The sequence below is a fragment of the Streptomyces sp. NPDC006624 genome, from assembly GCF_040611555.1.
Lineage (GTDB): Bacteria > Actinomycetota > Actinomycetes > Streptomycetales > Streptomycetaceae > Streptomyces.
Window position 1 is genome coordinate 55,445 of sequence record NZ_JBEXOM010000020.1, and the last position, 57,671, is coordinate 113,115.

Below are 57,671 nucleotides of genomic sequence, written 5' to 3' on the forward strand. Positions count from 1 at the left end.
GACGTTGTCCTGCGGCGCCGGGGGCGTGGCGTCGGCCGTCTCCAGGGTGAGGCCGTACTCGCTGAGGATCGGGTTGACCGGCTGGTAGAACGTGGCGCCGCCGGTCTTGCAGTCGCCGGTGCCGCCCGAGGTCACGCCCTGCGCCTGCACACCCGCGACGTACGGCCCCCCGGAGTCGCCCGGCTCCGCGCACACCGTCGTACGGGTCAGCCCGTCCACCTTGCCCTCGGCGTAACCGACGCTGGTGTCATGCTGCTCGATCGTGCCGCAGTGCCATCCGGTGGTGGAGCCGGAGCGGCACACGGCGGCGCCCACGAGCGCCTGGACCGAGCCCGTGATCCGGACCTTCCGATCGCCCTCGCCCTTGACGTTCGCCGTCGCCGTCCACTGGTCGTTGACCGCGACCCACGACATGTCCTTGCCGGGGAAGGTGGAGGACTGGAACGTGCCCTGCGCCGTCTTGTCGAACCCGGTCGTCTTCGCGCCCCGCTTGCCGCAGTGGCCCGCCGACACGAAGCCCTCCTGCTCGCCCTTGGTCACGGAGAAGCCGACCGAGCAGCGGGCGGAGCCGTCGATGTAGTAGGCGTCGCCGCCGGTGATGTCCGCCATCAGACGCGGCCGGGCCGCCGTCACCTTCACGCCCACGCTCGTGCCGTCGAGCCCCGCGGCCTTGACGAACGCGGCCGCCGCCGCCTTGCTCCCGGCCTCCACCACGACCCGGTTGGCGGGGACGTCGATGTACCACAGGTGCGCGTCGCGCGTGCCGACCCGGGCGGCCGCGGCGTCCAGCTTCTGCTTCGCCGCCCGCAGGTCGCGCAGCTTCTGCTTCACCACGGCCGCCTTCGCGCCCTGGGCCTTGATGGCGGCCACGTCGGCGGCGTCCGTGGTCGCCACCACGAGCTCCTGCGACGTGGTGCCGCGCAGCCAGGCGCCCGCGAAGCGGTCGCCCAGGGCGTTGCGCAGCCTGCCCGCGCGGGTGCCCGCCTCCGCCTCGTTGACCAGCCGCTGCGAGGCCTGCGCCGGCGTCAGCCCGAGGTCGCGCTCCAGCGCGCGCAGCACGGGTGCCGAGGGCCGGTCGGCGCCGAGGGTCTGCGCGGCCGACGGCAGGGGACCGGCCGCGGGCGTCGGCTCCGCCGCCACGGCGGACGGCAGGCCGGTCGCGACCAGCGCGCCGAGCGCGGTGAGGGCCGCCCGGCGGCCGGTCAGGGCGTGTCTGAGGACCATACGAGATGTCTCCTTGGGTCACGGTGTTCGGTGCGGACGCGGCCGCGGTGGAGCTGCCGCGGAGCCATAGGCCTTGCCGGAACGGCCCGGCGCGATGTCCCGGCCCGTTCCGGTTCGCGCTTTGGTGCGGGGAAGGGCGCCATGTGCAGTAGGAGCGCGGGCTCACGCCGACTTCAGGCCGGGCGCGCCCACCTCCGTGACGAAGGAGGCGGTGGTGGAGATGGACCCCCCGGGGGTGGTGATGGCCGGGACGGTCCGGAAGTCGACCTGGGCGTTCTCGCGGCCCAGCTCCACCCGGACGTAACCGCGCCGCCCGTCGAAGTACTTCATGTGCGGATTGGCCTTCATGTACGTGTCCCACTCGGCCGGCTTCGCGGTGCCGTTGCCGCCGCTGGCGATGGAGGTGCAGGTGAACTCCGTGCCCACCGTCCGGGACGCCGGGTCGTCGAAGTCCTCCTTGATGTCGAAGGCGTAGCCGACGTGCACGTCCCCGGTGAGGACCATCCAGTTGTCGACGCCCGCCGCCTTGGCGCCGGCCATGACGCGGTCGCGGGAGGCGCGGTATCCGTCCCAGGCGTCCATGGAGACCCGCGCCTGCGCGGTCAGGTCGAACTTGCGCTGGGAGAAGCAGACCTGCTGGGGCGTCACCTTCCACAGGGCGTCCGAGGCCCGCCAGCCGTCCAGCAGCCAGCGCTCCTGCGCGGCGCCGGTGAGGGTGCGGGCCGGGTCGTCCGACTCGGCGCCCGGCGCGTGCGGCCGGTCGTAGTTGGCCTGGTCCGAGCGGTACTGGCGGGTGTCGAGGATGTCGAACTGGACGAGCGAGCCCCACCCCAGCCTTCGGTACAGCCGTGCGTCGGGCCCCTGCGGCAACTGCTCGGCGCGCAGCGGCTGGTTCTCCCAGTAGGCCCGGTAGGCGGCGGCGCGGCGCACCAGGAACTGGTCGGGAGGGCTGCCCTTCTCGTCAATGGAACCGGCGTAGTTGTTCTCCGCCTCGTGGTCGTCCCAGGTGACGACGAACGGGTGCCGGGCGTGCGCGGCCTGGAGGTCCGGGTCGCTCTTGTAGAGGGCGTAGCGCAGCCGGTAGTCCGCCAGCGTGGTCGCCTCGCGGTCGAACACCTCGGGCAGTTTGCGGTCGGTGTAGCGGCGGGCGCCGCCCGCGGAGTCCACGGCGTACTCGTAGAGGTAGTCGCCGAGGTGGAACACCACGTCGACGTCCTCCTGCGCCAGATGCCGGTGGGCGGTGTAGTAGCCGTCCTGGTAGGCCTGGCAGGCGACCGCGGCCAGCCGCATGCCGTCGGCGTCGCTGCCCGCGGCCGGCGCCGTGCGGGTCCGGCCCATCGGGCTGATCCACGCGCCGGCCCGGAAGCGGTAGTAGTACTCGCTGTCCGGCATCAGGCCCTTGACGTCGACGTGCACGCTGTGGGCGTACTCCGGGTGGGCCGTGGCGACGCCGCTGCGCTCGACGAAGGCGAACCACTCGTCCATCGCCACTTCCCAGGAGACGGCCACCCGTTGCTGCCCCAGCCCGCCGTCCTCCGCGAACGGCTCGGGCGCGAGCCGGGTCCACAGCAGGACCGAGTCGGGCAGCGGATCGCCGGAGGCCACGCCGAGGGTGAACGGGTCGTTCGTGATGCGGGACGCCTGCAGTTCGGGGGTGGCGGTGGCGCCGCGGGCCGGCCGGTTCGTGCTGAAGGCGAGCATCGCGGCGGCGGCGGTGACGGTCAGGAAGCGGCGGCGGGCCACATGCGGGGCGGCGGTGCGCAGTACGGCGTCGTGCGGGGAGAAGGCATGCTCGGACGGTGTTCTTTGACGGCCCGTCAGCGCCATCTGAGGTCCTCTCGTACAGGGCAGTTGCGCCCCGGGCGGACGCGTGGGGACATCGCCGACGTGCGGAGCGCAGAACTCGCATGCTAAGCAGACAAAATGCCTTAAACCGGAACGACGTGCGGGGCGTTCACACCACGGGCGGTACGAGGCGCCTCATGGCCCGGACAGGAAAAAGCCGCCGGCTCGGCCGGCGGCTGAGGGAAGGGAAGGGGAGCGGTCTAATGGGCCGTGTGCGCGGCGGCCCCGGAGGCCGCGCGGGCCCGGACGGGAAGGTGGTAGACGTGGAACGCCCGCCCGATGACCGGCTGGGCGACGTTGCGCACCTTCACGCCGCCGCTCGTCATGCCGTGTTCGGTGCCGGCGTGCGCGTGGCCGTGCACCGCCAGGTCCGCACCGGCGGTGTCGATCGCCTCGGCCAGCAGATAACTCCCGAGGAACGGGTAGATCTCCAGCGGCTCGCCCGCCAGCGTGTCCGCGACGGGGGAGTAGTGGGTCAGGGCGATCCGCACGTCGCAGTCCTCCTCGCCCAGTTGCTCCAGCGCGCTCCGCAGCCCGTCGGCGCTGCGCCGGGAGTACCGGACGAACTCCTTCATCACGGGCTCGCCGAACTCCCCGGCGCAGCGGCCGACGAAGCCGCCGCCGAACCCCTTGGTGCCGGCCACGCCGATGCGCGCACCGCCGCTCTCCACGACGGTGCCCTGCCCCTCCAGGACATGGGCTCCGGCGTCCCGGAGGATCGCCGTGACCTCCTCGGGCCGGTCGTCGTGGTGGTCGTGGTTGCCCAGGACGGCGGCCACCGGCACGCCGAGGTCCTGGATCTCCCGGGCCACCACCCGCATCTCCTCGGGCGTGCCGTGCCGGGTGAGGTCCCCGGCCAGCAGCAGGAGGTCCGCGCACTCGGGCAGCGTCTCGAACGCGGGGCGGAGCACCCCCTGGCTGTCGGGCCCCATGTGGATGTCCCCGACGGCTGCGATGCGGATCATGCCAGCTCCTCCGCGTGGTCGGGCGAGGACGCCTCGGTCACCACGAGGTCGCTGTGCACCGGCATCCCGGTGAGTTCCTCGTGGACGGTGCGCAGGACCTCGTCGCGGCAGGGCGCCGAGGGCACGGTGCCGGTGAGCAGCACCGACTGGCCGCGGGCCTCGACCCGGACGCCCAGTTCGCCCAGCTCGCCCGAGGCGAGGCGGTCCTGGAGGTGGGCGATGCGGTAGTCCAGGTTCTCCGCGGGCGGCGTACCGCCGGCGTCCTGGGAACCGTGGGTGCTCATGGGTTGCTCCTTCAGATGACGTTCAGGCGCTCCAGGAGGAAGAAGAAGGCCGCGGGCATGGGCTCGTCCCCGCACTCGCGCCGCACCCGCTCCCAGTCGACCTTCTCGCGCAGGGCCCGCGCGATGGGCAGGGCCGCGCCGAAGTCGCAGTGGTGCTCGGAGAACGCGGCGATCAGGCTCCACAGCAGGTCCGTCGGGGCCAGCACGGGCATCCGCACCGAGTCGACCGAGAGCTCCTCCGCCCGCTCCAGCATGTCCGCGCCGACCGGCCGGTGCGCCAGCTCGAAGATGACGTCCACCGACTGGCCGAAGCAGGTGGCCTTGATCAGCCAGTCCTCCGGCGGCGTGTAGACCGTCAGCCCCGCCTCGCGCAGCGTGGCCGCCACCGCGTCCGCGTCCTCGGGCCGGATGGCGAAGTCGACGTCGTGCTGGAGGTTCTTCTCCCCGCCGTGGGCGTACGCGGCCACGCTCCCGGCCAGCGCGAAGAGATGCCCCTTCCGCTTCAGCAGGGCACCGACCTGCTTGGCCGCCTCGAGGATCGCCTGGTTGCGGTCCAGGGGCATCTCCTGCGGCGGCTCGTCCTGCGGGTCCTGTGGTGGCGCGGCCGGACAGGTCCCGTCCGGTGCCGTCCGGAGGTCGGGGATCCCCGGTCGCCGGACGAGCGTCGCGTCATCACCGTTCTGCGTCATGACCACTCCATTCGACGGACCGGACCTCCGCTCCCGCGCGGTGTCCGGATCCGAGACGGCCTGTGTGCCTGCATTGGGTACCCGGCGCTCCCGGACCGACACGGAAGGCTTCCGACGAGCGCGGGTCCGGCCGGGGCGCGGGGCGCGCAGGCTGCTCCCGTACGCGCCCCTCACTCCGCCGGGAGCGCACCCACTCGTTCGATCCGGTCAGACAGGCACGGCCTCCGTTCGGCCTGCCGGGTGGACGAGCCTCGGGTGAACACGACAAGCGCGCCTTCCGCCGAGGACGGAGTATGGGGCCAAGAGCTGGAAACCCGGAAAACCGGCGCAAATCGCCGGACAGCGCGCCTGTGGAGGTCGACATGAACCAGCAGACAGCACCGTCGTCCGATCTTCCGCAGCCGTTGCGGACCGTCGTCGCGGGCGTGAAGCACCTGCCCGGCGCGCAGCAGGTCGGCAAGGTCGCCGAGGGGGCCCTGGACCGGATCGGCGCCATCTCACCGCGCGGGCGCCGCATGGCCGTCTACACCGGTGCCGGCGTGCTCGGCGTCGCCGGACTGGTCGAATGGCCGGTGGCGCTGACCGGCGCGGCCGTCGCCTGGCTGACCCAGCCGCGACCCGCCCAGCGCCCCGGGGACGGGTCACCGAACGGCGGAACGCGGACCGCCACGGCCGGTGAACGCGGCGCGGACACCGCCGCCGAGGAGGAGCCGGACACCTCGTCCTACGGACCCGGCGCCCGCCTCGCCTCCTCCCACTACCGCCACGAACGGCCGGAACAGCACGTCCACGAGCAGCCCGCCAAGGTGGGCGACACCGCCACCGCCTCCGCCCTGAAGCAGGTCGCCGAGGCCACCGCCCACCACGACGAGGAAGCACACGGCCACCGGGCCCACGGGCAGGTTCAGCACGGACACCACAGCCACCCCACCGGCTGAGTCGGGAAGCAGGAGATGCTCACACGCTTCGACGTAGCCCCGTTCGTCGGGGCCGTGGCCGGGGCGGCCGCCGGGGCCGCCCGCAGCACCGCCCAGGGCGTGACGTCCCTCTACGACACCACCCGCCGCGTCCGCAACGTCGCGCGCAACGCCCTCACGCGCACGGAGCACTGGAAGGCCGGACAGCGCATCCACCTCGCGCTGCGGCGCGTCGACGGCGACGCCGCCGTCCTCGCCCGCAGGGTGGCCGAGGAACTCGTCGAGCACCCCGACGTGCTCACGGCCTACTGGGACGAAGGGCTGTCCCGCCTGGTGATCACCCTCGTGGAGGACGCCGCCACCGACCGCGTCACCGAACGGGCCACCGCCCTGGCCACCCGCCTCGGCCTGGACGAGGGCGCCGACCCGGAGGCGGAGGAGAGCACCCACCCCGGCGACCCCAGGGAGGTGCGCGTCACCGCGGCGGCCGTCCTGCTCGACGCCGCCGGAGCGGCCGGCGCCCTGGCCGGCCGGTCCCTGCGCCTGCCGCCCAGCTCCCGCATCGTCACCGCGACCGTCACGCTCCTGCGTGAGAACCCCCGCTTCCGGGGCCTGCTCCGCCAGCGCCTCGGCCCGTCCGCGATGGAACTCGTCCTCACCGCCGCCAACGCCGCCGCCCACGGTGTCGGCCAGACCCCGCTGGCGCTCGTGCTCGACGGGCTGCTCCGCGGCACCCAGCTCACCGAGGCCGTGGCCAGGGCCGCGGCCTTCGAGGCCCTGCACGACGACGTGTGCCACGCCCAGCGCACCAGTCTGTCCTTCCCGACGGGGGCCCGGCCGCCGCTGAAGGTGACGCCCGCGCAGGAGTACGCCTCCCACGCGAGCACCGGAAGCCTCGCCGGCGCCGCCGCCACCCTCCTCGTCACGCACAGCGCGCGGGACGCGGCCGAGGCGGTCCTCGCCGGCTCCCCGAAGGCGGCCCGCTACGGACCGGCCGCCTTCGCCGCGACGCTCGGCACCTTCCTCGCGCACGCCGGGATCCTGGTCCGCAGCGGGGAGCGGCTGCGGCAGCTGGAGATCGCCGACGCGCTGGTCCTGCACGCCGACGCCCTGCGCCGGCGGACCGGGCCCGACGGCGACGCCGACCTCGCGCCCGAGGACCCGGTGCACCCCTTCGCCGAGGCCGTCCTGGACGCCGCGCGCCGCGCGGGACTGCACGTGGTGATCGCGGGCGGATCCGACCTGAAGGACATCGTCCGGCTGGCCGACGAGGTCGTCCCCGGCACCAGGCCGTTCGGCGACGTCGTACGGGCCCTGCAGGCCGACGGGCACGTGGTGGTCACCGTCGCCCGCCCGGACGCCTCCGGCGGCGGGCACGTGGTGGACGGACTGCCCGCCGGTGACGTGGCCGTCGCCCTCACCGACGGGCCCGCCGCCGTCTCCTGGGGCGCCGACGCGCTGGCCCCCGGCGGCCTCGCCGACGTCTGGCGGCTCCTCACGGCCATCCCCGCTGCCCGGCGCGTGGGACGCCGGTCGCAGACCCTCGCCCGCGCCGGCGCCGCCCTGTCGGGCCTGCTGGTCGCCCGCGGCGGGCAGCCCCCCGGCCGGCATCTCGCCTGGCCCGTGACCCGGCACGCGCCCGTCAACATCGCCGCCGCCGGCGCCCTGCTCGCCGGCTGGCTGGAAGCCACCCGCGTCGCCCGGGCCACACCCCCGCCGCCCCGGCTGCACATCCCCTGGCACGCGCTCGAACCCCACGAGGCCCGCGACCGGCTGCGCCGCACCCACCGCGAGAGCGAGCCGCGCGGACTCGCCCTGGCCGCCGACCGGACCCGGCAGCGCGCCGCGCGCCTGACCCGGCACCCCGCCGTCACCCCCGTCCGCTGGACCTGGCAGGCGGCCGGCGCGGTACGCCGCGAACTCGACGACCCGCTCACCCCCGTCCTCGCCACCGGCGCCGTCGCCTCGGCCCTGCTCGGCTCGCTCGTCGACGCGCTGCTGGTGGTCGGCGCCATGGACCTCAACGCCGTGACCGGCGGCCTGCAGCGGCTGCGCGCCGAACAGGCCCTGGCCCGGCTCGCCGCCCGGCAGCAGCCCAAGGCCCGCAAGCACAACGGCCACCAGCGCACCGTCACCGTCGACGCGGCCCGGCTGCACCCCGGCGACGAGATCAGCCTCGGCGCGGGCGACGTCGTACCCGCCGACGCGCGGCTGCTCGACGTCGACGGGCTGGAGGTCGACGAGTCCGCGCTCACCGGCGAGTCGCTGCCGGTGACCAAGGCCGTCGAGGCCACCCCGGGCCTGCCCGTGGCCCAGCGCGCCTGCATGGTCTTCGAGGGCACCACCGTCGTGGCCGGCCGTGCCACCGCGCTCGTCGTCGACACCGGCGACCAGACCGAGGCCGGCCGGGCCGTCACCCTCGCCGCCCGCACCCCGCCGCCCGCCGGCGTCCAGGCCCGGCTGCAGGAACTCACCCGCAAGGCGCTGCCCGTCACCTTCACCGGCGGCGCGGCCGTGACCGGACTGTCCCTGCTGCGCGGCAGCCCCGTGCGGCGCGCCGTCAGCGGGGGAGTGGCGGTGGCCGTGGCCGCCGTCCCCGAAGGGCTCCCGCTGGTCGCCACCGTCGCGCAGATGGCGGCCGCCCGGCGGCTGTCCCGGCGCGGCGTGCTGGTCCGCACCCCGCGCACCCTGGAGGCGCTCGGCCGGGTCGACACCGTCTGCTTCGACAAGACCGGCACCCTCACCGAGAACCGGCTGCGCCTGATCCGCGTCGCCACCGCCGACGGCACCGTCCTGCGGGTGGACGACGAGCGGGCCGCGCAGGTCCTGCGCCTGGCCGCCCGCGCCTGCCCGCAGGAGGAGACCGGGCACGGCCGCCGCGTCGCGCACGCCACGGACGAGGCCGTCCTCGACGTCGCCCCGCCCGACGAGGGCTGGACCCCGAGCGGCGAACTGGCCTTCGAGGCGCGCCGGGGCTACGCGGCGGCCATCGGCCGCGACGGCGATCCCGACTTCGGTGACCTCCTCGTCGTCAAGGGCGCCCCCGAGACGATCCTGCCGGCCTGCCCGGGCCTGCCCGCCCACGCGGCCGACACCGCCCACGAGCTGGCCGGGCAGGGCCTGCGCGTCCTCGCCGTCGCCCGGCGGCCCTGCCGGGCCGAGGACGCCGAGGCCGAACTCGACGCGCCCCTGGCCGACCTGGAGTTCAGCGGCCTGATCGCGCTGGCCGACGTGCCCCGCGAGACCTCGCAGGCCCTGCTCGTCGAACTGCGCCGCTCCGGGATCCTGCCCGTCATGCTCACCGGCGACCACCCGGAGACCGCCCGCGCCATCGCCCAGCAACTGGGCTGGCCGGAGGAGACCGAGGTCGTCACCGGAGACGAACTGGTCGCCATGGAACGCCGCGAACGCGTGCGCGTGCTGCGCGTGGCCGGTGTCGTCGCCCGGGTCGCACCCGAGCAGAAGCTCCACGTCGTGGAGGCCCTGCAGCAGGCCGGCCGGGTCGTGGCGATGGCCGGTGACGGCGCCAACGACGCCGCCGCCATCCGCGCCGCCGACGTCGGCGTCGGTGTCGAGTCCCGCGGCTCCGCCGCCGCCCGCAACGCCGCCGACCTGGTGCTCACCACCGGTGACCTGTCCGTCCTGGTCGACGCCGTCGTCGAGGGCCGGGCCCTGTGGCGCAGCGTCGCCGACGCGGTCAGCATCCTCATCGGCGGCAACGCCGGCGAGGTCGGCTTCAGCGTCCTCGGCACCCTGCTGGCCGGGGCCTCACCCCTGTCCACCCGGCAGCTGCTGCTGGTCAACCTGCTCACCGACATGTTCCCGGCGATGGCGGTCGCGGTCACGCCCAGCAACGACCCCTCGACGGCGGAGCACGCCGCGACCGGCCCGATGGGCCTCGACGTCCTGGGCGCGCCCCTGCTGCGCTCCATCCGCCGCCGCGGCATCACCACCTGCTTCGGCGCGGTCGCGGCGTACCTCTTCGGCCGCCTCACCCCCGGCACCGAACGCCGGTCCACCACCATGGCGCTGTGCGGCGTGGTCGGCGCCCAGCTCGTGCAGACCCTCTCGGGACGGCGCCACAGCCCGCTGGTGTGGGTGACGGCCCTCGGCTCCGCCGCCGTGCTCGCCGCGCTCGTCCAGACGCCCGGCGTCAGCCACTTCTTCGGCTGCACGCCGCTCGGCCCCACGGCCTGGTCCGGCGTCGCCCTGGCCATCGCCCTGTCGGCCCTGGCCCCGCGCCTGGAACGCCTGCGCGCCGTCCACCTGCTGTACGACACCGCGACCCGGCTCGCCCTGCGCCTGACCGACCTGATCCGCCAGGCCCGGCAGCAGGCGGGCAGCGGGCTCCCGCACCCCGTGGCCTGACGGACGGACACACACCGGCGGCCGCCACCCCGCGCAGGGGCGGCGGCCGCCGGTGTGACGCCGTCTCAGACCTGGCCGCGCCAGGCGCCCGTCTCCGTGCCACGGGCCTCCATGAACTCCTTGAACCGCCGCAGGTCACCTGAGACCTGCCGCTTCACGAAGCCGAGCTTGTCGCCCACGGTCTCGGCCAGGCCGCTGGGGTCGAAGTCCATCTGCAGCATGACCTTGGTCGTGTCGTCCTCGATGCGGTGGAAGGTCACCACACCGGCCTGCTTGGTCTCGCCGCTCACGGTGGTCCAGGCGACCCGCTCGTCGGGGATCTGCTCGGTGATCTCCGCGTCGAACTCGCGCTCCTGGCCGCCCACCTTCGTCACCCAGTGCGTCAGCGTGTCCGTGCGCTGCTCGATCCGCTCGACGCCGTCCATGAACTGGGGGAACGACTCGAACTGCGTCCACTGGTTGTACGCGGTGTGCACCGGGACACGGACCTCGATGGATTCCTCTACCTGCGACAAGGCGGTACCTCCCTTTCTCGTACGGCCGTCTCTGTGCCGAAGCGGGGGACGGGTACCAGATCGCACGCCGGTCACTCCTGGTCACCACGACTTGTTCACCCGGCGAGGTGTCCTTTCCGCCTTCCGTGGGGTACCCGGCTCCGCGACAACGACAGACCGGGAGGTGATCGCCATGGCTGACACGGACCGCACGGCCTCCGCCGCTCCTCGCTCGGGGCCCGGGCAGACGTCCGGGGACGAGCCCGTGGGCGAGCTGGTGCAGCGTGCCACGGCACAGCTCTCCGATCTGGTGCGGAGCGAAATGCGGCTCGCCCAGGCGGAGATGACCGAGAAGGGCAAGCGTTTCGGCAAAGGCGGCGGCCTGTTCGGCGGAGCCGGGGTGCTCGGCTTCGTCACCCTGCAGGCCCTGGTCGCGACGGCGATCGCCGCCCTGGCCGTCCCGCTGCCGGTGTGGGCGGCGGCGCTGATCGTCACGGCCGTCCTCGCCGTCGCCACCGCGGTGACGGCACTGGCCGGCCGCAAGCAGGTGCGCAGCGCCACCCCCGCCACCCCGCAGCGGACCATCGACAGCGTGAAGGCCGACGTGGCCGAGATCAAGGAGAGTGCTCACCGATGACCCAGCCCCCGCACGACGAGCCGACCACCAGCAGCCCGGAGGAGCTGCGCGAACAGGTCGAGCGCACCCGCCACGAGCTCGGCGGCACCGTCCAGGCGCTGGCCGACCGGACCGATGTGAGGGCCCGCGCCCGTGAGAAGGCCGTCGCGGTCAGGGAGCAGGCCGGGACCAAGGCCCAGGCCTGGAGCGGCCAGGCCAGGGCGAAGGCCGCGCACGTCGCCCGGACGGTGGAGGAGAAGCTGCCCGAGCCCCTCAAGCAGAAGGGCGCCGCCGCCGCCGAGGAGGCGAAGGCCAAGGCCGCACAGGCCGAGAAGGTCTGGCAGGACAAGGCCCCGCAGCAGGTGCGAGACCACCGCGGCGCCCTGCTGGCCGGCGCGTCGGCCGCCCTGGTGGCGATCCTGCTGATCCGCCGCCGCGCCGGGCGCTGACCCGAAGGCCCGCCGACACCGGCCCCCGTCGCTGCTTGCGGTGACGGGGGCCGGGACGGCATGGTCGGGTGCCGTGGCCACCTTGCTGATCGTCCATCACACGCCCTCGCCGAACTGCCAGGCGATGTTCGAAGCCGTCCTCTCCGGCGCGACGGACCCCGAGATCGAGGACGTCCGGGTGGTACGGGTGCCCGCGCTGTCCGCGACCGCGTCCGACGTCCTCGCCGCCGACGGCTACCTCCTCGGCACCCCCGCCAACCTCGGCTACATGTCCGGGGCGCTCAAGCACTTCTTCGACCAGGTCTACTACCCCTGCCTGGACGCGACCCGCGGCCGCCCGTTCGGCTACTGGGTGCACGGCGGCAACGACGTCACCGGCGCGGTGCGCGGCATCGAGACCGTCACGACGGGCCTCGGCTGGCGCCGTGCCGCCGAGGCCGTGACCGTGACCGGCGAGCCGGACAAGGGCGACGTCGAGAAGTGCTGGGAACTCGGCGCCACGGTCGCCGCCGGGCTCATGTCCTGAGCCCGGCCCGGCCGCCTCAGGTCTCCTCCAGGCGCCGCCGGTCCTGGTCGTCCCACGTGCGGGTGTCACGCGGCTGGGTGTACGGCTCCGCCTCCGGCGGGTGCCCGCCGGCGATGGCCCGCTGACGCACCGTCTCCGCGTCGAACTCCAGGCCCAGCAAGATCGCCAGGTTGGTGATCCACAGCCAGATCAGGAAGACGATGACACCGGCCATCGTGCCGTAGGTCTTGTTGTACGACGCGAAGTTGGCGACGTAGACCGCGAAGCCGGCGGACGCGACCAGCCAGATCAGCAGGGCCAGCAGACTGCCCGGGGTGATCCAGCGGAACCCCTTCACCTTGGCGTTCGGGGTCGCCCAGTACAGGATCGCGATCATGAAGGCGACCAGCAGGACGAGGACGGGCCACTTGGCGATCGACCAGACCGTGAGCGCGGTGTCGCCGATCCCCAGCGCGGTTCCCGCCTGACGTGCCAGCCCGCCCGTGAACACCACGATCAGCGCGCTGATGACGGCCAGCACCATCAGGACCACCGTGACCGCCAGCCGCACCGGCAGCAGCTTCCACACCGGCCGTCCCTCGGGCATGTCGTAGACGGCGTTGGCGGAGCGGATGAACGCCGCCACGTAGCCGGAGGCCGACCAGAGCGCCAGGGCCAGGCCGACGATCGCCATCAGCGAGCCGACGCCGGCGTTGCCCTGCAGCTGTTCGACCGCCCTCGTGATGATGTCGCGGGCGGAGCCGGGGGCGAACTGCTGGAGGTTGTCGATCACCTTGTCCGTGGTCGACCGGCCGGTCAGGCCCAGCAGCGACACCAGCACCAGCAGCGCGGGGAACAGCGCCAGCACCCCGTAGTACGTCAGCGCGGCGGCCCGGTCGGTGAGCTCGTCGTCCTTGAACTCCCGCAGGCTCCCCTTGAGGATCGCGCCCCACGACTTCTTGGGCAGGTCGGCCGGTGAGTCCGGCGCGGCGCGCTCCACTTCGGGCCCCGGCCCGGGCTCCTGGGGCTCCGGCTCGGAGGTCTGGGGTGCGGACCCGGCCGTCGTGTGTTCTTTCCGTCCCGGAATATGCAGCTTCACCATAGGGGGCGGGTAACCCCGGGCCGCCCCCTTAAGCCGCATCCCGCACCCGCGCGAGACGGCGAAGCACACGCAACCGGTTGAGGGAGCGCTCCCACGGGCGGCACCATGCCGCCATGACCACCTCTGCCCTCATCCGCCCCTACCGCCCCGCGGACCGCCCCGCCCTCGACGACATCTGCGTCCGCACCGCGCACCGCGGCCAGGACAGCCGCCCCCACTACGCGGACCCGGGCGTCTTCCCGGCGGCCTTCGCGGCCCCGTACGTCCATCTGGAGCCGGAACTGGCCTTCGTGCTGGACGACGGGCGGGGCCGGGCGGTCGGCTACGTCCTCGGCACCGCGGACACGCCGCGCTTCGCCGAGGCCTTCCGCGCCGTATGGCTCCCCCTGGTCGCGGGCCGTTACCCGGCGCCGCCCGGACCGCCGCGCACCGCGGACGAGGAGATCGCCCACCTGCTGCACCACCCCGAGCGGATGGTCCTGCCCGAACTGGCCGCCTACCCCGCCCACCTGCACATCGACCTGCTGCCCGCCTGGCAGGGCCGCGGCTTCGGACGCCGGCTGATGCGGACCTTCCTGGCGGCTCTCCAGGACAAGGGCGTCCCGGCGGTCCATCTGGCCATGGCGACCGAGAACACCCCGGCCCGGGCCTTCTACGACCGCATGGGCTTCCACGAGCTCAGCGTCGCCGATCCCGGTGCCGTCACCTTCCTCGGGCGCACCACCGGAGAACTCGAACACCTCTGACGGCCCCGCGTCGAACGCGTCGAACGCGCCATCGGGCGGCCGGGAGGCCGGGAAGTGGCGCAATCGTGCGTTGCCGGCGAGGGTCATCGGGCGCAGCCTGTGCGGTGCGGGAGCGCTCCCGCGCCTCCTGCGCGTCCCGGCACCGCCGTGCGCTCCCGCACCCCCACGAACGGCACACCGCAAGCACCACGCCCCCCACATCCGAAAGAGGAGATCATGAAGTGTCATGGTCATGGGCAAGACCGCAGGGTTCTCGGGACCAGGTCCCGTCCGGCGCTCGCCCTGAGCGCGCTGGCCGCCGCCCTGCTCAGCCTGCTCCCGTGGAGCGGAACCGCCGCCGCCCACGGCTCGGTCGTCGACCCGGCCTCACGCAACTACGGCTGCTGGCTGCGCTGGGGCAGCGACTTCCAGAACCCGGCCATGGCCCAGCAGGACCCCATGTGCTGGCAGGCGTGGCAGGCCGACCCCAACGCCATGTGGAACTGGAACGGCCTGTACCGCAACGGTTCCGCCGGCGACTTCCAGGCCGTGGTCCCCGACGGGCAGCTCTGCAGCGGGGGCCGGACCGAGGACGGCCGGTACAACTCCCTGGACACGGTGGGCGCCTGGAAGACGACGGACGTCTCCGGCGACTTCACCGTGAAGCTGCACGACCAGGCCGGCCACGGCGCCGACTACGTCCTGGTGTACGTCACCCGGCAGGGCTTCGACCCCGCCACCCAGCCGCTCAAGTGGAGCGACCTCCAACTGGTCGCCCGCACCGGCAGGTACGCGCCCGGCCAGAACTACTCGATCCCCGTGAGCACGTCCGGACTGAGCGGCCGGCACGTCGTCTACACGATCTGGCAGGCCTCGCACATGGACCAGACCTACTTCCTGTGCAGTGACGTGAACTTCCGCTGACCTGCGCTATCCCGCCGGGCCGAGAGGTCCGGCGGGGTGCCCGGCCGTGCGGGCCGGATGAGAGTTTCCCGAAAATTCCCGAGACACCTGAACGCACCGGCGCTCCCGTGCGTATGGGGCGAGGGGATTTTCATGCCCGCACGCCACAAGCGCAGGAGAGCACCCTTGGGACGCAACACGCGAAGACGCCCTACTGGCCCACGACGCGCGACCTTCGCCGCATTCGCGCTCATCCTGGGCGGAGGCGGCCTGATGGCGGCCAACGTCTACGCCTCGGCCACGGACGGCGGTTCGGACGGGGACGCCGCCCGGACCCGTTCCGGCACGGGGGTTCAGACCGCGGGCGCGACGATCGACTGCCCCGACGTGGGCGCCAAGCTGACCTCGGTCCCCGACCAGGCGAGGTCCGAGGTCGACAAGGAACTCGCCCTTCTGGACGAGCAGATCAGCAAGGCCTACCAGCAACTGAGCGAGTCGGCCCAGGAGATCCAGCAGGACTCCGGCTTCGCCGGCAACGCCATCATCAACCCGCTGAAGGAGAAGCGGGCCGCGACCCTGGAGCGGATCACGGTCGCCATCGAACGCGCCGGGGACCGGCCCGAAGGGCTCGAGGCCCTCGCGGCCTGCACCGTGCGCGAGTCCGGCAACCAGGCCCCCGCCCAGGGCGACGGCCAGGGCGACGGCCAGGGCGGCGACGGCGGTGCGCAGCCGGGCCAGGAACAGGGCGCCGGCCAGGGCAACAACGGCGGGCAGGCCGGCAACGGCCCCGTCGCCGCCGACTTCACGGACATCAAGACCGTCCAGCCCAACGTCAACAGCCCCCGCGAGAGCGGCGAGGCCTCCCGCGGTTCCTTCGCCACCAGCTGCGGCGTGAACGAGAACGGGCTGTTCAACTCCGACAACGTCATCGTGGCCCCGGGCGTCTCCAACGGCGCCCACCACTTCCACGACTACGTCGGCAACCAGGCCAACGACGCCTTCGCCAGCGACCAGGACCTGGAGAACGCCGAGACCAGCTGCGTCGACCAGGGCGACAAGTCCACCTACTACTGGCCCGTGCTGCGCCTGCAGAACGGCACCCAGGAGCAGGACGCCGACAAGCCCGGCGGCGGCATCGAGGGCAACGCGGGCGAGATCGTCACGCCCAAGGAGGTCACGCTCGACTTCGTCGGCAACCCGCGCGGGAAGGTCACGGCCATGCCGCGGCTGCTGCGCATCATCACCGGCGACGCCAAGTCCTTCGTCAACGGCCCCGCCAACGCCAACGCCTCCTGGAGCTGCACCGGCTTCGAGGACCGGCAGCTGAAGGACAAGTACCCGCTGTGCCCGCAGGGCAGCGACGTGGTGCGGACCTTCAAGTTCCAGAGCTGCTGGGACGGCCGCAACATCGACAGCGCCAACCACCGTACGCACGTGGCGTTCACGGGCGCCGACGGCAGCTGCCCGTCCGGCTTCCGCCCCATCCCGCAGCTGGTCCAGCGCGTCGTCTACGACGTGGACGCGCCGAGCCTGCAGGACGGCGGCCGTACGACCCCGCTGTTCGCGGTGGACTCCTTCCCCGACCAGCTGCACAAGCCGGTCACCGACCACGGCGACTTCATCAACGTCTTCGACGAGAAGCTGATGAAGGAGATGGTCGACTGCATCAACGAGGGCCGTGAGTGCGGCGTCGGAGCGGGCGAGCAGCCCGGCGAGGAGCCCGGCGAGGAGCCGTCGCAGACGCCCGAGGCGCCGCAGGAGGAGCCGACGAAGACCCCCGAAGCTCCGCAGGAGGAGCCGACGAAGACCCCCGAGGCCCCGCAGGAGCAGCCCACGCGCACCCCGGACGCCCCGCAGAACGGCAACGGGGGCGGCGACGCGGGCGACGACGGCGGCAAGCCCGGCGACGGCGGTGGAGAGGGCGACGGCGGCAAGGGCGAGGCCTCCGAGCCCCCGGCGGACAAGCCGGCCCCCGAGCCGGAGCCCGGAGACGGGTCCGCCGCGCCCGGCACCACCGCACCCGGCACCCTCGCGACGGCGTCCCCCGGCGGCGACGCCGCGGGTGGCGCGAAGGACGACGAGGGCGACGACGGGGGAGACCTCGCCGAGGGCCAGGCCGTCGGCACGGCCACCAGCGCCGCCGCGACCCCGGAGGAACCGTCCCTGACGGAGCCTCAGGCGGTCGGCCAGGGCGGCCTGGCGGACACCGGCGCCCAGCTCTGGCCGGCGGCCGCGGGCGCGGTGCTGGTCATCGCGGGCTTCGTGGTGCTGCGCCGCGTACGGCGCAGCTGACCCACCGGCGCCCGAGCGACGGCGGCGGGACCCCCACCGGTCCCGCCGCCGTTCGCGTGCCCGCGGACCACGGTCCCGGACGCCACCGGCGCGACGGCGGCGGGCACCCTTCGGCGACCGCCGGAAAGCGCACCCCCTAGCGTGATCCCATGAACCTCATCAGGAACCGCCGCACCGGCCGCGGAGCAGGGGCGTGACCCCGGGGGAGATGGCGGCCGTGCTCGCTGCCGCCACGGGCGCCGGGGCCGTCAACGCCGTCGTCGGCTCGGGAACGCTGATCACCTTCCCGGTGCTGCTCGCCACCGGACTGCCCCCGGTCACCGCCACGGTGTCCAACGGGCTCGGCCTCGTGCCCGGTTCCCTCAGCGCGATCATCGGCTACCGCGAGGAGCTGCGCGGCCAGGGCCGCCGCGTCCTGCTGCTCGGCACCGGCGCCGCCCTGGGCGGCCTCACGGGCGCCGTGCTGCTGCTGACCCTGCCCGCGTCGGCGTTCGAGCGGATCGTGCCGGTGCTGGTGGGCCTCGCGCTGGTGCTCGTCGCCTGCCAGCCCTGGATCGCCCGGCGGGTGCGCGAGCGCCGCGCGGCGGACGCCCGCGGCGGCCGCGACGGCGGGCCGCTGCTCTTCACCGGCCTGTCCCTGGCCAGCGTCTACGGCGGCTACTTCTCCGCGGCCCAGGGCATCATCTACATCTCCCTGATGGGCATGCTGCTCGACGAGACGCTGCAGCGGCTCAACGCCGTCAAGAACGTGCTGGCCGCCGTCGTCAACACCGTCGCCGCCGTGCTGTTCGTCTTCTTCGCCGAGTTCGACTGGACCGCCGTCGTGCTCGTCGCGGCCGGCTCGGCCCTGGGCGGCCTGGTCGGAGCGAGGACGGGACGCCGCTTCAGCCCCGCCGTCCTGCGCGCCCTCATCGTGTCGGTGGGTTCCCTCGCCCTGGTCCATCTGGTGCTCCGCTGAGCCCGGGACGGGCGGTCACCGCGGTGCGGGGGAGCGCCGGTGCCTGCGCGGGACGGCCGGGCACCGGGGCCCCCGTGCGGCGTCCCGCCCGGGTGAGGGCCCCGGACCCCAGGGCCACCCCGAGACCGACCAGTGCGCTGCCCGCCGCCTGCGCGGCACCGTAGGAGCCCGTGCCGACCAGCGGTGCCGTGCAGGCGGCCGCGACCGGGATCAGCCCGGAGAAGAGCGTGGCGCGTTCCGCGCCGATGCGCTGCATGCCCATGTACCAGCAGACGAAGCCGACCACGGTGACGACCACCGCCTGCCACAGCAGCGCCCCGGCCTCGACGGCGTCCGGACGCCGCAGCCACCCGGACCCGTCGGCCAGCACGCCCGCCACCGCCGACTCCAGCGCCGCCACCGCGCACACCGTCGCGGACAGCAGCCGGGGCCCGAGGGGCCGCAGCACGGGCACGGCGAGCACGGCGAAGCCGACCTCCCCGGCGAGCGCGCACACCGAGAAGGCGAGGCCCGCGCCGTCCGTGCGCCCCCAGCCCTGGACGACGAAGGCACCGGCGGCCACCAGCAACGCCCCGTACAGCACGAGCCGTTGCGGTCTGCGCCCGTCCAGCAGCGGCACGAGCACGGCGACGGCCACCGGCGCGCAGCCCACGAACACGCCGGGAACCGCCGGTTCGGCCGTGCGCTCGGCGGCGATGACGGCCAGGTTGAATCCGACCATGCCGACCGCGGCGAGCAGGGCGAGACGGACCCACTGCCGCGCTCGCAGTGCCCTCAGGCGGGCGGAAGCGCCCCTGCCGGCCAGGGGGACCAGCAGCAGGCAGGCCAGTCCGTAGCGCAGGAACTGGCCGCCCGCGTACGGGTAGTCGCCGAGCACGCTGTTGGCGGTGAAGGACCCTCCGACGAGGACGCAGGCGAGCGCGGCGAGCAGCGCGCCCCGGGTGGTGGTGGCGTTCATGACCGTGACGCTAGGCAGCGCCGCGGCCCGGCAGGAGGTCCACTTCCGGGGCGGCTTGGTGGACCACTTCCCGGTCAGCCGATGTGGTAGCTGTCGCCGTAGACCTTCCAGTCCAGCGGCGGGTCGAGGTCGAGGTTCCCCTGGCGCAGGAACACCCGCTGGGCGGTGTCGACCCGGCTGGTGTCCTCGTGCGCCGGCTCCTGCTTCATGGCCCACACCCGGGCGTCCAGGAACGCGTGCAGGTAGGTCACCTCGTCACCGCCCTGGGCCGGCGGCCGGGCGGAGCGCAGCGCCCGGCGGCGGATGGTGCGGAAGCTCAGGGGGTCGTCGCCGTCGCCGTGCATCACGATGGCGTCGTAGTAGGCGAACTGGCCGAGCACCCGCAGCCCGTCCGCCTTGCCCTGCCGGACCGCGGGGCCGAAGTACACCCGGTCGCGCTCGTCGTCCTGCGCCCGCTGGAACGCGGTGTCGAGGGCCGCGCGGCGCCAGTCGTTCGGGAAGCCGGGGTCGAGCCCGTCGTGCGAGTCGGAGCCGTCGACCGCGCGCAGCGCCGGCAGGTACGCCGCGAGGACGTTGCCGGGTCTGCGGGCGGTGTAGAGCTCGACCAGGTCGAGCATGTCACCGGTGCCTGAGCAGAACCCGATGATGCCGGCGGTGTAGCCGCGGCCGTCGCCGATGTCCTCGATGTACCGGTACTGGGCCTTCCAGTCGAGCGAGGAGTTCTCCGCGCTCGACACGAGCCGCATGGCGATCTCCTTCTTCGCCGGATCGTCGAGCCCGGTCGCGCGTGCGGCGGCGCCGGCGTGCGCGGGCCGCCAGAACGGCGCGCCGGCGAGAGCCGCGCCGAACAGGGCCAGGGCGGTGCGGCGCGCGGGCAGGGCGGAGGGGTGTCTCACGGTGCCTCCAGGAAGGGTGGGGGGTCGGCGGGCCGTGCGGAACTGAGGAGCTGAGGAGCTGAGGAGCTGAGGAGCTGAGGAACTGGGAAACTGGGGAACTGACAGGAAGGTTTACTATCACCGGTTGGGTGCGGGGGGAAGGAGCCGAGCCGGGATTTCTCGGGCCCGGCCGCTCGGCCCCGCCTGGCAGAGCCCCGGATAATTCGGCCACGGGCGGGGCATCGGCAAGGAGGCACGGGAACCTTGAGGGCGCCTCACGCGTCAACTCTGTGCCCGGGCAGAGCCGATCGGCCGGGCCGACCAGGGGAGAGGGGAAACGCCATGGACGAGGCGAGGTCGCAGCAGGGGAGCGAGACGGAGGCCGCCGTACGCCGGGCCCGGTTCGGGTCGCTCCCGGAGCCGGTCCGCGTGGAGGACATGGTCGAGGAGCGGGCGGCCAGCATCCCCGACCCGGCGCGCACCGACTACAACCAGGACGAATGGCTCGTCCGCTACTGCCTGTGAGCCGCCCGGCCTGACCGGCCGGGGTGACGCGGCCGGCGCCCGCTCCGCGCCGCCGCCGGCGCACCACGAGCACCCCGTCCGATTCCGCCCGGCAGCGCCCTCGGCGCTCCGGGCGTCGCGCGCCTCGCCCGGCGAGGGGCGGGCCGTCGCGGCCGCGCCGGACGCTGCCGGTGCCCGCCGGTCCTCAGCCGCTTCCACGGCGGTGGCGGCCCGCGCACCCCGATGCCGCCGCCCCCGGAGCCGTCCTACCGAGTACCGTCCCGCTTCCCCGGATCCGCCGCACGACCCCGGTGCCGTCCCGCCCGCTCCGCCGCCGGATCCGTACCGACGAGGTGCTCCCCGGCCCCGTTCGGCGTAGCGTCCCGGTAGGAGCGGGAGGACGGCATGTCCCGGAGCAACGAACCGCCCGAGGGCGCCGGGTCGCCGGACGACGGTCTGGCCGCGGCCCTCGCGGACACCGTGCGCGGTACCGGCGCCTCGAGCGGTGGTCTGTACCTGATCGAGGACGCGGAGCCGGTGCTGCGCCTCGTGGCGCTGTGCGGTCTGCCGCTCGCGTTCAGCGCCCCCTGGGAGCGCCTGCCCCTGTCCGCACCGGTCCCGGTCGCCGACGCCATCCGGGAGGACGGCCTGGTCTGGATCGAGAGCCAGGCCGAGATGGCCCGCCGCTACCCCCGTGCCGCCGCCGCCATGCCCTACCCCTTCGCCCTGGCCGCGGCCCCGGTGACCGGCGTACGGCGCCGCTGGGGCGGCCTCGTCCTGATGTGGCCCGCCGGGCACCCACGCCGGATAGCGCCGCGCGAACGCGGCCACATCACCTCCAGCGCGCGCCGCATGGCCCGCCTGCTCGACGACGCGCCCCGGCCGCCCGCCCTGCCCGACCAGCCGCGCATCGTCGCCGCCGACGCCGCCCCCCACCCCGTGCAGAGCGGACTGGCAGCCGCCGACTACCTCGAACGCCTCCCCGAGGGCGCCGTCGCCCTCGACCTGGAGGGCCGCATCACCTTCGCCACCGCCACCGCCGCCCGCCTGCTCGGCGCGCACGCCGACCGGCTCGTCGGCACCCGCCCCTGGCACTCCCTGCCCTGGCTGGACAGCCCCGTCTACGAGGACCACTACCGCGCCGCGGTCGTCAGCCGGGCGCCCGTCACCTTCAGCGCCCTCCGCCCGCCGGACCAGTGGCTGACCTTCCAGCTCCATCCCGACAGCAGCGGCATCAGCGTCCGTGTCGTGCCCGGCGGGGAACCGGGCGGCGATCCGCCCCCGCCCGCCGCCCTGTCCCCGCGGGCGGCCCCGGCCGGACGCCTCTACCAGCTGGTGCATCTCGCCGCGGCGCTCACCGAGGCGGTCACGGTGCGCGACCTCGTGGCCCTGATCGCCGACCAGATCCTGCCCGCCTTCGGCGCCCAGGGCCTCGTGCTGTCCGCCGCCGACGCCGGACGGCTGAAGATCACCGGCTACCACGGCTACCCCGCCGACGTCATGGAACGGCTCGACGCCCTCGCCCTGGACACCGACCTCACCCCGGCCGGCCGGGTCATCGCCAGCGGCATCCCCGCCTTCTTCGCCCACCCCGGCGAGATGAAGGCCGGCTATCCCCAGGCGTCCGACATCAGCGGCAAACAGGCCTGGGCCTTCCTCCCGCTGATCATCTCCGGCCGGCCCGTGGGCTGCTGCGTCCTGTCCTACGAGCAGCCGCACGCCTTCACCGCCGAGGAACGCGCCATCCTCACCTCGCTGTCCGGCCTCATCGCCCAGGCCCTCGACCGCGCCCGCCTCTACGACGCCAAGCACCGTCTCGTCCGCGAACTGCAGCGTGCCCTGCTGCCCCGGGCGCTGCCCCGACTGGCCGGGCTGGAGGTCGCCGCCCGCTACCTGCCCGCGGGCCACGGCATCGAGGTGGGCGGCGACTTCTTCGACCTGCTGCGCCTGAACGACACGACCGCGGCCGCTGTCATCGGCGACGTCGAGGGCCACAGCGTCGCCGCCGCCGCCCTCATGGGCCAGGTCCGCACCGCCATCCACGCCCACGCCACCGCGGGCGCCGCCCCCGACGAGGTCCTCGCCCGCACCAACAGGCTCCTGGCCGACCTCGACTCCGAACTGCTCGTCTCCTGCCTCTACGCCCACCTCGACCTGGCCCGCCACCGGGCCTCCCTCGCCAGCGCCGGTCACGTGCCGCCGCTGCTGCGCCCCACCGGAAGCCCCGCCGGTGTCCTCGACGTGGAGCCCGGCCCGCTGCTGGGCATCGCCACCGAGGCCGACTACCCCGTCACCACCGTGCCCCTGCGGCCCGGCACCACCCTCGCCCTCTACACGGACGGCCTGGTGGAACTCCCCGGCACCGACGTCACCCGCACCACCGCCGCCCTCGCCGCGCACCTGGACGCGGCCCGCCACCAGGACCTCGAGGAACTCATCGACCGGCTCGTCCGGCACGCCACCCCCACCGGCCGGCACACCGACGACATCGCGGTGCTGCTGCTGCGCGCCGGGTCGGCGCCGGACGGTCAGTCCTGAGGCGATCCGGCCCGCACGTGGCCCGCCACGTCGCGCAGCTTGACGTTGTGCTGCTGCGACAGCCGCCGCAGCACGGCGAACGCCTCCTCCTGGCTCAGCCGGTGGCGCTCCATGAGGATCCCCATGGCCTCGCCGATCGAGTGCCGGGTCTCCAGGGCGTGCTCCAGCTGCTCGACCGTGCGGGCGCCGGCCAGCGCCACGGCGGCGTGCGAGGCCAGCAGCCAGCCCGCGGACTCGATGTCCGCGCCGAACGCCCCCGGGCTGCGCGAGTAGAGGTTCAGTGCGCCGAAGTCCTGCTGATCGGTGTAGAGCAGTACCCCGGTCATGCTGCCGATGCCCAGATCGCGGGCCGCGCGCGAGTACAGCGGCCAGGACGGCTGCGGGAGCGTCATGTCGGCGATGCGGAACAGCCGTTCGCCGTCCACCCGGTGCGCGGCGTCGAAGCACGGGCCCTCGCCCAGCTCGCCCTGCAGCCGGTCGGACTCCTCGACCATGTCGCCGCAGACCGAGAGGGTCACGGTCCGGCCCTTGGACACCGCCAGGATGCCCGCCGCGTCACAGCCCTCGATCAGTTTCACCGCCGACTGCGCGACGGCGTCCAGGGTCGCCTGGACGGAATCCTGTGCCAGCAGATCGCGCGCGAGCACCGCCATCTGCTCGGCGTACCGCCGCCAGTCCACCACCGACCACCGCCTCGCTCGACCGGCCACGTCCACCCTACTCCGGGCCCGCTGCGGGCTAGGAGTCGCGAGGGACCGGCCCCTGCGGGGCCCGTCAGCGGTATCCCGTCAGCAGCAGCGCCACGTCGTCCGGACGCTCCCGGGCGGTCCGGGCCGCGCGCATCAGCTGGTCGGCGAGGTGCTCCACCGAGTCCGCCGAGGTCTCGGCCAGACAGCGGCGGACGTGGTCGATCCCCGTCTCGATGTCGCTGCCGGGCCGCTCCACCAGCCCGTCCGTGTACAGGAGGAGGACACTGCCCGGGTCCAGGACGAGTTCGGTGACGGGATAGACCGAGTCGGGCTGCACCCCCAGCATCACTCCGCCCGCCAGGTGCAGCGTCTCGGACCGCCCGTCGGGGTGGCGCAGCAGCGGCGGCGGATGGCCCGCCCGCACGGCGAGGGCCCGCCCCGTCCGCGGGTCCAGCTCGATGTAGCAGCACGTGGCGAACGCGTCCGACTCCAGGTCGGCCAGCAGCCGGTTGGTGTGCGTGATGACCTCCTGCGGCGGGCGCTCGCTGGCCGCGAAGGCGTGCACGGCACTGCGCAGCTGCCCCATCACAGCGGCCGCCCCGACGCTGTGCCCCTCGACGTCCCCGATCACCAGCGCCACCCCGCGCCCCGTCCTGATCACGTCGTACCAGTCACCGCCGATGGCCATGCCCTGGGTGCCGGGCAGATAGCGCCCGGTGGTGCGCAGCCCTTCCACGGAGGGCAGCCGGTGCGGCAGCAGCCCTTCCTGCAGGCCCCGGGCCACGGCGGACTCCGCGTCGTAGAGCCGCGCCCGCTCCAGGGCCTGCGCCGTCAGCCCGCTCAGCGCGGTCAGGGCGGAGCGCTCGTCGGCGGAGAACCGGCGCGGGGTGTCCCAGCCAAGGATGCACGAGCCGACCGGGTGACCGGAGGCGATCAGCGGCAGGAAGGACCAGGCGTTCATCCGGTCGAGCGCGATGCCCGGATAGGCGACGGAGAGGTCCTCGGGCGACTCGAAGAACAGGGGCAGGCGCGTGGTCAGGGCGTGCACGCCGGGCAGTTGCGTGTCGAGGGTGGTGCCCTCGAACGGGGTGAGGAAGCCCTCCGGGTAGCCCGACTCCCACAGCAGGAACATCCGGCCCTCGCGGACGGTGTACAGGGCCAGTTCCCGCGCCCCGAAGGCCGGCAGCAACTGCTCGGACACGGCCCGGCACACGTCCCGCACGGTGACCGCCTCGGTGAGCACGCTCGCCATCTGCACCACGTGGTACAGCGCCCCGGCCCGCGCCGCTGCCACCGGCCCGGGCGGCGGCGCCGCGGCCGGTCCGCCCGCCGCGGGCACGGCGCCCGGCTCGCCCTCGCGCCCCGCCTCGCCGCCGGGGGGCGGGCCGGTCGGGTACACCCGGCCGGTCAGTCCGTGCACGTCCGGGTGGAGCACGAAGCTCAGCCAGTGCCCGCCCGGGTGCCGCACGAGGAAGGACACCTGTTCCTGCGACAGCATCGCCGCCCGGTAGCGGTCCTCGTAGGCGGGATCCCGCAGCCAGCTGATCACCTCCCACGGATACCGGCCCAGCAGCGCCTCCCGGCCGCAGTCCAGCAGTTCCTCGCAGCAGCGGTTGACGTAGGTGAGACGGCCGTCCTGATCCAGGGAGAACAGCCCGTCGGGCAGCCGTTCGGCGGCCTCCGCCGCGGTCAGCCCGCCGGCCGCGTCGACCAGGGCGCCGACCAGCAGCCGGCCCGGACCTCCGCCGCCCACGAGATGGCCCCACAGCTCGACGGGCCGGTACCGGGTCTCCTCGCCGCCCGGGGACACCTCCCGCACCCGGAAGTGCCGGTACCTGACCCGGCCGGTGGTGAGCGCGTCGTGCCGGCTCGCGCGCAGTTCGGGCAGGTCGTCGGGGCTGACCCGGGCCTCGATGTCGGCCAGGGTGCCGCGGAAGTCCGCGCGGCGAAGGCCCAGCAGGGCGAGGGCCTCGTCGTCCAGGGTGCAGCGGTCGTCTCCCAGGTCCCACTCGAAGAGCCCCACCCGGACCGGGCGGGCGGCCGGCGTGGGCAGCCGCACGCTGACGGGCTCGTCGTCGTACTCGACCTCGTGCGCGCCCGGTCCGGGACCGGGTGGGCGGGGGGCGAGGCGGGTGAGGTGCCGCTCCATCTCCCGCTCGGCGGGGCGCAGCGCGAGGTCGGCCGCCTCCGCGTCCATCGGCGCCCGGGCCGCCGACCGCAGCACGACCAGCACACCGACGGGCTCGCCGCCGCACCGCACGGGCTGGTAGGCGGAGCCGAAGGAGTAGGGCAGCCCGGCGGTGAAGCGCGGGAAGCGGATCATGGTGGCGCGCTCGTCGGGCAGCCACAGCGTCTCGTCGCGCCGGAAGGCCTCCGTCATGGGCAGGGCGCCGCCCACCGGCACCCGCCACCAGCTCTTCAGCAGCGACCTGGGGACGCCGGTGACCATCGTCAGCACGAGCGAGCGCCGGTCGTGGGAGCGCAGGTAGAGCAGCCCGCCGTAGCCGTCGAGGTCCCGCACGGCGCTGATCAGCGGGGCCGTCAGCGCGTCCTCGATCCGCCCCGCGTCCCCGGCCGGGTCCCTGCCGCCAGCCCCGCCGCCCCGGTTCCGGCCACGGGACGCCCGCGGCCCGTCCGGTACGGCGGTTGCCTCATCCATGTCGCGTCCTCCCGGTACGGACGCACCGGACACCAATAGCTCCCCACCAGGATGTGCCATGGTCGGCGCTACGGCGCGGCAAGTGCAACCTTTCGGCCCGCCCGGCTGTCTCACCAGGTACCAGAAACCAGCAAGCCCCGGGGGCGGCCATGGCACGAATCGGAACAGCATGCGCGACTCTCGCGCTCGTCGGCGTCACGCTCGGCGCCGCCGCGATCCCGGCCGGCGCCGCGCCGGCGGCCGCCCCGCAGGCCACCGCGGGGGCGGCCACGGCCTGCCCGACCGGCTGGGGGAGCCTCGCCAAGACCGCCACCGGCTCCACGGTGGCGCCGCTGAAGAACATCAGGACCGGCCGGCACACCTGCTTCGACCGGATGGTCGTCGACGTGCCCGGCGCGGGCCGCGGCGTCGGCTACACCGTCCAGTACGTCGACGAGCTCCACCAGGACGGATCGGGCCGCCTCATCCCCGTCGCCGGGGGTGCCGTCCTGGAGATCCGGGTGGCCGCGCCCTCCTACGACCCGGAGACCGGTGCCCCCACCTATCCCGGCCGGGTGAGCCGCCCGCTGCCGGGTGTCGACCTCACCGGCTACCGCACGTTCCGGGACACCCGGTTCGCCGGCAGCTTCGAGGGCGACACCCAGATCGGCCTCGGCGTCCGCGCCCGGCTGCCGTTCCGGGTGCTCCAGCTGGAGGACCGGGTGATCGTGGACGTCGCCCACAGCTGGACGGCCACGAGCTGACCGCACGGGCGCCCGGCTCCCCGGAGCCGGGCGCACCGGCTCAGTGACCGCGCATCCGGCCCAGTTCCTCCAGGGCCCGGGCCGCCGCCCCCGCCAGCCGGGGGCGGCGGCGCACGAACCGGCCCGAGCGGGCTCCCGGCCCGGCCAGTGCGCCGCCTCGCCGGGCACCGGCCGCCCCACCGCCCCCTCGTACTTACGCAGGTCCCGCGTCTTCAGCGACTCCTTGTAGCGGGCCGGGCCGCTGCGCAGGTCGACCGTCTCGATCCCGTCGGCCGCCGCGGCCTGCAGCATCCGCATCAGCAGCAGCAGACCGGGGGAGTACCTGGCGCAGGCGCGGTCGTACGCCGGGAACCACCAGGACAGCACCGTGCGCGAACGCAGAGCGAAGTGCGCGGCCACCGGCCGGCCCGCCGCGTACAGCACGGACAGCACGCCACGGCACTCCGGTTCCGCGCCCGGCCACCACGGCAGTGCTCCCACGCCGCGTCGTGAGCCGCGTACGCTACGCATGGCTTCCTCCGGGCGGATCATCGTCGGTGACCTGCCCCGTCGCGGGGGAGCCTGCGAGGCTGCCAGTGGCCGGGTCCGACCGCCGGCGGGCACCATGGTCAGGGCCGGACGCGGTCGCGGGGGTCCGTCCGCCCGCGCCGGCCCGCGAGCGGAGGGACGAGATGGGATCGGCGATGAGCGTGGGGTACCACCGCCGGCAGCGATGGGCGGCCAGAGGAGCCCTGACCGCCGCCGCCCTGGCGGTGCTGATGCCCCTCGTCGCCGGCGGCCTGCGGGGCCTGCTGCTGCTCGTCGCCGGTCTGGCGGGTCTCGCCCTGACCGCCGCCGCCCTGTGGTGGGTCCTCTCCCGGCGCGGAGCGGCCCGGATCGCGGCGGCCACGCTGGCCCTGGTCGCGCCCGTCGGCCTGATCACGCTCTTCGCGGCGGCGAATCTGCTCTGGGTGGTCTTCCTGTCGCTGCTGCTGTGGTGCGGTGCCGTCTGGAGCGGCCGCTACGCCCTGCGCAGCACGGGACTGCGGCGGGTGCGGGTCAAGGAGTACCGGACACCGCCGCCGCGGCGGCCCTTCCTGCTGCTCAACCCGCGCTCCGGCGGCGGCAAGGTCGAGAAGTTCAACCTGCAGGAGCGGGCCGAGGCGCTGGGCGCCCGGGTCGTCCTGCTCGACCCGGAGCACCACCAGGACGTCACGGCCCTCGCCCGGCAGGCCGTCGCCGACGGGGCCGACCTGCTGGGCGTCGCGGGCGGCGACGGCACCCAGGCCCTGGTCGCCGCCGTCGCGGCGGAACACGGCCTGCCGTTCCTCGTCATCGCGGCCGGCACCCGCAACCACTTCGCCATGGACCTGGGCCTGGACCGCGACGACCCGTCCAGCTGCCTCGACGCCCTCACCGACGGCGTGGAACTCCGCGTCGACCTCGGCTTCGCCGCCGACCGCCCGTTCGTCAACAACGCCTCGTTCGGCGTGTACGGGGCCGTCGTGCAGAGCCCCGGCTACCGCGAGGACAAGGTGGGCGCGGCGCTGGAGCGGCTGCCCGAGCTGCTCACCCGGCAGGCCGGGCCCCGTCTGACCGCCCGCGCCGACGGCACCACCATCGCCGACCCGCAGGCCGTCCTGGTCAGCAACAACGCCTACCGCATGGACGACCCGTTCGGCTTCGGCCGGCGCGAGCGGCTCAACTCCGGGAAGCTGGGGGTGCTCGCCGTCCGCGTGGACAGTGCCGTGGAAGCGGCCGAACTCCTGCTCTCCCCGCGCCCGGAGGGCCTGACGGTGCTCACCGCCCAGCACGTCGTCGTCGAGGCGGACGAACCGCAGCTGGAGGTCGGCCTGGACGGCGAGGCGCTCACCCTGCCCGCTCCCGTCCACTGCCGTATCGCCCGCCGCGCCCTGCGGGTCCGGGTGCCCCGCGAGCGGCCCGGAGTCCCAGAGGCGCCGCCGCGTCTGGACTGGCGCCGGCTGCGCAAACTGGCGGCCGCGGTCAGCCGTACCGCCGCCCCGTCGCGCTCCCGGCACGGCTGAACGACAACGGACGAGGTCCCCCGTGCCTGCCACGGCACGGGGGACCTCGTCCGTACGGGCCTCAGGCGCCCTTGGGGCCCGCCTGCTGCACGACCTCGAACGACCACAGGGTCGAGCCGCTCGCCGCGGGCCTGGGCCGCTCGCCGCCCTCGCCGCCGCCCTGGTGGGCGGTCTTCATCGGCCCCTCCATCCAGGCCTGGAACGACTCCTCGTCACGCCACCGCGTGTACACGAGATAGGTGTCCGTGCCCTCGACCGGGCGGAGGAGCTCGAACCACTCGAACCCGTCCGAGTTCTCCACGGCGTGCGCCCGGGAGGCGAACCGCTTCTCCAGCGTCTCCCGCTGCTCGGCGGGCACGGTCAGTACGTTGATCTTGACTACGCTCATGCGCCCATCTTGCCCGATGCCGCAGCTGCGCCACCTCAAGCCTTCGCGGCGGGCGGCGGGCGGCGGTCACGGTCAGCTCCGCCCCTGGCCCCGCTCGCCCTGCTCCAGGAGCTCCCCGGTCATGTCGGTGACCTGCCCGGCCGGCGGCGCGTCCGCCTCCACCCTTGTGCCGAAGCCGGTGAACTCCATGACGGTGCGCACCGTGACCTGCTGCGGCGCGGACGAGGCCGTACCGGAGGACTGCCGCGGTGACGCGGTGCCCTTGAGGGTCATCTCCACCTGCTGACGGCGCATCCGGCCCTCGTCGTCGAGCCACACGTCCATCGGCAGCGTCGGGCCGACCTGCTGCCGCAGGGTGTCGCCATTGGGCAGTTCGGAGACGTCGAGGGAGACGCGGTAGCGGATGGTCCGCACCCCGCCGACCGTGGCCGTGCCCTTCTCGGTCACGTCCTCGTCGGAGATCGCCTTGGCGTACGCCGCGGACTGCGCCGGATCGCTCATCGACCCGTCGCCCGCGCCCTGCTGCTTCGCGACCTCGCCCAGGTCGATCCGGATCCAGGGCTTGCCGCCCGGGGCCCGGCCCTCCGGCAGCTTCTGGTAGAGCACCTGGTCGACGACGCGCTGCTCGATCCGCTGCCCCTGCACCGTGAGACTCATGACGCTGTCGCCGTCGGCCAGGTCGATGGCGCCCTGCCCGTCGGCCGTCTGCGAGGTGCCCTCGGCGGAGGTCCGCACCCGCAGCTTCACCCGGGCGGTGTCCTCCTCGGCCGTCCTGTCGTAGGCCGACCGCACCGCCCGCGTGCCCTCCTCCCGTGCGCCGGCGCCCGGCTTCGCCGAGGAACCCGCGGCGGCGTCCCCCGAGCCGCCGTCACCGCACCCGACGAGGACCGTCCCCGCCAGGATCCCGGCGACGCCTAAGGCACCGACCCTGCTGCTCCTGCCTGCCCTGCCCATCGAACCAGCTCCCTGTCTCGTCTGCGGTGTGACCCAGGTGCCCGAGCCGGACGGGAACACACCTGCCGGGGCGAGGAGTTGGAAACCGGGAGGAAGCGCGCTCCGGTCAGGGGCGGCGGCGGAGCCTGCCGAGCAGCCGCTGGGCCTGGGCGCGCTTGCGGGGGTCGGCCGCGGCCCGCCGTGCCTGCTCCATCGCCCGCCGTCCCTGCGGGCTGCGGGCGAACTGCTTGATGCGGTTCAGCATTCCTGCCATGACGCGCCTTCCTTCGTGTTCCGGTGTGTGTGTCCGTACCTCACCTACCCCCCGGCGGGGGGCTCAGGCACCCGCCGCCCGGACGGGGCGCGACGAACTTGTTTGCGGCCCGGGACAGAGGCAAGGCGGTGTCCATGAGTGAAGAGAACAAGCGCACGAACCAGAAGGCGACCACGACACGGGAGACCGAGTCGAAGGCGCGCGGCGCGGCGGACAAGGCGACCGCGTCGGCGTCCCAGGCGGCGAAGGGCGCGGCGGGCAAGGCCGATGACGCGGCGTCAGCCGCCAAGTCGGGAGCCCAGCGCTCGGCCGAGACGGTCAAGTCCGGAGCCGAACGCACGGCGCAGACGACGAAGGCGGCCGCACAGACCGCGGCCCGGGGCGTCGAGGCGGGCCGCCAGGCGGTCGTCACGGCCTCCGGCCACGTCGCGGCCACGGCGAAGACCGCCTGGACGGTCATCGCCCACCGCAAGGCCGTCGCCGCGGGTGTCGGAGCCGGTCTCACCGCCCTGACCGCCGCGTCGTACGCCGTGGGGCGTCGCGCGGAGCGCGGCACGCACGGCCCGCTCACCCGGCTCACCGGCGGGCGGATCTGACCTCGGCCGGCGCGCGTCCGGAGCGAGGCGACGAGGGGAGCGGGCGGCGCGGCGCACCACCGGCCCGGTGGTCCGCGGCGCCGCCTCCTTCGTGTGCGCGCTCCGGCCCGTTCGTGGCATGGCGCACATCCGGCCTCTCCCGGAGTGCCCCCCTCGCGCGTCACCGCCCTGACGAGGAAGGATGTGACCGCACACGAAGAACCGACCCATACGGAGGAGCGGGCCCATGCAGCACGAGCGAGCGGGCAGTCCGGCCGGTCCCGAAGATCTCGTCGATGTCGCTCGGCTGGTGACGGCGTACTACGCACTCCACCCGGACCTGGACGACCCGGGGCAGCGCGTCGCGTTCGGCACCTCCGGACATCGCGGTTCGTCACTGGCGAGCGCCTTCAACGACGACCACATCGCCGCGACCAGCCAGGCCATCTGCGAGTACCGGGCCGGCCAGGGCGTCGACGGCCCCCTCTTCCTGGGCGCCGACACCCACGCCCTGTCGGAGCCCGCGCGCGTCACCGCCCTGGAGGTGTTCGCCGCCAACGAGGTGACGGTGCTGATCGACGCCGCGGACGGCTACACCCCGACCCCGGCCGTCTCGCACGCCATCCTCACCCACAACCGCGGCCGCACGGCCGGCCTCGCGGACGGCGTCGTGGTCACGCCGTCCCACAACCCGCCCGCCGACGGGGGGTTCAAGTACAACCCGCCCAGCGGCGGCCCCGCCGCCTCCGACGCGACCTCCTGGATCCAGGACCGCGCCAACGAGATCATCCGCGGCGGCCTGAAGGACGTACGGCGCGTCCCCCACGCCCGTGCCCTGGCCGCCCCGACGACCGCCCGCTACGACTTCCTGGGCACGTACGTCGCCGACCTGCCCGGCGTGCTCGACCTGGACGCGATCCGCTCCGCCGGGGTGCGCATCGGCGCCGACCCGCTCGGCGGGGCCTCGGTCGCCTACTGGGGCCGCATCGCCGAACAGCACGGCCTCGACCTGACGGTGGTCAACCCGCACACGGACCCCACCTGGCGCTTCATGACGCTGGACTGGGACGGCAAGATCCGCATGGACTGCTCGTCGCCGTACGCGATGGCCTCGCTCATCGGGCAGCGCGACCGCTTCGACATCGCCACCGGCAACGACGCCGACGCCGACCGGCACGGCATCGTCACCCCGGACGCGGGCCTGATGAACCCGAACCACTACCTGGCCGTCGCCATCTCCTACCTGTACGCCCACCGCGACCGCTGGCCCGCGGGCACCGGCGTCGGCAAGACCCTGGTGTCCTCGGCCATGATCGACCGGGTCGCCGCCGACCTGGGACGCGAGCTGGTCGAGGTCCCCGTCGGCTTCAAGTGGTTCGTGGACGGGCTGGCCGGCGGCACCCTCGGCTTCGGCGGTGAGGAGTCGGCCGGGGCGTCCTTCCTGCGGCGGGACGGCTCGGTGTGGACCACCGACAAGGACGGCATCATCCTGGCGCTGCTGGCCTCCGAGATCGCGGCCGTCACCGGCAAGACCCCCTCGGAGCACTACGCGGCGCTGACCGCCCGCTTCGGTGAGCCCGCCTATGCCCGGATCGACGCCCCGGCGTCCCGCGAGGAGAAGGCCCTGCTGGCCCGGCTCTCCCCGGCGCAGGTCAGCGCGGACACCCTGGCCGGGGACCCGGTCACCGCGGTGCTCACCGAGGCGCCGGGCAATGGCGCCGCCATCGGCGGCATCAAGGTGACCACGGACAACGCCTGGTTCGCGGCACGCCCCTCGGGCACCGAGGACGTCTACAAGATCTATGCCGAGTCGTTCCTCGGCCCCGACCACCTCGGCCGGGTCCAGGAGGAGGCCAAGGGCGTGGTGCTGGCGGCGCTGTCCGCCTGACGCCCGACGCACGCGCCTGCCCGGGCCGCCGTCGCGGCGGCCCGGGCAGGCGCGTGGCTGCCGTCCGCCGTCAGCCGCGCAGGCTGCGGGCGGGCAGGACGACGTGCACCGCAGACGTGAGCACGTCCTCGTCGGAGGTGAAGGCGGCCAGCGTCTTGACGTCGCCGGGTTCGGTGCCCTCCGGCCAGGGGCGGGTGGCGAAGATGAGGTAGGCGTAGCCCAGTTCGGCCACTGCTTCCCGCCAGGTCTCCGGTGGGACGAACTGGGCCCTGAGGTGCTGGACCGTGAGGACGGCCGACCCGGGCACGACGAGCAGGCTCACCGGCACATTGGGCCGCTGCGTGGCGTGGACGAGTCCCTCGCCGACGGGGAGGCCCGCGCCGGCCAGCAGCTCCCCGATGGCCTTCGACGTGGCCTCCGGACCGTTCGCACCGTCTCCGAGGGAGCAGACCAGGAGGTAGGGGACGTCCCCGCCGGGGGCGGAGCCGCGCCAGGACAGGACGACGAGGGAGCCCAGGTCGCCGGTGTGCACGGACTGCGTTTCGGGTGAGATCGAGGTCACCGCGGAACCGTATCGGCGCACCGGACGGCACCCGGCCCGCTGTCACCCGTCCGGCCCACACCCCGCCGGGCTCTCCACACGAACGAGGGGCCCACGCGCCCATGGTGCCCGCGATGCAGGACACTGGAGGAAGATCCGACCGGGAAGGACCGACACGTGATCATCTTCGGCACCAAGGGATATCTGTACCAGCTGGCGATACTGACGCTGGTGTGCGGCCAGTGCGGCAACCCCGCCGCACACACCCTCCGCAAGCGCGTCACGAAGTTCACCCTGTTCTTCGTGCCGCTGTTCCCCGTCTCGACGAAGTACTCCACGCAGTGCACCTTCTGCGGCGCGGAGCAGAAGGTGACCAGGGAGCAGGCCGAGCAGCTGCAGACGCAGAGCGCGGGCGGCCCCGGCGGCCAGGCGCACGGACAACCGCAGCAGCAACAGCGTTTCTGAACCACTGCCGTCCCGCGCGCTCGTGCCGCCCGGGCGCGCCGCCGACGGATCTCTCTCGTCCCGCGCCGGGGAGGCGGCGTTCAGCCCGTCGGTGCCGTACGGGCGCCCTCCGCAGCCGAGCGCCGGTCGTGGCGCAGCGCCGCGGCCGTCGCGAGCGCCCCGAGTCCCTCCCACACCGCGACCCCGGCGAAGGCGTCCGGTGCCCTTCCGCCGAGCACGGCGACGACGAGCACCGTGCAGGTGAGCAGCCGGAACGGCACCGTCCAGCGGAAGAAGGCCCGCCAGTCGGCGAGCGCCGCCAGCAGGTAGTACACCCCCATGTTCAGCGCCGCCATCGAGGACGCCGTCAGGAACGCCGGTGTGTAGTCGCCGGCGGCGCGCTCGGCCGGGGCCGCGAGCCCCAGCAGTGACAGCTGGGCGGCGGGGGAGACCAGGCCCACCGCCCCGAGGGCGGCGGCGAGCACGCCGAAGGCGGCCATGGTCCAGCCCGAGGCGGAACGGGGAAGGGGCACGCCGGGATGGTAGCCGTCCGCGACCCGGGCGTGAGGTCCGCTGCGGACCCCTGGCCGAATCGGAGGTGGCAACCGGGAGATCACGGGTACCCGTTCGCCACGGTCCCGGACCACCTGTGGGCCGAGGGGCCTCCCGCAGTCGATCAGTGAAGTACGGAGGCATACGCATGAGCACCGTGAAGGAAACCGTGGAAGTCGGCGTCCCCGTCCACACCGCCTACAACCAGTGGACGCAGTTCGAGGAGTTCCCGAACTTCATGGAGGGCGTCGAGGAGGTCAGGCAGCTGGACGACCGCCACAACCACTGGACCACGAAGATCGGCGGAGTACGCCGCGAGTTCGAGACGGAGATCGTCGACCAGCTGCCCGACGAGCGTGTCACCTGGCGCACGACCAGCGGGGACACCAACCAGAGGGGATCCGTCCGCTTCGAGCGCGTCGACGACACCCACACCCGGGTGGAGCTCGTGATGGACGTCGAGCCCAGCGGGGCCGTCGAGAAGGCCGCGGACATGACCGGCACGATCGACCGGCGGATCAAGGGCGACATGCAGCGCTTCAAGCAGTTCGTCGAGGAGCGCGGCGCCGAGTCCGGCGCCTGGCGCGGACGCATCAAGCCGGGCGACACCGGCCCCGCCCTGTAGGCCCTCTCGGCGGCTCACCGGAACCCGGTCTCCGGCACGGAGACCGGGTTCCGTCGTGTCCGCGCGGGTTCCGGCCCTCGATCATGTGCTCCGTGCGTGCGCTCTGCGTGCGCTGTGCGTGCGCCGTGCGGAGAGTGCGTGGTCTTTCGGTCATCGTGATGACATGCACCTGTCCATTTCGGTCTCCCGGTGGCACGCTGCCCTCTGACTGTCCGCAGTGACACCCCTGCCTGACCGGACGGCGGTTCCCCGTCGCCCGGCCCCCGCAGCAGAAGGAGACCGCGTGATAGGCAGACCCCGCAGCCGCCGCCCGTCCGGCGCCCCCGTCCGCCGCACCGTCCTCGGCGCACTCGCCGGCGTCGCCGCCCTGCTGGCGACCGGCGTCACCGCCGCACCGGCGAGCGCCGCGCCGGACCCCGGGGCGGCGGCGCACTCGGCGCAGGCGCGCGCCCTGGCCTTCTGGACCCCGGAACGGATGCGCGAGGCCACTCCGCTCGACGTCCTGACCGTCGACCGCTCCGACGTGCGGACCTCGGCACCGCGCTCGGCACCGCGCAAGGGGAAGGCGACCGTCGTCGCCCCCAGCGCGCCCGCCTCCGCCGTCGGCCCCCTGGCCTTCCCGCACGGCGGCGGCCCCTGGTCCGGCGGGGGAGCGGTCACCCGGACCGCGGGGCGGGTGTTCTTCACCTACCAGGGCCGCACCGCCTCCTGTTCGGGCAACGCCGTCACCAGCGCCAACAAGAGCACGGTGATGACCGCGGGCCACTGCGTGAAGCTGGAGGGCGCCTGGCACACCAACTGGGTGTTCGTGCCCGGCTATCACGACGGCCAGCGGCCCTACGGCACGTGGGCGGCGTCCAAGACGTTCTCCACCCCGCAGTGGACGGCGAGCGAGGACATCAACTACGACGTCGGCGCGGCGGTCGTCGCCCCGCTGGACGGCAAGAGGCTGACCGATGTCGTGGGCGGCCAGGGCCTGGCCTTCAACACCGGCTACAACAAGGCCATGTACGCCTTCGGCTTCCCGGCCGCGGCACCCTACGACGGCGAGAAGTTCATCTACTGCAGCGGCACCACCTTCCGGGACTTCCTGCTGTCCAGCGACCACGGCCTGACCTGCGACATGACCGGCGGCTCCAGCGGCGGCCCCTGGTTCACGCAGTTCGACGAGGCCACCGGCACCGGCCTGCAGTCCTCGGTGAACAGCTTCAAGTACAACTTCCTGCCGAACGCCATGTACGGCCCGTACTTCGGCGCCGACGCGCAGAACCTGTACCAGAGCGCCCAGTCGTCCTGAGCCGCCGCCCCACCAGGAGCCGGGTCCTCCGCCGAGCCGTTGCGGAGGACCCGGCTCCCCCGCGTCCGGACCCCGGCGCGTGACCGAGACGCAGTTCCGGCAGCTCGCGCGGCCGACCCTCGCTCACGGGTGACTCTCGCCCACGGATGGCTGCCGCCCGATGATGGCCTTCGCACACGGGCGACCGTCGCCCACGGACGGATGGCCGTCGCACACGGACGACCATCGCCCACGGACGGATGGCCGTCGCACGCGGACGACCGTCGCCCACGGTCGGATGGCCGTCGCACACGGACAACCGTCGCCGTACCGCCCGCCCCGGCCGCGGTGCGACCGCACCTCATCCCCGCTCCCGGCCTGCCGTTTCCCGCCCGGTCCCGGTCTCTCCCACCCGGCCGGTCCTCCGGCGGACGCGGCCGGAACCCGACGCCGAGGGCTGTCCGGCCGCTGCGGATCGCTTCGAAATTGCCAAAACCGGACCGGAAGTCGTCTAGACCACTCGCGAGCCTTGAACGGTCCTGTCTGATTCTGCTTGGGTGACGGATCAACGGCCGCCGACCGGCGGCCCCTCCGGGGGGACAGGTCCGTGCTGTCCGCCCCGGCCCGCCGTGCTGCTCCGGGGCCGGCGGGCCGAGGGCTGTGGCACCACATCACTCGCACCCTTCATGCAGACCAGGGGAAGGCGCATGAGGTACTTCCGTCTGCTCGTCCTGGGCAACGGCATCTCGGCGTACGGCAGTTACCTCAACATGGTGGCGCTGAACGTCTTCGTGTACGACGCCACCGGCAGCGCGCTGGCCGCCGGCCTGTTCATGGCCGTACGGCTGGCGACGAGCGTCGGGTCGGGCTGGGTGAGCGGACGGCTCGTCTCGGTCTACGACCGCAAGCGCCTGATGGTCGGCGCCGACCTGTGCCAGGCGGCGGCCCTGCTGTCCCTGCTGCTCGCCCCCGACGGGGTGCGCCCCGGCCTGCTGTACGTCCTGGCCGTGGTCACCGGCGGCTGCTCGACGCTCTCCCAGGTCGCCCTGCGCAGCAGCGTCCCCGAGATCGTCGGAGCCGAGCACCGGGTGCGCGCCAACGGGCTGCTGGTCACCGGCCGTTCGCTCGCCATGATCGCCGGCTTCGCCTCGGCCGGCGTGGTCGTGGCCGAACTCGGCTACTCCGCCGCGTTCGCCCTGGACGCCGCGACGTTCCTGGTCTCCGCGACCGTCCTGTTCCTGCTGCCCCTCCGCACCCGGGCAGCGGGCAAGCCCTCGCACGACGGCTCCGCCCGGACCTCGGGCGCCGCGCGACGGACGGCCCGGATGCTGCTGGGCACCGCGCCGCTGCTGATGGCGATGATCGCCGTCCGGGCGGTGGACGGGCTGGGCTCCTCCTCCCACAACGTCGCCCTGCCCCTGTACTCCAGCAGCCTGGACCCGGACCACCCCGCCACCTTCATCAGCCAGTTCTGGGCGACCTGGGCCCTCGGCAACATCGTCGCCCAGCAGATGGTCGGCCGGCTCACCAAGAGGACCGGCAGGACACCGGGGGAGAAGGCGTTCGCGCTCGGCGCCTGCGTGATGTCGGCCGGGTTCATCGTGGTCTTCTGCGGTCTGCCGACCGTGCCCGCCGTCATCGCCGCGCTCGTCGCCGGGGCCGCCGACGGATTCACCGAGATCGTCTACGTGTCGCGGCTGCAGAGCGCCCCCGACGAGCAGCGCGGACGCCTCTTCGGGCTCTCCGCCTCCGCGGAGAACACCGGCTTCGGCCTCGGCATGCTCGCCAGCGGCGCCCTCCTGGAGACCTTCTCGCCCCTGCAGGTCGTCGCCGCCTTCCACGGCCTCGCGATCGCCCTGTGCGCGGCCCTGCTGCTGTGGCTGGCCGCCCGCGACGCGACCTCACCGCCCCCGCCCGCGGAGGACCCCGCCGGTGACGGCCGGCCCGCCGTGACGGAGGGACGCGGCTGATGACGACCAGCGACCCGGACCCGCGGCTGGCCGTCATCGGCATGGCCTTCCGGCTGCCCGGCGCCGACACGCCCGAGGACTTCTGGCGGATCATCCGCGACGGCACCGACCGCATCACCCGCTTCACCGACGAGGAACTGGCCGCCGCCGGCGTCCCGGCCGAGGAGTACCGGGCCCCGGACTTCGTCGGTGCCTCCGGCGTCCTCGACGGCATCGCCGGCTTCGACGCGGCCCACTTCTCGATGAGCCCCCGTGAGGCCCGGCTCACCGACCCCCAGCAGCGCTTGCTCCTGGAGTGCGCCCAGCACGCGCTGGAGAACGCCGGATACGCGCGCGAACGGGACGGCACCCGCGTCGGCGTCTACGCCAGCGCCGGATACCACCTGTACACGCTGCGGCACTACCTCCTGAACAACGTCCTGCCCAGCGAGCCCCCGTCCGACTGGATGGCGGGCATGCAGACGACGGTCGGCAACCACACCGACTTCACGGCCACCCGTGTCGCCTACCGGCTGGGCCTGACCGGACCCGCCGTCACCGTGCAGACCGGCTGCTCCAGTTCCCTCGTCGCCGTGCAGACGGCCGCGCAGTCGCTGCTCCTGGGCGACTGCGACCTCGCCCTCGTCGGCGCCACCGCCGTCCACGTCCCGCAGGTCCTCGGCTACCGGTACGTCAAGGGCTCCATCCTGTCCAGGACCGGCCGGCTGCGGGCCTTCGACGCCCACGCCGACGGCACCGTGGGAGGCACCGGTGTGCTGGCCGTCGTCCTGAAGCGGCTGGCACGGGCCGTCGCCGACGGCGACACCGTGCACGGCGTCGTCCGCGGCTGGGGCATCAGCAACGACGGCGCCGGAAAGACGGCGTTCACCGCCCCCAGCGCCGAGGGCCAGCGCGCGGCCGTCCGGCAGGCCCTGCGCCGCGCCGGGGTCAGCGCGGACACCATCGGCTACCTGGAGACCCACGGCACCGGCACACTCAAGGGCGACCCGATCGAGTTCGACGGAGCGGCCCGCGCCTTCCGCGAGGACACCGACCGCGAGGGCTACTGCGCCCTCGGCTCGGTCAAGGCCAACATCGGCCACCTCGACGCCGCCTCCGGACTGGCCGGCCTCGTCAAGACCCTGCTCGTCCTGCGCCACGGCGTGATCCCGCCGATGGCCAACTTCAGCGAGCCCAACCCCCGCATCGACCTCGACCGCAGCCCCTTCCACATCCCCCGCACCGCCCGGCCCTGGCCCGCGAGCGACGTACCGCGCCGCGCCGGCCTCACCTCGCTCGGCGTCGGCGGCACCAACGTCCACCTGATCCTGGAGCAGGCCCCCGAACCGGCGCCCCGGACCGGCACCGTGCCCCCTCCGGACGTGCTCCTCGTCTCCGGGAGCAGCCCGCAGGCCCTCGCGGACAACGCCCGCGCCCTCCGCGACCGGTTACGCCGGCCCCCCGCACCGCACCTCGCCGACCTGGTCACCACCGCCGCCCTCGGCCGCGCCCACGGCCGCCACCGCCTCGCGGCCCGCGGCTCCACCCCGGCCGCCCTCGCCGACGCCCTCGACGCCTGGCTCGCCGGAACGGCCCCGGCGGCCGTCACCACGGGGCGGTCCCCCGCGGAGGACACCCCGTGTGTGGCCTTCCAGTTCACCGGCCAGGGCAGCAACCACCCCGCCATGGCCGCCGCGCTCTACGCGCGTCTCCCGGCGGCGCGCGAGGTCCTCGACGCCTGCGAGCGCCACTACCGGGACCTCACGGGGGACTCGCTGCTCGGAGCGCTCACCGCGACGAGCGCGCGTCGGGAGAGCCCACTTGGCGACATCTGCATCGGCGTCGGCGTCGGCATCGACACCGAAACCGAAACCGAAACCGACGTCGGTGTCGATCGAGGTGACATCGACACCGACACGGATACCGACACCGACACCAGTACCGACATCGATACCGACACCGATATCGCGCAGCCTGCGCTGTTCGCCCTGCAGGCCGCCCTCGTCCGGCTCTGGGACGCGGCCGGTGTCGAGCCGCAGGTGGTCACGGGACACAGCGTCGGCGAGTACGCCGCCCTCCACGCGGCCGGAGCACTGACGCTGCGGGACGGCCTGCGTCTGACCACCGAACGCGGCCGGCTGATGCGGCAGCGCTGCGCGCCGGGCGCGATGGTGGCGGTGCCGCTCGACAGGGCGGCCGCGCTGACGCTGGCCGCCGAGGTCCCCGGGCTGGAGGTGGCCGTGGCCAACGGGGAGCGTTCCCATGTGCTCGCGGGGCCCGTCACGGCCGTCGAACGGGCCTGTGGCCTGCTGGACGGACGCGGCACTCCGGGCCGGCGGCTGCCGGTGACCCGCGCCTTCCACACCGCCCTGATGGAACCGGCGCTGGAGGAGTTCCGGAAGATCCTCGACGACGTGGAGTTCCGCCCGGTGCGGGTGCCGTTCGTCAGCGCGCTGGACGGCGAGACCCGCCCGCCCGGCTGGATCCCGGACACCGATCACCTGCTGCGGCACACCCGCGAGCCCGTCCGCTTCGACGAGGCGCTGCGCGGCATCGGGGCGCAACGGCCGGACGTCCTGCTGGAGATCGGACCGCACACCACCCTGAGCGGCCCGGCCCGCCGGGCACTGCCCGGCGTACGGGCGGTGCCGTCCCTGCGGCGCGGCACCGGCCTCGACGCCCTGTGGGGCGCGGCAGCGGCCCTGCACTGCGCCGGAGCGGACGTCGACTGGCAACCGCTCCTGGCCGGCAGCGGCGGTCGCCGCATCCCGCTGCCCGGATACCGATTCCAGCACCGGGACCACTGGACCGGGCCGCAGCCGACGGCCCTCGGCACGAGAACACCAGCGAGAGAGGGAACCGACGTGGTTCAGCAAGAGGCAGCGGTCGCACGGGTACGGCACAGCATCGTCGAGGCGACCGCCCGGCACCTCGGCGGGGACGCGTCGGCCATCCCCAGTGACGCGAACTTCTTCGACCTCGGGGCCGACTCCCTGCAGATGATCAGCGTCCTGCGGGAGCTGGAGCAGCAGCACCAGGTCAAGGTGACGATGCGTCAGCTGTTCGAGGAGACGGGCACGCCGCAGAGCCTCGCGGAGTTCATCGTCGCCCGTGTGCCGGACGAGGGGGTTCCGGAACCGGCGCCGGTGCCCGCGCGGGCGGCGGGGGAGCGGTTCGAGGTCCCGGAGCGACCGGTCGTCCCGCCGGAGCCGGTCGTACCGCCGGAGCCGGTCGTACCGCCCGCTCCGGAGCCCGCTCCGGCGCCCGTTGGCGAGCCGGGTCGCGAGCAGGCACCGCCGCCCGCTCCCGCGCCGGAGTACGCCACCCGTGAGGAGCTGGAGAACCTCGCCCGCCAGCTCCAGCAGATCTCCCGGATCCAGCTCCAGATGATGGCCCAGCTCTCCCAGCTGCTCGCGCTCCAGACCGCCTCGGCCACCGCCCGGCTCAACGGCACGGTGGCGCAGTGACCGCGCTGCACGGCATCTCCGCCGCACTGGACCGGGACCTCGCGGCGATGACGGAGCTGTCCCGGCGCATAGCCGAGCAGATGGGCACAGAAACCCCGGCGCCCGAGCAGTCCGAGCAGCACGAGCAGCCCGAACGGGCCGAGCAGCACGAGCAGCCCGAACACCGCGGAGAATCCGGAGAGTCCGGAGAGCCGGCGCGCGTTCACGGCCCCCGGGTCACGGTCGCCCGGGACTCCGGCATGGTGCGCGACGCCTCCCCGCACGCCCAGCAGCGGCACCTGGACGACCTCGTGCGCCGCTACACCGCCAGAACCGCCACCTCGAAGCGGATCGCCCAGCGCTACCGCCGGGTCCTGGCCGACAGCCGTGCCGTGGTCGGCTTCCGCAGCGGCACGAAGGAGATGCTCTACCCGATCGCGGGCCGTCGCGCGAGCGGCGCCCGGCTGGAGGACGTCGACGGCAACGAGTACGTCGACATCACGATGGGCTTCGGCGTCCTGCTCTTCGGCCACGAGCCGGACTTCGTCACCGAGGCCGTCCGCGACCACCTCTCCCGCGGCATCCAGCTCGGACCGCGTACCGTCGAGACGGGCGAGGCGGCCGAACTCCTCGCCGAACTCACCGGCATGGAGCGCGTGGCGTTCGCCAACTCCGGCACCGAGGCCAACTCCGCCGCCCTCCGCCTGGCCCGTGCCGCCACCGGACGCGACAGGATCGTCACCTTCCTCGGCGCGTACCACGGCCACGCCGACAACGTCCTCGGCCGCCCCTTTGGCAGCGGCGCCGCCGACCGGGCCACCGTGCCCGTCTCCCGGGGCATCCCGCAGGCCGCCGTCTCCGACCTGCTGGTCCTCGACTACGGCAGCGACTCCGCGCTGGAGACGATCGCCGCGCATGCGGGCGAGATCGCCGCGGTCGTCGTGGAACCGGTGCAGAGCAGGCACCCCTCGCTCCAGCCCGTCGCATTCGTGCACAAGCTGCGCGAACTGACCCGCCGGCACGGCATCGTGCTCCTCTTCGACGAGATGCTCACCGGCTTCCGCCCGGCCCTGCGCGGCGCCCAGGACCTCTACGGCGTCACACCGGACCTCGCCACCTACGGCAAGCTCCTCGGCGGCGGCTTCCCCATCGGCGCCATCGCAGGCCGCGCGGACATCCTGGACGGCGTCGACGGCGGCTACTGGTCCTACGGCGACGACAGTTACCCGCCGGCCGACACGACCTTCTTCGGCGGTACGTACATCCAGCACCCGGTGTCCATGGTCGCCGCCCGTGCCGTGCTGACCCATCTGAAGGAGCACAGCCCGCTCCTGCAGGAGCGGCTCAACGCGCGCACCGCCGGACTGGCCGCGGCACTCAACGGATTCTTCGAGGCCGAGGAGTACCCGCTGCGGATGACCCACTTCGGCTCCCAGTTCCGCTTCGAGCACCGCGCCGACATGGAACTGCTCTACCACCACCTGATGCTGCGCGGCGTCCACGTCTGGGAGTGGCGCAACTTCTTCCTGTCCACGGCCCACTCGGACGGCGACATCGAGCAGGTGGCGGACGCCGTACGGGACTCACTGCGCGAACTGCGGTCGGCGGGGTTCTTCCCCGCACCCGCCGCTCCGGCACCGCGAGCGGCGGCAACCCACCCCGCACCGCGAGAGACCGCAACCGCACCAGCCCCACAACCGTCACCCGCCGTGCCGGCATCCGCCGTGCCGGAACCCGCCGTACCGGCCCCCGCCCCGCAGCCGCCCGCGGGCACTCCCGCCCCCGTCATCTCCATGGCCTGGAACGCGGCGGCCGTCGCCGGGGCCCGGGCGGCCGCGACCGCCGTCACCGAAAAGCCCGCACGGGCCACGGACTTCAGCGTCTGCTTCTTCGGCGACTACCCCCGGAGCACCTCCACCGCTCCGGACCACCGCCCGTACGAACTCCTCATGGAGATCGCCCGGTTCGCCGACCGGCACGGCTTCCACGCGCTCTGGATGCCCGAACGCCACTTCCACTCCTTCGGCGGCCTGTTCCCCAACCCGGCGGTGCTCGCGGCCGCGCTGTCGCGGGAGACCGAGCGCATCCGCCTCAATGCCGGCTCCGTCGTCCTGCCGCTCCACGACCCGATCCGGGTCGCCGAGGAGTGGTCGATGGTCGACAACCTCTCCGGCGGGCGCGTCGGCATCGGCGTCGCCAGTGGCTGGAGCGCCAAGGACTTCGCCTTCTTCCCCGGCCGTTTCGGCCGGCACAAGGAGCTGATGTACGAGCAGTTGGAGGAGATGCGGACGCTGTGGCGCGGCGGCGCCCTGCGCCGTGCCACCGGTGAAGGCGAGGCCCACCTGCGCCTCTTCCCGCGCCCGGTGCAGGACGCCCCGCCGCTGTACACCGCGGTCGTCGGCAACCCGGCGTCCTACGAACGGGCCGCCCGGCACGACCTGGGCGTCGTCACCAACCTGATGACCCAGACCGTCGAACACCTCACGGAGAACATCGCCCGCTACCGCAGTGTCCGCGCCCGCCACGGCCTCGACCCGGACGCCGGACGGGTGGCCGTCCTGCTGCACACCTACCTCGCCGAGGACCACGACACCGCGCGCACCGCGGCCTACGAGCCGCTGTCCCGCTACATGCGCGCCTCCCTGTCCCTGTTCAGCGGCGTCACCAACAGCCTCGGGCACCGGGTCGACCTGGACGCCCTCAGCGAGGACGACCTGGAGGCGGTGTTCCGCCGCGCCTACGGCCGCTACTGCGACCAGCGGGCCCTGATCGGCACGGCGGACAGCGTCCGTCCCGTGGTGGACGCGGTGACCGCGGCCGGAGCCGACGAGATCGTCGCCCTGGTCGACTTCGGCGTCGCACCGGACGCGCTGCGCGCCGGCCTGCCGCGCCTGGACGCACTGCGGAGCCACTACGGCCGCCGGCCCGCCGCCGACCGGCCCCCGGCGCCCCGGGTCACCTCGGAGGCTTCGGCCCCGGCAGTGCCCCGATCCACCCCGGCAGTGCCCCGATCCACCCCGGCAGTGCCCCGATCCACCCCGGCAGTGCCCCGATCCACCCCGGCGGACGCCCCGTTGTCGCCCGGCCAGGAACGGATCTGGTTCCTGGAACGCCTGCTCCCCGGCCGCACCGCCTACAACGAGGTCAAGGCCATCCGTCTCGACGGGCCCCTCGACGTCCCCGCCCTGCGCACGGCTCTGCGCGGCCTCGTCGCCCGGCACGAGGCCCTGCGCACCGTCTTCCGGGAGGTGGGCGGCGAGCCCCGGCAGGTGGTGCGGGCGGAGGCCGAACCCGACGTCGAGGTCGTGGACGCCACCGGCGCCCGCGGCACGGCACTCCGGGACGTCCTGGCGGCCGAGAGCGCCCGCCGCTTCGACCTGGCGAACGGCCCGCTGTTCGTCACCCGGCTGGTCAGGACGGGTGAGACGGAGCACGTGCTCGTCCTGTCGCTGCACCACATCGTCGTCGACGCGGCCTCCGCCACCGTCCTCGCCCGCGACCTGTCCGCCCTCTACCGCGAGGCCCGCGACGGCACCCCCCACGGCCTTCCCGCCCTCACCCGGAGCTACGCCGACCACGCCCGGGAACAGGCGGCGTCCGCGCACAGCCGGGAGGCCGAGGAGGACCTGGCGTACTGGCGCCGCACCCTCGGCGGCGACCTGCCCGTCCTCGCCCTGCCCACGGACCGGCCGCGCCCCGCGACCATGACCTCCCACGGCAAGGCCCTCTTCCACACCCTCGACCCGGAACTCTCCGCGAAACTGCGGGAGATGAGCCGCACGCGCCGCAGCACCCTCTTCATGACCCTGCTCGCCGGATACGCGGCGGCGCTGCACCGGATCACCGGCCGGACCGACATCATCGTCGGCACGCCCGTCTCGGACCGGCCCGAGCACGCCGAGCACCTGGTCGGCTTCTTCGTCAACACCCTCGCCCTGCGCTTCGACCTGTCCGGCGACCCCGCCTTCAGCACCCTGCTGGACCGCGTCCGCACGGTCGCGCTCGACGCCTACGACCACGCGCGCGTGCCCTTCGAGACCGTGGTGCGCGCGCTCGCCCCGGCCAGGGCGGTCGACCGGACGCCGGTGTTCCAGACGCTCGCCGAGTTCCAGCGCGCCGAGCCGTTCCGTTTCGACCTGCCCGGCATCGAGGCCACACCGCTGGACGCGGGCCCCGACAAGTCGCTGACGGACCTCACCGTCTACTTCACCGACCAGCCGCAGGGCATCCGCTGCCATCTGGAGTACAACACCGACCTGTTCGAGCAGCGGACCGTCGACGGGTTCTTCGCCGTCCTGCGGGACGTGCTCGCCGCCGCGGCCGACACACCCGGGACACCCCTGTCGCGGCTCGCCCCGGCGCCCCTCACCACCGCGGCCGAGGGCGAGCCCGTGCCGTCTTCCTGGGAGCACGGCACGTCCCGCCCGCCCACGGACACCACCGTCCACGCCCTGGTCGCCCGGCGGGCGGGCGCGCAGCCGCACAGCACGGCGGTGATCAGCGGCGGCACCCGGCTGACCTACCGCGAACTGGACGAGCGCGCCGAGCACCTGGCCGCCGCCCTGCGGGAACAGCCCGCACGGGGCGGCGGGGAGACGGTCGCCCTGTGGCTGCCGCGCTCCGCGGACCTCGTCGTCGCCATGCTCGCCGTGCTCAAGGCGGGCCGCGCCTACGTGCCGCTGGACCCGTCCCTCGGGCGGGCCCGGGCCGAGCAGGTCATCGCCGAGTGCGGTGCCCGGACCCTGGTGGCGGCGCCCGGCGCGGCCGCCGCCCTGCGGCTGCCCGGGGACGTGGACGTCGTACCCCCCGACGCGACCGCCCGGCACACCCGGCCCGCGCCCCCGACGGACACCGGCCCCGACCCCGTCTCCCCCTGCTGCGTCCTCTACACCTCCGGCAGCACCGGCACCCCGAAGGGCGTCGTGCTGACGCACCGCGGCGTCGTCGACCTGTGCGAGTGGCAGCACCGGCGCTTCGCCTTCACCCCGGCCGACCGCAGCGCCGCCGTGTGCAGCCAGAGCTTCGACGCCTCGGTCCTGGAGATCTGGCCGGCGCTGACCGCGGGAGCCTCGGTCACCGTCGCGGACGAGGAGGTGCGCAGGGACCCCCTCGCCCTGGCCCGCTGGTACACCGGGCAGCGCGTCACCTTCTCCCTCCTCCCGACCGCCCTCGGCGAGCAGGTGCTGCGTCTGCCCGCGGCCGAACAGCCGACGCTGCGTCACCTGCTGCTCGGCGGTGACGTGCTGCGCACCCGGCCCCGGCCCGAGGCGCCGTACGAGACGGTGAACGTGTACGGACCGACCGAGGTCACCGTCCTGTGCACCACCGAGACCGTCGCCCCCGAGGGGCCGCGGCCCGCCGGGCCGATCGCGCTCGGCCGGCCCGCGGACAACGTGCGCCTGCGCGTCCTCGACCCCTCCGGCGCCCCGGTGCCCGTCGGCGCCACGGGGGAGCTGTACGTCGGCGGCCCCGGCGTCGCCCGCGGCTACCTGCACCGCCCCGACCTCACCGAGCGGCGCTTCCTGCCGGACCCCGACGGCGGCCCCGGCGCCGGCGGGTACCGCACCGGCGACCTGGTGCGCTGGAACGCCGACGGGCGGCTGGAGTTCCGCGGCAGGGCCGACGACCAGGTGAAGATCCGCGGCTTCCGCGTCGAGCCTGAGGAGGTGACCCGCGTCCTGCACACCCTGGACGGCGTACGCGAGGCGGCCGTCCTGGCCCGCCGCAACGACCGCGGCGAGGCCTGCCTGGCCTCCTATGCCGTCCCCGCCCGCCCGGTCGGAACACGGCCCGAGGACCGGCAGGCGTACGCCGACTGGCTGGCCGGGGAACTGGCGGCCCGCCTGCCGGAGTACCTCGTACCGCGCGCCTGGCGGATCCTGCCCGCGCTGCCCGTGACGGGCAACGGCAAGCTGGACCGGTCCGCGCTGCCCGCACCGGACCTGGTCACGGCGGTCGCGGGCGGCGGGCCGGCCGTCGGCTCAGCGACCGGTGCCGACGGCCCGGCCGCGGACGTCGAGCGGCGCGTACGGCGGCTCTGGGCGGCCGAGTTCGGCGTCGAGGCCGACGCGATCGCGCCCGACAGCTCGTTCTTCGACCTGGGCGGCCACTCGATCACCGCGATGCGGCTCGTCAACCAGGTCCGCGAGGAGTTCGGCACCGAGTACCCGATGCTGAGCTTCTACCAGGACCCGACCCTGCGGGCCATGACGGCCCGACTGAGCACGCCCCCTGACAGCGTGCCGCCCCCGGACCGGACACCGGCGCCCGGCCAGGAGGACCCGGGCTCGGTCCAGCGCCGTGGATCCGGTTCGGATGGCGACGGCTCGGGCGTGGTCGGGAGTCGTGGGTCCGGTTCGAGTGGGGTTAGTTCGGGCGTGGTCGAGCGTCGTGAGTCCGGTTCGGATGGCGACGGCTCGGGCGTGGTCGAGCGCCGTGGGTCCCGTCCGGACGCCGGTGGTTCGGTCACGGGCGAGTGTCGCGGGTCCTGCCCGCACGGCGACGGTCCGGGCACGATCGGGCGTCGTGAGTCCGGTCCTGACGGCGACGGCCCGGAAACCGTCGAGTGCCGGGCGCCCGGCCCGGACCGCGACGGCCCCGGCTCGATCGAGCGCCGGGCGCCCGCGACCGCCCAGCAGACCCGTTTCGCCACCGTGCACGCCGAGCACCTCCTGCCGCAGGTCTTCAACGTCGCCCTGCGCATCACCCTCTCCGGCGACCTGGACGTGACCGCCCTGCGCACCGCGCTGACCCGGCTGACCGAGCGGCACGAGGGACTGCGGACCCGTCTGGCCCGTGACGGGGACGGGTGGGAGCAGCAGGTGCTGCGCCCGGTCCCGGTGGACCTGCCGGACGAGGACCTCACACCGCTGCCGGCCCACGAGCGGCAGGCGGCCGTGGACCGGGTGAGCACCGAGGCCACCGAGACGCCCGTCGACCCCACCCGTGGGACGCCGATGCGGCTGCGTCTGCTGCGCACCGGCGACACCACCTGGGTGCTGCTGCTCGTGCTGCACCACTCGGCCTGCGACGGATGGTCCGTCAGCCTGCTGCTGAAGGAACTGGCCGCGCTCTACGGCGCGGCGAGCAGCGGCGCCCCCGACACCCTGCCGCCCGTGCTCTGCCAGCCCGCCGCGTACGCACGCTGGCAGCGGGAGCAGTCCGACGAGGCGGGGGAGCGGCGCAGGCTCGCCTTCTGGGTGCGCGCACTCGGCGAAGTGCCCCTCACCGTCGCCCTGCCGCTGGACAGGCCCCGGCCGGAGCGGCCGAGCGGCCGGGGCGGAGCCGTGCCGTTCACCGTCCCGGCCGCGGTCCGGCAGGCCGTCGAGCGTCTGGCGAAGCAGCGCGGCACCACCCCGTTCGTCGTCACGGCGGCGGCCCTGGGCCGGATGCTCGCGCGGAAGTCGGGGCAGCCCGACGTGGTGTTCAACATCTCCTACGCCAACCGCGAGCGCCGCGCGTTCGAGTCCCTGCTGGCCTGCACGATCACCGGCTTCGCGCTGCCCGTGCGGGAGGGTGCCGCCGGCTCCTTCGGCGCGCTGACGGACCGGATCGCCCGTACGGCGGTGGAGTGCATGGACCACGCCCTGCCGGTGCGCAGGATCGCCTCCGCGCTGAGGGAACACACGGGCGCCGACGTACCGGACCGGCTGGACGTGGGCTTCGCGTACCAGAGTTCGCTGGACGCCGAGGTCGCGCTGCCCGGCCTGGTCACGGCCGTGGAGGACCTGGCGCCCGCCGCGTCCCGCACGGAACTCACCTTCGGCCTGGTCCCGGCCGGTGATGAACTGCGGGGCTTCGTGGAGTACTCGGCCGACCTGTGGGACCGCGCCACGATCGAGGAGTGGACCCGCGACTACGTCGACCTGCTGCGCGACGAGACCGCCCGCTCGCTCGACGGCTGACCGCCCCGCGGCCCCCGCCCGGAGGTGCGCCGGCACCGGCGCACCTCCGGACGCACGGTTCCGGACCAAGTCATTGACAGGTACGGACCAATACAGGAATCTGCTGAGAGCGCTCTCACGGCGCTCTCAAGGCACTCCCCCCACCGGCCCGCTGTCGAACGGAGACAGAGCATGTCACGGACACTCGGACGCAGAGCCAGGGCTTTGAGTCTGTCCCTCGCCGCCGCCTTGACCGGCTGCCTGCTGGCAGCCGGAGCGAACACCCCCGCCCGGGCCGCCGTCCCGGCGACGATCCCCCTGAAGATCACCAACAACTCCGCCCGCGGCGATCAGGTCTACATCTACAACCTCGGCACGGACCTCGCGACCGGCCGCCAGGGCTGGGCCGACGCGTCCGGCACCTTCCACCCCTGGCCGGCCGGCGGCAACCCGCCGACCCCCGCACCCGACGCCTCCATCCCCGGCCCCGCGGCAGGCCAGTCGACCACGATCCGCATGCCGAAGTTCTCCGGGCGCGTCTACTTCTCCTACGGCCGGAAGCTCGTCTTCAAGCTGACCACCGGAGGCCTGGTCCAGCCCGCCGTGCAGAACCCCACCGACCCCAACCGCGACATCCTGTTCAACTGGTCGGAGTACACGCTCAACGACGCGGGCCTGTGGATCAACAGCACCCAGGTCGACATGTTCTCCGTGCCCTACTCCGTGGGCGTGCAGCGCGCCGACGGCACCACCGCCGTCACCGGGCGGCTCAAGTCCGGTGGCTACAACGGCTTCTTCAACGCGCTCAGGGGGCAGCCCGGCGGCTGGGCCAACCTGATCCAGACCCGCGCCGACGGCACGGTGCTGCGCGCCCTGTCACCGCTGTACGGCCTGGAGACCGGCGCCCTGCCGTCCCACGTCATGGACGACTACGTCAACCGGGTCTGGCAGAAGTACGCCACCACCACCCTCACGGTCACCCCGTTCGCCGACCAGCCGGGCATCAAGTACTACGGCCGCGTCTCCGGCAACGTCATGAACTTCACCAACGACTCCGGCGCGACGGTCACCAGTTTTGAGAAGCCCGACGCCAGCTCGATCTTCGGCTGTCACAGGAAGCTCGACGCTCCGAACGACCAGGTGCGCGGCCCGATCTCACGCACCCTGTGCGCGGGCTTCAACCGCTCCACCCTGCTGACCAACCCCAACCAGCCCGACACCACCCCCGGCGCTTTCTACCAGGACGGCGTCACCAACCACTACGCCCGGAAGATCCACGCGCAGATGACGGACGGCAAGGCCTATGCCTTCGCCTTCGACGACGTCGGCCACCACGAGTCGCTCGTCCACGACGGCGACCCGCGTCAGGCCCAGCTGACCCTCGACCCCTTGAACTGACCGTCCCGGCAACGCCCTTGAGTACCGGCGCTCGGCCGCACCGCGGCGCCGGTGCTTCGCCGTGCGCAGCCGGAAGTTGACGGTTCACTAGTTCTGAACATCAAGTTCAACTTTGCCCGTTCTTGGTGTCGGCGGCTTGTTGTTTACGTGAGTCTCAGGGGCATCACGCGGTGACCCCCGACCCTGCCGACCGCAGGGCACCGGCGTCACCGACCCCCCCACGCACAGAGGGCGAGCACCACCGATGACGAAACACCGCACGCTGCGCTACGCCGGCCGGACGCTGGCGCTGGCGGCGACCGCGCTCGGAACGATCGCGGCGGCAGTCCCCGCGGCGGCCGAGGAACAGCCGACCGCCGGGCAGATCATGGCCGACTGCGCTTCCGGCGAGGGCAAGTGCACCTTCAACTCCCCGCAGCTCGGCGAGGCGTATCTCGGCGAGCCGCGCCAGGTCTCCGACCTGCTCTACAACTGCACCGACTCGGCGGCCTCCCAGTCGATGTCCTGGGCGGACACGGTCGGTTCCTCGCACTCGGTGGGCGGCTCGGTCACCGTCGGGGGAGGGATCGAGGGCATCATCACCGCCAGCGTGACCGCCACGTACAACTACACGTGGCAGAGCTCCCACACGGAGACCAGCTCGTTCACGGTGAACGTGCAGCCGGGCGAGGTGGGCTGGATCTCCCGCGCCCAGGTGATGCGGCGCATAACGGGCACCTGGCAGACCCACTACGAGGACCGCAAGTGGGGCCACTACTACTGGTTCGTCCCCGACGTCGTGACCGGTCCGGCGCCGAACGGCACGGACGGCAAGCACAGCGCGGTCGTGGTCAAGTCGCGCAAGATGACCGCCGAGGAGAAGAAGCTCTGCTCGACCGGCTCGACGGCCGATGAGGTCTTCACCCGCGCCGGCTGATCCCGGCGGCCGCTCCTCTCGTCCCCGCGGCCGCTCCGCTCACCGCTGCCCGCCCCGGCCGACCCGGGGCGGGCCGTCGGTTTTTTCTGATGCCCCGTCAGTAGGTCATCCGTCCCGGACCCTTGACTCGCCCCGCGCGAATGGCGATCCTCACACCACATTGGACGAGGTCATGACAACCCGGCAGGCGTTCCCCCGCCCCTCGGCACCGAACGCTCCGGACGGCCCGGCCTCGCCATCCCGCCGACCGAGGGACGTGGGCTGTGACCAGTTCCGGACGCCCGTACCGCAGACGCAAGAACGTCACCGTGGTGTCGCTCCTCCTGCTCGTGCTGTCGATCGCGCTCGGCCCCACACCGAGTTCGGCGGCCGGAACCGACTGGTGGAACCCGGCCGCACGCCCCGCACCGGACTCCCAGGTCAACGTCACCGGCGAGCCGTTCACCGGCACGAACGCCGACGGCGAGGTGCGCGGGTTCGTCGACGCGCACGACCACATCTTCTCCAACGAGGCCTTCGGCGGACGCCTGATCTGCGGCAAGCCCTTCTCCGAGCAGGGCGTCGCCGACGCGCTCAAGGACTGCCCCGAGCACTACCCCGACGGCTCGCTCGCGGTCTTCGACTTCATCACCAAGGGCGGCGACGGCAAGCACGACCCGGTCGGCTGGCCCACCTTCAAGGACTGGCCCGCCCACGACTCGCTCACCCACCAGCAGAACTACTACGCCTGGGTGGAGCGGGCCTGGCGCGGCGGCCAGCGCGTGCTGGTCAACGACCTCGTCACCAACGGCGTCATCTGCTCCGTGTACTTCTTCAAGGACCGCGGCTGCGACGAGATGACGTCCATCCGGCTCCAGGCCAGGCTGACCTACGACATGCAGGCCTACATCGACAGGATCTACGGCGGGCCCGGCAAGGGCTTCTTCCGCATCGTCACCGACAGCGCGCAGGCCCGGCAGGTCGTCGAACAGGGCAAGCTCGCGGTCGTCCTCGGCGTCGAGACCTCCGAGCCCTTCGGCTGCAAGCAGATCCTCGACGTCGCCCAGTGCAGCAAGGCCGACATCGACAAGGGCCTGGACGAGCTGTACGGGCTGGGCGTGCGCAGCATGTTCCTGTGCCACAAGTTCGACAACGCGCTGTGCGGGGTCCGCTTCGACTCGGGCACCCTCGGAACCGCCATCAACGTCGGCCAGTTCCTGTCGACCGGCACCTTCTGGAAGACCGAGAAGTGCACCGGTCCCCAGCACGACAACCCCATCGGCGACGCCACGGCGGCCGAGGCCGAGAAGAAGCTCCCGGCGGGCGTGGAGGTGCCCTCCTACGACGCGGACGCCCGGTGCAACGTCCGCGGGCTCACCGCCCTCGGCGAGTACGCCGTCCGCGGCATGATGCAGCGCGGGATGATGCTGGAGATCGACCACATGAGCGTCAAGGCCACCGGCAGGGTGCTCGACCTCTTCGAGTCCCGGTCCTACCCCGGGGTGCTCTCCTCGCACAGCTGGATGGACATGGACTGGACCGAGCGGGTCTACGGACTCGGCGGGTTCATCGCCCAGTACATGCACGGCTCCGAGGGCTTCGTCGCGGAGGCCGAACGCACCGAGTCCCTGCGCGACAAGTACGACGTGGGTTACGGCTACGGCACCGACATGAACGGCGTCGGCGGCTGGCCGGCCCCGCGCGGAGCGGACGCCCCGGACAAGGTGACGTACCCGTTCCGGAGCGTCGACGGAGGCTCCGTCATCGACCGCCAGACCACCGGTGAACGCACCTGGGACCTGAACACCGACGGAGCCGCCCACTACGGCCTCGTCCCGGACTGGATCGAGGACATCCGCCGGGTCGGCGGACAGGACGTGGTGGACGACCTCTTCCGCGGCGCCGAGTCCTACCTGGACACCTGGGCCGCGTCCGAGGACCACAGGCCCCCGGCCGACCTCGCGAGCGGCGCGGCCGCCTCGGCCAGTTCCTCGGAGTGGAGCCTGTTCACCAGCTACGGACCGCACCGGGCCGTCGACGGCGACCGCGGCACCCGCTGGGCGAGCGACTGGAGCGACGACCAGTGGTACCGCGTCGACCTGGGCGCCACGCGGACCGTCGAACGGGTCACCCTCGACTGGGAACGCGCCTACGCCGAGTCCTACCGCATCGACCTCTCCACCGACGGCGTGACCTGGCGCACCGCCTGGTCCACGACGGCCGGCGACGGCGGCCTGGACACGGCGAGGTTCACCGCCGCCCCGGCCCGGTACGTCCGCGTCCAGGGGCTGGAGCGCGGCACCGAGTGGGGGTACTCCCTGCGTGAGGTCGGCGTCCACAGCACCTGACACCGACCCGGGAGAGGACCCCATGGCACGGTTGCCGTCCGCCGAGCGGCGGCGACAGCTCACCGAAGCGGCGATCCGGGCGATGGCCCGGGACGGCGTCCCCAGGACGACGACCCGGTCCATCGCCGCCGAGGCGGGCGTCTCGCTGAGCGTCTTCCACTACTGCTTCGACTCCAAGCAGGAGCTGATCGAGTCCGTCATCACCACCATCACCGGGCACTACGTGACGGTGGTGCGGGAGGCCCTGCGGCCCCGGGCCACCCTCGAGGAGACCGTGCGGGCGGGCTTCCAGGCGTACTGGGACCACGTCCGCGCCCGTCCCGACGAGCACATGCTCACCTACGAGCTCACCCAGTACGCCCTGCGCCAGCCCGGCTTCGAGCACCTGGCACGGCGCCAGTACGAGCTGTACGCCGACACCTACGCCGAGCTCATCGACCAGCTGCGGCGCACCATGGGCCTGCGCCTGCGGGTGCCGGTCCCCGTGGTGGCCCGCTACCTGGCGGCCATGACCGACGGCCTGACCCTCAACTACCTGGTGCTGGGCGACGACACGGCGTGGGCGGGCATCCTCGACACGGTCACCGCCCATATCGCCGCCATGGCCCTGCCGGACGCGCCACAGGACGGGGACCCCGGGACCTGAGAGTGCTGCCGCCCGCTCACCGCAGGTGCAGCAGGAGCAGGGCGATGTCGTCGGTGTGGGTGTGCTGGGGCAGGGCGTGGTCGAGGAGGCTGTCCGCGAGGTCGTCGAGGGAGCGGTTGCCGCCGGTGGTGAGGTGGTGGGCGACCGCGGCGATCGACTGGGTGATGTCGGTGTCGGGGCTCTCGACGAGGCCGTCGGTGTAGAGGGCGAGGAGCGCCCCGGCGGGCAGCGGCGCGGTGGTGACGGGGTAGACGGCCTCGACGCCCGTGTCGATCCCGAGCAGTGGACCGGGGTCGACCTCCAGGACGCGGGTGTGCGGGGACGGCGAGGGGGTGCGCAGGAGCGGCGGCGGGTGCCCGGCGCTGGCCACGTGCAGACGGCGCTCGGCGAGGTCGATGTGGACGTAGAGGCAGGAGACGAACAGGTCCGTCGCCAGGTCCAGCAGTACGCGGTTGGTGCGGGCCAGGACCTCTCCGGGCTGTGCCCCGGCGGTGGCGTGGACGGCGGTGCGGACCTGGCCCATGAGGGCGGCGGCGGTGATGCTGTGTCCCTGCACGTCCCCGATGACGGCGGCGACGCTGGTGTCGCCGAGGCGGATCAGGTCGTAGAAGTCGCCGCCGATGTCCAGGCCGTGGGTGGCGGGCAGATAGCGCGCGGCGACGGCGAGCCGGGGGATGTCGGGCAGCGTCACCGGCAGGAGGGTCTGCTGCAGACCGTGGGCGAGGTCGTGCTTGGCGTCGTACAGGCGTGCGCGGTCCATGGCCTGGGCGATGAGCCCGCCCAGGGAGACGAGAACGGCGCGGTCGCTCGCGCTGAACGGGTGCGGCTCGTCGTACGACAGCACGCAGCAGCCGACGCGGCGGTCGGAGACCAGCAGGGGCAGGAAGGCCCAGGCCTGTTTGCCGCTCAGCGCGGGCGCGTTCGGATAGGCGTGGGTCATCTCGCCGGGTTCGGCGAAGAAGGCCGGGACGCCGCTCTGGAGGACCTGCCCGGCGGGGGTGAGCTCGGTGTCCAGCGGCAGGCCGTCCAGGCGCGCGATGGTGCGCGGGTCGTAGCCGCGGTGGCCGGTGATCTTCAGGCGTCCGGCGTCGACCGCGGAGACGATCAGGCCCTGCGCGCCGAACGCGGGCACGATCTGGTCGGCCACCACATGGACCACGTCGGCCATGGTGACGGTCTGGCTCAGGGCGGCCGCCAGATGGGTCAGCTGGTGGATCCGCCCCGTCGCCGCGTTCTCGGAGGCGGTGCCCGAGGGCGCGATGACGCGGGGCGGCGGGCTCTCCGGGTGGCGCTCGTGGTGGGGGTGGACGAGGGCGCTGATCCCGCTGTCGCTCGGGTAGAGCTGGAAGTCGAGCCACACGTCCGGCGGGCGCAGCGCGGTGTAGGCGACCGGCTCGCGGGTGAAGACCGCGGCGCGGTAGTGGTCCTCGTGGACCGGGTTGTCGAGCCAGGGCACGGCCTGCCACGGCAGGGTGCCGAGGAGGCGTTCGGGTGTCCGGCCGAGCAGCCGGGCGGCGGCGGGGTTGAGGTAGGTGATGCGGCCCTCCAGGTCGAGGCTGACCGTGCCCACGGGCAGCCGCTGGAGCAGGTCGTCGGCCGCCAGCCCCGTCTGGGCCGCGTCCAGGACGGGACGGCGCAGGGAGACCGCGCGCGGCTGCTGCGGAACCGTCCACGGCACGGGCGACTCGTCCAGCACCCGCGTGATGCGCCGCGCGCTGGAGAGGATGTGCCCGCGCTCGCGGCGGGTCAGGGACGGCGGGTGGCTCGCGGTCCACAGCAGCGCCAGCGCCCCCCACTGCCGCACACCGTGCAGGGGCGCGAAGGCCATGGCGAAGCGGTACGGCAGCCCCGCCGCGGCGTTCGGATACAGGCGGGCCAGGTCCTCCTGTCGTCCCACCCACACCAGCCGGTCCTCGCGCACCGCCTCCGACAGCGGCCCCGCGGCCGAGACCGCCACCCGCCACCACGGGGCCACGGCGATCGCCGGCATCCCGCAGACCGCCGCCAGGGACAGCATCGGCTCCGCCGCCGGCAACAGGTACACGCCCCCCGCCGAAGCCCCCGTACGCCGCACCGTGGCGCTGAGCGCCTCCTCCAGAGCCGCCTCGCCGCCCATCCCACCATCACCATTCAGCACATATAAGACCATATGCGACCCAACGTGACTCGGTCGCTGCTCGTCACGGCCCGCTTTCCGGCAGGATCCATGATTTCCTGAATTCAGAGATGGCTGTACTCTCGTGCCCGTGCTCACCGCTGCCACCGACATCGACGTGCTGGCCCG

General features: G+C 73.7%; 43 protein-coding genes and 1 pseudogene (2 of these 44 running past the window's edge). 26 read left to right on the forward strand and 18 right to left on the reverse strand.

The genetic code is table 11. The features are described 5' to 3' along the window. The 5 genes from ABZY20_RS29555 to ABZY20_RS29575 form a co-directional block, all read right to left on the reverse strand. Nucleotides 1-1,224, reverse strand: partial view of an alpha-lytic protease prodomain-containing protein gene (locus ABZY20_RS29555; RefSeq protein WP_356445337.1) — the 5' portion only. Its footprint begins 144 nt before the window's first position; only the first 1,224 of its 1,368 coding nucleotides appear in the window; the start codon lies at nt 1,222-1,224; its stop codon lies off the left edge, out of view. Between the two features lie 162 nt (nt 1,225-1,386). After that, nucleotides 1,387-3,051: an alkaline phosphatase D family protein gene (locus tag ABZY20_RS29560; protein ID WP_356445339.1), complete on the reverse strand. Its 1,665-nt coding sequence runs from the start codon at nt 3,049-3,051 to the stop codon at nt 1,387-1,389. Between the two features lie 218 nt (nt 3,052-3,269). Further along, nucleotides 3,270-4,034 (reverse strand): metallophosphoesterase, encoded by a 765-nt coding sequence (locus tag ABZY20_RS29565; RefSeq protein WP_356445341.1) that lies wholly within the window; start codon nt 4,032-4,034, stop codon nt 3,270-3,272. Continuing rightward, nucleotides 4,031-4,318, reverse strand: coding sequence for a hypothetical protein (locus tag ABZY20_RS29570; protein WP_356445343.1), 288 nt, complete (start codon nt 4,316-4,318; stop codon nt 4,031-4,033). The genes ABZY20_RS29565 and ABZY20_RS29570 overlap by 4 nt, the downstream gene beginning before the upstream one ends. Nucleotides 4,319-4,329: 11 nt before the next feature. Further along, nucleotides 4,330-5,007, reverse strand: a complete 678-nt coding sequence (locus ABZY20_RS29575) for a nucleotidyltransferase family protein (RefSeq protein ID WP_356445344.1) — start codon at nt 5,005-5,007, stop codon at nt 4,330-4,332. 362 nt (nt 5,008-5,369) lie between these two features. Here ABZY20_RS29575 and ABZY20_RS29580 point away from each other — a divergent pair, with 362 nt between their 5' ends. Continuing rightward, on the forward strand, nt 5,370-5,945 hold the full coding sequence (locus ABZY20_RS29580; RefSeq protein ID WP_356445346.1) for a hypothetical protein: 576 nt from the start codon (nt 5,370-5,372) through the stop codon (nt 5,943-5,945). Nucleotides 5,946-5,960: 15 nt separating this feature from the next. Next, the gene (locus ABZY20_RS29585; protein WP_356445348.1) at nt 5,961-10,292 is read left to right on the forward strand and encodes a cation-translocating P-type ATPase; all 4,332 of its coding nucleotides are present in this window, start codon (nt 5,961-5,963) and stop codon (nt 10,290-10,292) included. 65 nt (nt 10,293-10,357) lie between these two features. Here the strand turns inward: ABZY20_RS29585 and ABZY20_RS29590 are convergent, their stop codons facing one another. Then, entirely contained in the window at nt 10,358-10,807 is a 450-nt protein-coding gene (locus ABZY20_RS29590; RefSeq protein ID WP_356445350.1) for an SRPBCC family protein, read from the reverse strand. Nucleotides 10,808-11,051: 244 nt separating this feature from the next. On the opposite strand from ABZY20_RS29590, the gene ABZY20_RS29595 reads away from it, so the two are divergent. From ABZY20_RS29595 to ABZY20_RS29605, 3 genes are all read left to right on the forward strand, one after another. After that, nucleotides 11,052-11,423, forward strand: coding sequence for a phage holin family protein (locus ABZY20_RS29595; RefSeq protein WP_356445458.1), 372 nt, complete (start codon nt 11,052-11,054; stop codon nt 11,421-11,423). Next, nucleotides 11,420-11,851, forward strand: a complete 432-nt coding sequence (locus ABZY20_RS29600; protein ID WP_356445352.1) for a DUF3618 domain-containing protein — start codon at nt 11,420-11,422, stop codon at nt 11,849-11,851. Before ABZY20_RS29595 ends, ABZY20_RS29600 begins: the two co-directional genes overlap by 4 nt. A 73-nt stretch (nt 11,852-11,924) precedes the next feature. Then, nucleotides 11,925-12,377, forward strand: coding sequence for an NAD(P)H-dependent oxidoreductase (locus ABZY20_RS29605; RefSeq protein WP_356445354.1), 453 nt, complete (start codon nt 11,925-11,927; stop codon nt 12,375-12,377). 16 nt (nt 12,378-12,393) lie between these two features. Here ABZY20_RS29605 and ABZY20_RS29610 read toward each other — a convergent pair whose 3' ends face one another. Continuing rightward, nucleotides 12,394-13,458 carry a YihY/virulence factor BrkB family protein gene (locus ABZY20_RS29610; RefSeq protein WP_356445356.1) on the reverse strand — a complete coding sequence of 355 codons (1,065 nt, stop codon included), beginning with the start codon at nt 13,456-13,458 and terminating at the stop codon, nt 12,394-12,396. Nucleotides 13,459-13,571: 113 nt separating this feature from the next. Between ABZY20_RS29610 and ABZY20_RS29615 the strand changes: the two genes are divergently transcribed. From ABZY20_RS29615 to ABZY20_RS29630, 4 genes are all read left to right on the forward strand, one after another. Continuing rightward, nucleotides 13,572-14,204 carry a GNAT family N-acetyltransferase gene (locus ABZY20_RS29615; RefSeq protein WP_356445357.1) on the forward strand — a complete coding sequence of 211 codons (633 nt, stop codon included), beginning with the start codon at nt 13,572-13,574 and terminating at the stop codon, nt 14,202-14,204. 216 nt (nt 14,205-14,420) lie between these two features. Continuing rightward, the gene (locus tag ABZY20_RS29620) at nt 14,421-15,107 is read left to right on the forward strand and encodes a lytic polysaccharide monooxygenase auxiliary activity family 9 protein (RefSeq protein ID WP_356445359.1); all 687 of its coding nucleotides are present in this window, start codon (nt 14,421-14,423) and stop codon (nt 15,105-15,107) included. 252 nt (nt 15,108-15,359) lie between these two features. Continuing rightward, on the forward strand, nt 15,360-17,378 hold the full coding sequence (locus tag ABZY20_RS29625) for a DUF1996 domain-containing protein (protein WP_356445361.1): 2,019 nt from the start codon (nt 15,360-15,362) through the stop codon (nt 17,376-17,378). A 193-nt stretch (nt 17,379-17,571) separates the two neighbouring features. Next, entirely contained in the window at nt 17,572-18,336 is a 765-nt protein-coding gene (locus ABZY20_RS29630; RefSeq protein WP_356445363.1) for a sulfite exporter TauE/SafE family protein, read from the forward strand. Here ABZY20_RS29630 and ABZY20_RS29635 read toward each other — a convergent pair. After that, the gene (locus ABZY20_RS29635) at nt 18,287-19,294 is read right to left on the reverse strand and encodes a DMT family transporter (protein ID WP_356445365.1); all 1,008 of its coding nucleotides are present in this window, start codon (nt 19,292-19,294) and stop codon (nt 18,287-18,289) included. The two genes, ABZY20_RS29630 and ABZY20_RS29635, sit on opposite strands and share 50 nt — an antisense overlap. A gap of 74 nt (nt 19,295-19,368) precedes the next feature. Beyond that, nucleotides 19,369-20,190, reverse strand: coding sequence for a chitosanase (locus ABZY20_RS29640; protein ID WP_356445367.1), 822 nt, complete (start codon nt 20,188-20,190; stop codon nt 19,369-19,371). A gap of 321 nt (nt 20,191-20,511) precedes the next feature. Here ABZY20_RS29640 and ABZY20_RS29645 point away from each other — a divergent pair, with 321 nt between their 5' ends. Beyond that, nucleotides 20,512-20,694, forward strand: coding sequence for a hypothetical protein (locus ABZY20_RS29645; RefSeq protein WP_356445369.1), 183 nt, complete (start codon nt 20,512-20,514; stop codon nt 20,692-20,694). A 384-nt stretch (nt 20,695-21,078) separates the two neighbouring features. Further along, nucleotides 21,079-23,211 (forward strand): SpoIIE family protein phosphatase, encoded by a 2,133-nt coding sequence (locus tag ABZY20_RS29650; protein WP_356445370.1) that lies wholly within the window; start codon nt 21,079-21,081, stop codon nt 23,209-23,211. Here ABZY20_RS29650 and ABZY20_RS29655 read toward each other — a convergent pair. Together ABZY20_RS29655 and ABZY20_RS29660 are read right to left on the reverse strand one after the other, a co-directional pair. Next, the gene (locus ABZY20_RS29655; RefSeq protein WP_356445460.1) at nt 23,202-23,864 is read right to left on the reverse strand and encodes a GAF and ANTAR domain-containing protein; all 663 of its coding nucleotides are present in this window, start codon (nt 23,862-23,864) and stop codon (nt 23,202-23,204) included. The genes ABZY20_RS29650 and ABZY20_RS29655 overlap by 10 nt on opposite strands. 121 nt (nt 23,865-23,985) lie before the next feature. After that, a complete protein-coding gene (locus ABZY20_RS29660) occupies nt 23,986-26,559 on the reverse strand; it encodes a SpoIIE family protein phosphatase (protein WP_356445372.1) in 2,574 nt (857 codons plus the stop codon). A 149-nt stretch (nt 26,560-26,708) separates the two neighbouring features. Between ABZY20_RS29660 and ABZY20_RS29665 the strand changes: the two genes are divergently transcribed. Further along, nucleotides 26,709-27,302, forward strand: coding sequence for a hypothetical protein (locus ABZY20_RS29665; RefSeq protein WP_356445374.1), 594 nt, complete (start codon nt 26,709-26,711; stop codon nt 27,300-27,302). A 40-nt stretch (nt 27,303-27,342) separates the two neighbouring features. Here the strand turns inward: ABZY20_RS29665 and ABZY20_RS29670 are convergent. Further along, nucleotides 27,343-27,749: pseudogene (locus ABZY20_RS29670) on the reverse strand (GNAT family N-acetyltransferase); the annotation flags it as partial. A 236-nt stretch (nt 27,750-27,985) separates the two neighbouring features. On the opposite strand from ABZY20_RS29670, the gene ABZY20_RS29675 reads away from it, so the two are divergent. After that, nucleotides 27,986-29,326 (forward strand): diacylglycerol kinase family protein, encoded by a 1,341-nt coding sequence (locus ABZY20_RS29675; RefSeq protein WP_356445376.1) that lies wholly within the window; start codon nt 27,986-27,988, stop codon nt 29,324-29,326. Nucleotides 29,327-29,387: 61 nt separating this feature from the next. Here the strand turns inward: ABZY20_RS29675 and ABZY20_RS29680 are convergent, their stop codons facing one another. The 3 genes from ABZY20_RS29680 to ABZY20_RS29690 all read right to left on the reverse strand — a co-directional run bounded on the left by ABZY20_RS29680 (nt 29,388) and on the right by ABZY20_RS29690 (nt 30,921). Next, complete coding sequence (locus ABZY20_RS29680; protein WP_356445377.1) at nt 29,388-29,714, reverse strand: antibiotic biosynthesis monooxygenase; 327 nt, start codon at nt 29,712-29,714, stop codon at nt 29,388-29,390. Between the two features lie 72 nt (nt 29,715-29,786). Further along, a complete protein-coding gene (locus tag ABZY20_RS29685; RefSeq protein ID WP_356445379.1) occupies nt 29,787-30,668 on the reverse strand; it encodes a hypothetical protein in 882 nt (293 codons plus the stop codon). A gap of 106 nt (nt 30,669-30,774) precedes the next feature. After that, nucleotides 30,775-30,921, reverse strand: coding sequence for a hypothetical protein (locus tag ABZY20_RS29690; RefSeq protein ID WP_356445381.1), 147 nt, complete (start codon nt 30,919-30,921; stop codon nt 30,775-30,777). A gap of 134 nt (nt 30,922-31,055) precedes the next feature. On the opposite strand from ABZY20_RS29690, the gene ABZY20_RS29695 reads away from it, so the two are divergent. Continuing rightward, nucleotides 31,056-31,517 (forward strand): hypothetical protein, encoded by a 462-nt coding sequence (locus ABZY20_RS29695; RefSeq protein ID WP_356445383.1) that lies wholly within the window; start codon nt 31,056-31,058, stop codon nt 31,515-31,517. Nucleotides 31,518-31,743: 226 nt separating this feature from the next. Next, a complete protein-coding gene (gene pgm / locus ABZY20_RS29700; protein ID WP_356445385.1) occupies nt 31,744-33,384 on the forward strand; it encodes a phosphoglucomutase (alpha-D-glucose-1,6-bisphosphate-dependent) in 1,641 nt (546 codons plus the stop codon). Between the two features lie 70 nt (nt 33,385-33,454). Here pgm and ABZY20_RS29705 read toward each other — a convergent pair whose 3' ends face one another. Continuing rightward, nucleotides 33,455-33,946 (reverse strand): DUF5949 family protein, encoded by a 492-nt coding sequence (locus ABZY20_RS29705; protein ID WP_356445387.1) that lies wholly within the window; start codon nt 33,944-33,946, stop codon nt 33,455-33,457. Between the two features lie 156 nt (nt 33,947-34,102). On the opposite strand from ABZY20_RS29705, the gene ABZY20_RS29710 reads away from it, so the two are divergent. Continuing rightward, nucleotides 34,103-34,390 (forward strand): zinc-ribbon domain-containing protein, encoded by a 288-nt coding sequence (locus ABZY20_RS29710; RefSeq protein ID WP_356445389.1) that lies wholly within the window; start codon nt 34,103-34,105, stop codon nt 34,388-34,390. A gap of 80 nt (nt 34,391-34,470) precedes the next feature. On the opposite strand, the gene ABZY20_RS29715 is transcribed toward ABZY20_RS29710, so the two are convergent. After that, nucleotides 34,471-34,869 (reverse strand): hypothetical protein, encoded by a 399-nt coding sequence (locus ABZY20_RS29715; RefSeq protein WP_356445462.1) that lies wholly within the window; start codon nt 34,867-34,869, stop codon nt 34,471-34,473. A gap of 200 nt (nt 34,870-35,069) precedes the next feature. On the opposite strand from ABZY20_RS29715, the gene ABZY20_RS29720 reads away from it, so the two are divergent. The 9 genes from ABZY20_RS29720 to ABZY20_RS29760 all read left to right on the forward strand — a co-directional run bounded on the left by ABZY20_RS29720 (nt 35,070) and on the right by ABZY20_RS29760 (nt 55,387). After that, on the forward strand, nt 35,070-35,546 hold the full coding sequence (locus tag ABZY20_RS29720; RefSeq protein ID WP_356445391.1) for an SRPBCC family protein: 477 nt from the start codon (nt 35,070-35,072) through the stop codon (nt 35,544-35,546). A 283-nt stretch (nt 35,547-35,829) separates the two neighbouring features. Continuing rightward, entirely contained in the window at nt 35,830-36,843 is a 1,014-nt protein-coding gene (locus ABZY20_RS29725) for a peptidase (protein ID WP_356445393.1), read from the forward strand. A gap of 608 nt (nt 36,844-37,451) precedes the next feature. Continuing rightward, nucleotides 37,452-38,792, forward strand: coding sequence for an MFS transporter (locus tag ABZY20_RS29730; RefSeq protein WP_356445464.1), 1,341 nt, complete (start codon nt 37,452-37,454; stop codon nt 38,790-38,792). Continuing rightward, nucleotides 38,792-42,238: a beta-ketoacyl synthase N-terminal-like domain-containing protein gene (locus ABZY20_RS29735; protein WP_356445394.1), complete on the forward strand. Its 3,447-nt coding sequence runs from the start codon at nt 38,792-38,794 to the stop codon at nt 42,236-42,238. Before ABZY20_RS29730 ends, ABZY20_RS29735 begins: the two co-directional genes overlap by 1 nt. 47 nt (nt 42,239-42,285) lie before the next feature. Next, nucleotides 42,286-50,121, forward strand: coding sequence for a MupA/Atu3671 family FMN-dependent luciferase-like monooxygenase (locus tag ABZY20_RS29740; protein WP_356445466.1), 7,836 nt, complete (start codon nt 42,286-42,288; stop codon nt 50,119-50,121). Between the two features lie 171 nt (nt 50,122-50,292). Next, the gene (locus ABZY20_RS29745) at nt 50,293-51,498 is read left to right on the forward strand and encodes a glycoside hydrolase family 64 protein (protein WP_356445396.1); all 1,206 of its coding nucleotides are present in this window, start codon (nt 50,293-50,295) and stop codon (nt 51,496-51,498) included. Between the two features lie 244 nt (nt 51,499-51,742). Beyond that, a complete protein-coding gene (locus ABZY20_RS29750; RefSeq protein WP_356445398.1) occupies nt 51,743-52,414 on the forward strand; it encodes a hypothetical protein in 672 nt (223 codons plus the stop codon). A gap of 263 nt (nt 52,415-52,677) precedes the next feature. After that, nucleotides 52,678-54,741, forward strand: a complete 2,064-nt coding sequence (locus tag ABZY20_RS29755; RefSeq protein WP_356445400.1) for a discoidin domain-containing protein — start codon at nt 52,678-52,680, stop codon at nt 54,739-54,741. 22 nt (nt 54,742-54,763) lie between these two features. Continuing rightward, nucleotides 54,764-55,387 (forward strand): TetR/AcrR family transcriptional regulator, encoded by a 624-nt coding sequence (locus ABZY20_RS29760; RefSeq protein ID WP_356445402.1) that lies wholly within the window; start codon nt 54,764-54,766, stop codon nt 55,385-55,387. Between the two features lie 16 nt (nt 55,388-55,403). Here ABZY20_RS29760 and ABZY20_RS29765 read toward each other — a convergent pair whose 3' ends face one another. Further along, a complete protein-coding gene (locus ABZY20_RS29765) occupies nt 55,404-57,503 on the reverse strand; it encodes a SpoIIE family protein phosphatase (protein WP_356445468.1) in 2,100 nt (699 codons plus the stop codon). 130 nt (nt 57,504-57,633) lie between these two features. Between ABZY20_RS29765 and ABZY20_RS29770 the strand changes: the two genes are divergently transcribed. Continuing rightward, nucleotides 57,634-57,671, forward strand: partial view of a metalloregulator ArsR/SmtB family transcription factor gene (locus ABZY20_RS29770; RefSeq protein ID WP_356445404.1) — the beginning only. Its footprint extends 298 nt past the window's final position; only the first 38 of its 336 coding nucleotides appear in the window; it begins with the start codon at nt 57,634-57,636; the stop codon falls past the right edge of the window.

Coding starts and splice junctions, on each gene's coding strand:
- ABZY20_RS29560 (WP_356445339.1), bottom strand. CDS start 3,051: ATGGCGCTGACGGGCCGTCAAAGAACACCGTCCGAGCATGCCTTCTCC.
- ABZY20_RS29565 (WP_356445341.1), bottom strand. CDS start 4,034: ATGATCCGCATCGCAGCCGTCGGGGACATCCACATGGGGCCCGACAGC.
- ABZY20_RS29570 (WP_356445343.1), bottom strand. CDS start 4,318: ATGAGCACCCACGGTTCCCAGGACGCCGGCGGTACGCCGCCCGCGGAG.
- ABZY20_RS29575 (WP_356445344.1), bottom strand. CDS start 5,007: ATGACGCAGAACGGTGATGACGCGACGCTCGTCCGGCGACCGGGGATC.
- ABZY20_RS29580 (WP_356445346.1), top strand. CDS start 5,370: ATGAACCAGCAGACAGCACCGTCGTCCGATCTTCCGCAGCCGTTGCGG.
- ABZY20_RS29585 (WP_356445348.1), top strand. CDS start 5,961: ATGCTCACACGCTTCGACGTAGCCCCGTTCGTCGGGGCCGTGGCCGGG.
- ABZY20_RS29600 (WP_356445352.1), top strand. CDS start 11,420: ATGACCCAGCCCCCGCACGACGAGCCGACCACCAGCAGCCCGGAGGAG.
- ABZY20_RS29610 (WP_356445356.1), bottom strand. CDS start 13,458: ATGGTGAAGCTGCATATTCCGGGACGGAAAGAACACACGACGGCCGGG.
- ABZY20_RS29615 (WP_356445357.1), top strand. CDS start 13,572: ATGACCACCTCTGCCCTCATCCGCCCCTACCGCCCCGCGGACCGCCCC.
- ABZY20_RS29620 (WP_356445359.1), top strand. CDS start 14,421: ATGAAGTGTCATGGTCATGGGCAAGACCGCAGGGTTCTCGGGACCAGG.
- ABZY20_RS29625 (WP_356445361.1), top strand. CDS start 15,360: ATGGCGGCCAACGTCTACGCCTCGGCCACGGACGGCGGTTCGGACGGG.
- ABZY20_RS29635 (WP_356445365.1), bottom strand. CDS start 19,294: ATGAACGCCACCACCACCCGGGGCGCGCTGCTCGCCGCGCTCGCCTGC.
- ABZY20_RS29645 (WP_356445369.1), top strand. CDS start 20,512: ATGGACGAGGCGAGGTCGCAGCAGGGGAGCGAGACGGAGGCCGCCGTA.
- ABZY20_RS29650 (WP_356445370.1), top strand. CDS start 21,079: ATGTCCCGGAGCAACGAACCGCCCGAGGGCGCCGGGTCGCCGGACGAC.
- ABZY20_RS29655 (WP_356445460.1), bottom strand. CDS start 23,864: ATGGCGGTGCTCGCGCGCGATCTGCTGGCACAGGATTCCGTCCAGGCG.
- ABZY20_RS29660 (WP_356445372.1), bottom strand. CDS start 26,559: ATGGATGAGGCAACCGCCGTACCGGACGGGCCGCGGGCGTCCCGTGGC.
- ABZY20_RS29665 (WP_356445374.1), top strand. CDS start 26,709: ATGGCACGAATCGGAACAGCATGCGCGACTCTCGCGCTCGTCGGCGTC.
- ABZY20_RS29675 (WP_356445376.1), top strand. CDS start 27,986: ATGAGCGTGGGGTACCACCGCCGGCAGCGATGGGCGGCCAGAGGAGCC.
- ABZY20_RS29680 (WP_356445377.1), bottom strand. CDS start 29,714: ATGAGCGTAGTCAAGATCAACGTACTGACCGTGCCCGCCGAGCAGCGG.
- ABZY20_RS29685 (WP_356445379.1), bottom strand. CDS start 30,668: ATGGGCAGGGCAGGCAGGAGCAGCAGGGTCGGTGCCTTAGGCGTCGCC.
- ABZY20_RS29690 (WP_356445381.1), bottom strand. CDS start 30,921: ATGGCAGGAATGCTGAACCGCATCAAGCAGTTCGCCCGCAGCCCGCAG.
- ABZY20_RS29695 (WP_356445383.1), top strand. CDS start 31,056: ATGAGTGAAGAGAACAAGCGCACGAACCAGAAGGCGACCACGACACGG.
- pgm (WP_356445385.1), top strand. CDS start 31,744: ATGCAGCACGAGCGAGCGGGCAGTCCGGCCGGTCCCGAAGATCTCGTC.
- ABZY20_RS29715 (WP_356445462.1), bottom strand. CDS start 34,869: ATGGCCGCCTTCGGCGTGCTCGCCGCCGCCCTCGGGGCGGTGGGCCTG.
- ABZY20_RS29720 (WP_356445391.1), top strand. CDS start 35,070: ATGAGCACCGTGAAGGAAACCGTGGAAGTCGGCGTCCCCGTCCACACC.
- ABZY20_RS29735 (WP_356445394.1), top strand. CDS start 38,792: ATGACGACCAGCGACCCGGACCCGCGGCTGGCCGTCATCGGCATGGCC.
- ABZY20_RS29740 (WP_356445466.1), top strand. CDS start 42,286: ATGACGGAGCTGTCCCGGCGCATAGCCGAGCAGATGGGCACAGAAACC.
- ABZY20_RS29745 (WP_356445396.1), top strand. CDS start 50,293: ATGTCACGGACACTCGGACGCAGAGCCAGGGCTTTGAGTCTGTCCCTC.
- ABZY20_RS29750 (WP_356445398.1), top strand. CDS start 51,743: ATGACGAAACACCGCACGCTGCGCTACGCCGGCCGGACGCTGGCGCTG.
- ABZY20_RS29760 (WP_356445402.1), top strand. CDS start 54,764: ATGGCACGGTTGCCGTCCGCCGAGCGGCGGCGACAGCTCACCGAAGCG.
- ABZY20_RS29765 (WP_356445468.1), bottom strand. CDS start 57,503: ATGGGCGGCGAGGCGGCTCTGGAGGAGGCGCTCAGCGCCACGGTGCGG.